The sequence below is a fragment of the Mesorhizobium sp. M0159 genome, assembly GCF_040322295.1.
Lineage (GTDB): Bacteria > Pseudomonadota > Alphaproteobacteria > Rhizobiales > Rhizobiaceae > Mesorhizobium.
In genome coordinates, this window is record NZ_JAMYTF010000012.1 from 56609 (window position 1) to 112379 (window position 55771).

At 62.2% G+C, this 55771-nt stretch carries 60 protein-coding genes (2 of these 60 cut by a window edge); 37 read left to right on the plus strand and 23 right to left on the minus strand.

Going from position 1 to position 55771, the window contains the following annotated elements; all coding sequences use genetic code 11:
* A protein-coding gene (locus NKJ32_RS14770; RefSeq protein WP_352568758.1) for an NAD(P)/FAD-dependent oxidoreductase crosses the window boundary here: on the plus strand, window positions 1-580 show its 3' portion. Its footprint begins 449 nt before the window's first position; 580 of the gene's 1029 nt are visible here — the last part of the coding sequence; its start codon lies beyond the left edge, outside the window; its stop codon occupies window positions 578-580.
* Between the two features lie 27 nt (window positions 581-607).
* On the opposite strand, the gene NKJ32_RS14775 is transcribed toward NKJ32_RS14770, so the two are convergent.
* Together NKJ32_RS14775 and NKJ32_RS14780 are read right to left on the minus strand one after the other, a co-directional pair.
* Complete coding sequence (locus NKJ32_RS14775; protein ID WP_352568757.1) at window positions 608-2089, minus strand: MDR family MFS transporter; 1482 nt, start codon at window positions 2087-2089, stop codon at window positions 608-610.
* Between the two features lie 201 nt (window positions 2090-2290).
* Complete coding sequence (locus tag NKJ32_RS14780; protein WP_023674836.1) at window positions 2291-2908, minus strand: DUF922 domain-containing Zn-dependent protease; 618 nt, start codon at window positions 2906-2908, stop codon at window positions 2291-2293.
* 96 nt (window positions 2909-3004) lie between these two features.
* Between NKJ32_RS14780 and folP the strand changes: the two genes are divergently transcribed.
* From folP to folK, 3 genes are read left to right on the plus strand one after another with little or no spacing between them, the layout of a single operon-like run.
* Window positions 3005-3850 carry a dihydropteroate synthase gene (gene folP, locus NKJ32_RS14785; RefSeq protein WP_352568756.1) on the plus strand — a complete coding sequence of 282 codons (846 nt, stop codon included), beginning with the start codon at window positions 3005-3007 and terminating at the stop codon, window positions 3848-3850.
* Between the two features lie 3 nt (window positions 3851-3853).
* Complete coding sequence (folB, locus tag NKJ32_RS14790) at window positions 3854-4213, plus strand: dihydroneopterin aldolase (protein ID WP_352568755.1); 360 nt, start codon at window positions 3854-3856, stop codon at window positions 4211-4213.
* Window positions 4197-4721: a 2-amino-4-hydroxy-6-hydroxymethyldihydropteridine diphosphokinase gene (gene folK / locus NKJ32_RS14795; protein WP_352568754.1), complete on the plus strand. Its 525-nt coding sequence runs from the start codon at window positions 4197-4199 to the stop codon at window positions 4719-4721. Before folB ends, folK begins: the two co-directional genes overlap by 17 nt.
* A gap of 24 nt (window positions 4722-4745) precedes the next feature.
* Here the strand turns inward: folK and NKJ32_RS14800 are convergent, their stop codons facing one another.
* Together NKJ32_RS14800 and NKJ32_RS14805 are read right to left on the minus strand one after the other, a co-directional pair.
* Window positions 4746-5297, minus strand: coding sequence for a DUF924 family protein (locus NKJ32_RS14800; protein ID WP_502894566.1), 552 nt, complete (start codon window positions 5295-5297; stop codon window positions 4746-4748).
* A 17-nt stretch (window positions 5298-5314) separates the two neighbouring features.
* The gene (locus tag NKJ32_RS14805) at window positions 5315-7150 is read right to left on the minus strand and encodes a monovalent cation:proton antiporter-2 (CPA2) family protein (protein ID WP_352827943.1); all 1836 of its coding nucleotides are present in this window, start codon (window positions 7148-7150) and stop codon (window positions 5315-5317) included.
* Between the two features lie 229 nt (window positions 7151-7379).
* Here NKJ32_RS14805 and NKJ32_RS14810 point away from each other — a divergent pair, with 229 nt between their 5' ends.
* The gene (locus NKJ32_RS14810) at window positions 7380-7646 is read left to right on the plus strand and encodes a hypothetical protein (RefSeq protein ID WP_352697726.1); all 267 of its coding nucleotides are present in this window, start codon (window positions 7380-7382) and stop codon (window positions 7644-7646) included.
* Between the two features lie 63 nt (window positions 7647-7709).
* Here the strand turns inward: NKJ32_RS14810 and NKJ32_RS14815 are convergent, their stop codons facing one another.
* From NKJ32_RS14815 to NKJ32_RS14830, 4 genes are all read right to left on the minus strand, one after another.
* Window positions 7710-8264, minus strand: coding sequence for a hypothetical protein (locus NKJ32_RS14815; RefSeq protein WP_352754779.1), 555 nt, complete (start codon window positions 8262-8264; stop codon window positions 7710-7712).
* Between the two features lie 87 nt (window positions 8265-8351).
* The gene (locus NKJ32_RS14820; RefSeq protein WP_352448741.1) at window positions 8352-9446 is read right to left on the minus strand and encodes a YcjF family protein; all 1095 of its coding nucleotides are present in this window, start codon (window positions 9444-9446) and stop codon (window positions 8352-8354) included.
* Window positions 9443-10921, minus strand: a complete 1479-nt coding sequence (locus tag NKJ32_RS14825; protein ID WP_352697722.1) for a YcjX family GTP-binding protein — start codon at window positions 10919-10921, stop codon at window positions 9443-9445. The genes NKJ32_RS14820 and NKJ32_RS14825 overlap by 4 nt, the downstream gene beginning before the upstream one ends.
* A gap of 62 nt (window positions 10922-10983) precedes the next feature.
* Window positions 10984-11487 carry a SixA phosphatase family protein gene (locus NKJ32_RS14830; protein ID WP_352574988.1) on the minus strand — a complete coding sequence of 168 codons (504 nt, stop codon included), beginning with the start codon at window positions 11485-11487 and terminating at the stop codon, window positions 10984-10986.
* 260 nt (window positions 11488-11747) lie between these two features.
* Here NKJ32_RS14830 and dksA point away from each other — a divergent pair, with 260 nt between their 5' ends.
* Window positions 11748-12164: an RNA polymerase-binding protein DksA gene (gene dksA, locus NKJ32_RS14835; protein WP_023674847.1), complete on the plus strand. Its 417-nt coding sequence runs from the start codon at window positions 11748-11750 to the stop codon at window positions 12162-12164.
* 83 nt (window positions 12165-12247) lie between these two features.
* On the opposite strand, the gene NKJ32_RS14840 is transcribed toward dksA, so the two are convergent.
* Complete coding sequence (locus NKJ32_RS14840; protein ID WP_352754776.1) at window positions 12248-13000, minus strand: hypothetical protein; 753 nt, start codon at window positions 12998-13000, stop codon at window positions 12248-12250.
* Between the two features lie 203 nt (window positions 13001-13203).
* Between NKJ32_RS14840 and cckA the strand changes: the two genes are divergently transcribed.
* Both cckA and NKJ32_RS14850 read left to right on the plus strand, forming a co-directional pair.
* Entirely contained in the window at window positions 13204-15777 is a 2574-nt protein-coding gene (gene cckA / locus NKJ32_RS14845) for a cell cycle histidine kinase CckA (RefSeq protein WP_023674849.1), read from the plus strand.
* An 82-nt stretch (window positions 15778-15859) separates the two neighbouring features.
* Entirely contained in the window at window positions 15860-16570 is a 711-nt protein-coding gene (locus NKJ32_RS14850; RefSeq protein ID WP_023674850.1) for a purine-nucleoside phosphorylase, read from the plus strand.
* Between the two features lie 46 nt (window positions 16571-16616).
* Here the strand turns inward: NKJ32_RS14850 and NKJ32_RS14855 are convergent, their stop codons facing one another.
* The gene (locus NKJ32_RS14855; protein WP_023674851.1) at window positions 16617-17012 is read right to left on the minus strand and encodes a hypothetical protein; all 396 of its coding nucleotides are present in this window, start codon (window positions 17010-17012) and stop codon (window positions 16617-16619) included.
* A gap of 301 nt (window positions 17013-17313) precedes the next feature.
* Here NKJ32_RS14855 and urtA point away from each other — a divergent pair, with 301 nt between their 5' ends.
* The 6 genes from urtA to NKJ32_RS14885 all read left to right on the plus strand — a co-directional run bounded on the left by urtA (window position 17314) and on the right by NKJ32_RS14885 (window position 23503).
* Window positions 17314-18624: an urea ABC transporter substrate-binding protein gene (gene urtA / locus NKJ32_RS14860; protein WP_023674852.1), complete on the plus strand. Its 1311-nt coding sequence runs from the start codon at window positions 17314-17316 to the stop codon at window positions 18622-18624.
* 100 nt (window positions 18625-18724) lie between these two features.
* Window positions 18725-20341 carry an urea ABC transporter permease subunit UrtB gene (urtB, locus tag NKJ32_RS14865; RefSeq protein WP_352568745.1) on the plus strand — a complete coding sequence of 539 codons (1617 nt, stop codon included), beginning with the start codon at window positions 18725-18727 and terminating at the stop codon, window positions 20339-20341.
* A complete protein-coding gene (gene urtC / locus NKJ32_RS14870) occupies window positions 20338-21570 on the plus strand; it encodes an urea ABC transporter permease subunit UrtC (protein ID WP_352568744.1) in 1233 nt (410 codons plus the stop codon). The genes urtB and urtC overlap by 4 nt, the downstream gene beginning before the upstream one ends.
* Window positions 21571-21577: 7 nt before the next feature.
* A complete protein-coding gene (gene urtD / locus NKJ32_RS14875) occupies window positions 21578-22324 on the plus strand; it encodes an urea ABC transporter ATP-binding protein UrtD (RefSeq protein ID WP_023674855.1) in 747 nt (248 codons plus the stop codon).
* A gap of 70 nt (window positions 22325-22394) precedes the next feature.
* Window positions 22395-23090, plus strand: coding sequence for an urea ABC transporter ATP-binding subunit UrtE (gene urtE / locus NKJ32_RS14880; RefSeq protein WP_352568743.1), 696 nt, complete (start codon window positions 22395-22397; stop codon window positions 23088-23090).
* 212 nt (window positions 23091-23302) lie between these two features.
* Complete coding sequence (locus NKJ32_RS14885; protein ID WP_023674857.1) at window positions 23303-23503, plus strand: hypothetical protein; 201 nt, start codon at window positions 23303-23305, stop codon at window positions 23501-23503.
* Between the two features lie 45 nt (window positions 23504-23548).
* Here the strand turns inward: NKJ32_RS14885 and NKJ32_RS14890 are convergent, their stop codons facing one another.
* The 9 genes from NKJ32_RS14890 to NKJ32_RS14930 form a co-directional block, all read right to left on the minus strand.
* Window positions 23549-24355 carry a DUF72 domain-containing protein gene (locus NKJ32_RS14890; protein ID WP_352568741.1) on the minus strand — a complete coding sequence of 269 codons (807 nt, stop codon included), beginning with the start codon at window positions 24353-24355 and terminating at the stop codon, window positions 23549-23551.
* Between the two features lie 28 nt (window positions 24356-24383).
* Window positions 24384-24854, minus strand: coding sequence for a GNAT family N-acetyltransferase (locus NKJ32_RS14895; protein ID WP_352568740.1), 471 nt, complete (start codon window positions 24852-24854; stop codon window positions 24384-24386).
* Entirely contained in the window at window positions 24851-25261 is a 411-nt protein-coding gene (locus tag NKJ32_RS14900) for a DUF302 domain-containing protein (RefSeq protein ID WP_352568738.1), read from the minus strand. Before NKJ32_RS14900 ends, NKJ32_RS14895 begins: the two co-directional genes overlap by 4 nt.
* Window positions 25261-28182, minus strand: a complete 2922-nt coding sequence (uvrA, locus tag NKJ32_RS14905; RefSeq protein ID WP_352646465.1) for an excinuclease ABC subunit UvrA — start codon at window positions 28180-28182, stop codon at window positions 25261-25263. The genes NKJ32_RS14900 and uvrA overlap by 1 nt, the downstream gene beginning before the upstream one ends.
* A 696-nt stretch (window positions 28183-28878) precedes the next feature.
* The gene (locus tag NKJ32_RS14910; protein ID WP_352593513.1) at window positions 28879-29277 is read right to left on the minus strand and encodes a hypothetical protein; all 399 of its coding nucleotides are present in this window, start codon (window positions 29275-29277) and stop codon (window positions 28879-28881) included.
* Window positions 29274-29879 carry an ATP-dependent Clp protease proteolytic subunit gene (locus tag NKJ32_RS14915; protein WP_352502501.1) on the minus strand — a complete coding sequence of 202 codons (606 nt, stop codon included), beginning with the start codon at window positions 29877-29879 and terminating at the stop codon, window positions 29274-29276. Before NKJ32_RS14915 ends, NKJ32_RS14910 begins: the two co-directional genes overlap by 4 nt.
* Window positions 29880-29905: 26 nt before the next feature.
* Window positions 29906-30430 (minus strand): SRPBCC family protein, encoded by a 525-nt coding sequence (locus NKJ32_RS14920; protein ID WP_352697709.1) that lies wholly within the window; start codon window positions 30428-30430, stop codon window positions 29906-29908.
* Window positions 30427-30741 carry an ArsR/SmtB family transcription factor gene (locus tag NKJ32_RS14925; protein WP_352448759.1) on the minus strand — a complete coding sequence of 105 codons (315 nt, stop codon included), beginning with the start codon at window positions 30739-30741 and terminating at the stop codon, window positions 30427-30429. Before NKJ32_RS14925 ends, NKJ32_RS14920 begins: the two co-directional genes overlap by 4 nt.
* Before the next feature lie 82 nt (window positions 30742-30823).
* Window positions 30824-31213, minus strand: a complete 390-nt coding sequence (locus tag NKJ32_RS14930) for a cupin domain-containing protein (RefSeq protein ID WP_352646470.1) — start codon at window positions 31211-31213, stop codon at window positions 30824-30826.
* A gap of 208 nt (window positions 31214-31421) precedes the next feature.
* Here NKJ32_RS14930 and NKJ32_RS14935 point away from each other — a divergent pair, with 208 nt between their 5' ends.
* Both NKJ32_RS14935 and NKJ32_RS14940 read left to right on the plus strand, forming a co-directional pair.
* The gene (locus NKJ32_RS14935; protein WP_023674867.1) at window positions 31422-31934 is read left to right on the plus strand and encodes a single-stranded DNA-binding protein; all 513 of its coding nucleotides are present in this window, start codon (window positions 31422-31424) and stop codon (window positions 31932-31934) included.
* Window positions 31935-32057: 123 nt separating this feature from the next.
* Entirely contained in the window at window positions 32058-32483 is a 426-nt protein-coding gene (locus NKJ32_RS14940; protein ID WP_352646472.1) for an OsmC family protein, read from the plus strand.
* Window positions 32484-32491: 8 nt separating this feature from the next.
* Here the strand turns inward: NKJ32_RS14940 and NKJ32_RS14945 are convergent, their stop codons facing one another.
* Together NKJ32_RS14945 and NKJ32_RS14950 are read right to left on the minus strand one after the other, a co-directional pair.
* Window positions 32492-33121, minus strand: coding sequence for a MarC family protein (locus NKJ32_RS14945; RefSeq protein WP_023674869.1), 630 nt, complete (start codon window positions 33119-33121; stop codon window positions 32492-32494).
* Between the two features lie 74 nt (window positions 33122-33195).
* A complete protein-coding gene (locus NKJ32_RS14950; protein ID WP_352646474.1) occupies window positions 33196-33726 on the minus strand; it encodes a hypothetical protein in 531 nt (176 codons plus the stop codon).
* Between the two features lie 86 nt (window positions 33727-33812).
* Between NKJ32_RS14950 and NKJ32_RS14955 the strand changes: the two genes are divergently transcribed.
* Window positions 33813-34640: a helix-turn-helix transcriptional regulator gene (locus NKJ32_RS14955; protein WP_352593499.1), complete on the plus strand. Its 828-nt coding sequence runs from the start codon at window positions 33813-33815 to the stop codon at window positions 34638-34640.
* Window positions 34641-34788: 148 nt separating this feature from the next.
* Window positions 34789-37599: a DNA gyrase subunit A gene (gyrA, locus tag NKJ32_RS14960; protein WP_352754773.1), complete on the plus strand. Its 2811-nt coding sequence runs from the start codon at window positions 34789-34791 to the stop codon at window positions 37597-37599.
* 53 nt (window positions 37600-37652) lie between these two features.
* On the opposite strand, the gene NKJ32_RS14965 is transcribed toward gyrA, so the two are convergent.
* Window positions 37653-37805, minus strand: a complete 153-nt coding sequence (locus tag NKJ32_RS14965) for a hypothetical protein (RefSeq protein WP_254817366.1) — start codon at window positions 37803-37805, stop codon at window positions 37653-37655.
* 195 nt (window positions 37806-38000) lie between these two features.
* Between NKJ32_RS14965 and coaD the strand changes: the two genes are divergently transcribed.
* The 8 genes from coaD to NKJ32_RS15005 all read left to right on the plus strand — a co-directional run bounded on the left by coaD (window position 38001) and on the right by NKJ32_RS15005 (window position 44211).
* Entirely contained in the window at window positions 38001-38501 is a 501-nt protein-coding gene (gene coaD, locus NKJ32_RS14970; protein ID WP_352448768.1) for a pantetheine-phosphate adenylyltransferase, read from the plus strand.
* Between the two features lie 75 nt (window positions 38502-38576).
* Window positions 38577-39167 carry a peptidylprolyl isomerase gene (locus NKJ32_RS14975; protein ID WP_352471695.1) on the plus strand — a complete coding sequence of 197 codons (591 nt, stop codon included), beginning with the start codon at window positions 38577-38579 and terminating at the stop codon, window positions 39165-39167.
* Between the two features lie 29 nt (window positions 39168-39196).
* On the plus strand, window positions 39197-39709 hold the full coding sequence (locus tag NKJ32_RS14980) for a peptidylprolyl isomerase (RefSeq protein WP_352568728.1): 513 nt from the start codon (window positions 39197-39199) through the stop codon (window positions 39707-39709).
* On the plus strand, window positions 39706-40104 hold the full coding sequence (locus NKJ32_RS14985; protein WP_352568726.1) for a hypothetical protein: 399 nt from the start codon (window positions 39706-39708) through the stop codon (window positions 40102-40104). The genes NKJ32_RS14980 and NKJ32_RS14985 overlap by 4 nt, the downstream gene beginning before the upstream one ends.
* Window positions 40105-40116: 12 nt before the next feature.
* Entirely contained in the window at window positions 40117-41202 is a 1086-nt protein-coding gene (gene queA / locus NKJ32_RS14990; RefSeq protein ID WP_352827954.1) for a tRNA preQ1(34) S-adenosylmethionine ribosyltransferase-isomerase QueA, read from the plus strand.
* Window positions 41192-41461, plus strand: a complete 270-nt coding sequence (locus NKJ32_RS14995) for a hypothetical protein (RefSeq protein ID WP_023674879.1) — start codon at window positions 41192-41194, stop codon at window positions 41459-41461. Before queA ends, NKJ32_RS14995 begins: the two co-directional genes overlap by 11 nt.
* 24 nt (window positions 41462-41485) lie before the next feature.
* Complete coding sequence (gene tgt / locus NKJ32_RS15000) at window positions 41486-42616, plus strand: tRNA guanosine(34) transglycosylase Tgt (protein ID WP_352827956.1); 1131 nt, start codon at window positions 41486-41488, stop codon at window positions 42614-42616.
* A 149-nt stretch (window positions 42617-42765) separates the two neighbouring features.
* On the plus strand, window positions 42766-44211 hold the full coding sequence (locus tag NKJ32_RS15005) for a glycosyltransferase family protein (protein WP_352568721.1): 1446 nt from the start codon (window positions 42766-42768) through the stop codon (window positions 44209-44211).
* 9 nt (window positions 44212-44220) lie between these two features.
* On the opposite strand, the gene NKJ32_RS15010 is transcribed toward NKJ32_RS15005, so the two are convergent.
* Complete coding sequence (locus NKJ32_RS15010; RefSeq protein WP_352568720.1) at window positions 44221-44640, minus strand: DUF4864 domain-containing protein; 420 nt, start codon at window positions 44638-44640, stop codon at window positions 44221-44223.
* Window positions 44641-44882: 242 nt separating this feature from the next.
* Here NKJ32_RS15010 and NKJ32_RS15015 point away from each other — a divergent pair, with 242 nt between their 5' ends.
* The 11 genes from NKJ32_RS15015 to NKJ32_RS15065 all read left to right on the plus strand — a co-directional run.
* Complete coding sequence (locus NKJ32_RS15015; protein WP_023674883.1) at window positions 44883-45119, plus strand: Lrp/AsnC ligand binding domain-containing protein; 237 nt, start codon at window positions 44883-44885, stop codon at window positions 45117-45119.
* A gap of 172 nt (window positions 45120-45291) precedes the next feature.
* Complete coding sequence (locus NKJ32_RS15020) at window positions 45292-46704, plus strand: circularly permuted type 2 ATP-grasp protein (RefSeq protein ID WP_352448777.1); 1413 nt, start codon at window positions 45292-45294, stop codon at window positions 46702-46704.
* A 228-nt stretch (window positions 46705-46932) separates the two neighbouring features.
* Window positions 46933-47874 carry an alpha-E domain-containing protein gene (locus NKJ32_RS15025; protein WP_352593481.1) on the plus strand — a complete coding sequence of 314 codons (942 nt, stop codon included), beginning with the start codon at window positions 46933-46935 and terminating at the stop codon, window positions 47872-47874.
* Between the two features lie 61 nt (window positions 47875-47935).
* Window positions 47936-48730: a transglutaminase family protein gene (locus NKJ32_RS15030; RefSeq protein WP_352455718.1), complete on the plus strand. Its 795-nt coding sequence runs from the start codon at window positions 47936-47938 to the stop codon at window positions 48728-48730.
* A gap of 31 nt (window positions 48731-48761) precedes the next feature.
* Window positions 48762-49493 carry a proteasome-type protease gene (locus NKJ32_RS15035; protein WP_254817354.1) on the plus strand — a complete coding sequence of 244 codons (732 nt, stop codon included), beginning with the start codon at window positions 48762-48764 and terminating at the stop codon, window positions 49491-49493.
* A 61-nt stretch (window positions 49494-49554) separates the two neighbouring features.
* Window positions 49555-50967, plus strand: coding sequence for a pyridoxal phosphate-dependent decarboxylase family protein (locus tag NKJ32_RS15040; RefSeq protein WP_352455719.1), 1413 nt, complete (start codon window positions 49555-49557; stop codon window positions 50965-50967).
* A gap of 128 nt (window positions 50968-51095) precedes the next feature.
* Window positions 51096-51863 (plus strand): DeoR/GlpR family DNA-binding transcription regulator, encoded by a 768-nt coding sequence (locus tag NKJ32_RS15045; protein WP_023674889.1) that lies wholly within the window; start codon window positions 51096-51098, stop codon window positions 51861-51863.
* 125 nt (window positions 51864-51988) lie between these two features.
* Window positions 51989-53515 (plus strand): glycerol-3-phosphate dehydrogenase, encoded by a 1527-nt coding sequence (gene glpD, locus NKJ32_RS15050; protein WP_352697699.1) that lies wholly within the window; start codon window positions 51989-51991, stop codon window positions 53513-53515.
* A gap of 39 nt (window positions 53516-53554) precedes the next feature.
* Window positions 53555-54634 carry an ABC transporter ATP-binding protein gene (locus NKJ32_RS15055; protein WP_254817350.1) on the plus strand — a complete coding sequence of 360 codons (1080 nt, stop codon included), beginning with the start codon at window positions 53555-53557 and terminating at the stop codon, window positions 54632-54634.
* Window positions 54635-54643: 9 nt separating this feature from the next.
* A complete protein-coding gene (locus tag NKJ32_RS15060) occupies window positions 54644-55711 on the plus strand; it encodes an ABC transporter ATP-binding protein (protein WP_352455722.1) in 1068 nt (355 codons plus the stop codon).
* Window position 55712: 1 nt separating this feature from the next.
* Window positions 55713-55771, plus strand: the 5' portion of a protein-coding gene (locus tag NKJ32_RS15065; RefSeq protein ID WP_023674893.1) for a carbohydrate ABC transporter permease. It continues 808 nt past the right edge of the window; the window shows 59 of its 867 coding nt (coding positions 1-59); it begins with the start codon at window positions 55713-55715; the stop codon falls past the right edge of the window.

The following is a 55771-nucleotide window of genomic DNA, read 5'->3' on the forward strand; positions in this document are numbered from 1 at the left end:
GGACTTTCGCGGCCACGACCTCGTCATCGTCGGCGGCGGCGATTCGGCGCTCGACTGGACGCTGAACCTGCAGCCGGTTGCCAAGAGCGTGACGCTGGTGCACCGGCGGCCCGAATTCCGTGCAGCGCCCGACAGCGTCAACAAGATGTATGCCATGCAGGAGATGAAGCAGCTGGAATTCCAGGTCGGACAGGTGACTGGCCTGACCGGCGCCGACGGCCAGCTCGCCTCCGCCACCATCAAGGGGCCGGAGGGCGATATCGAAGTGCCGTGTACGCGGATGCTGCCGTTCTTCGGCCTGACGATGAAGCTCGGCCCAATCGCCGAATGGGGCCTCAACCTCCACGAGAACCTGATCCCGGTCGACACCGAAAAATTCCAGACGTCGGTGCCCGGCATCTTCGCCGTCGGCGACATCAACTGGTACCCCGGCAAGCTGAAGCTGATCCTGTCGGGCTTCCACGAGGTCGCCTTGATGGCGCAAGCGGCCAAGCGCATCGTCAGCCCCGGCGAGCGCATCGTTTTTCAGTATACGACCTCGTCAACCAGTCTGCAGAAGAAGCTCGGCGTGGTCGACTGAACCTCGCCATATTTTCGTCGGGCCGGTCTACTCCGCCAGGGCTGGAGCCACAGCCTCGGCATGGCCGCGAAGCGTTTTCTCCGGCATCAGCCAGAGCGTGATGAGCGACAACAGCAAGATCGCGGCCGCGGCAAGAAAGATCATCACGAACGGCATGGCCGAAGCGATATGGCCGGCCGGCTGCGTGCCTTCGCTGGCCAGCGGCAGCCCGTAACCAAGGGCGACGGCACCCAGCATAGCGACGCCAAGCGCGCTGCCCAGCGAGCGCAGGAAGGTGAGAACGCCGGTCGCTACGCCAAGGTGCATGCGATCGACGGCGTTCTGGACCGAGACGGTGGCAACCGGAAAGGTCGTGCCTGTACCCAGGCCTACGCAGGTCGTCAACACCTCGACGAGCAAAAGTGAGGCATGCCCGGCGACCAGGCTGAGCACGCCGAGGCACAGGATCGAGAAAACAGTTCCGATCATGGCAATGCGCTTATAGTGGAAAAAGCGCGGGATCATTCGCGCGCTGAATGTCGCACCGGCCACCGTGCCGAGCATCAGCCCAAGCAACGCGGTGCCCGATTGACTGACCGACAGGCCGACGACCGATTGCAGGTAGACCGGCAGATAGACTGACAAGCCGACATTGGCGGCCTGCAGCAGGAACATCGACAATGTGCCGGCGAGAACGATCGGATTGCCGAGCACTTCGAGCGAGATCAGCGGTTCGGCCGCGCGCATGAGCCGCAGCGCGAACGCGCTCCAGAACACCGCCGAGCAGGCGAGCAGTCCAAGGATTTCAGGCGACAGCCACGGATACTCGCTGCCGCCCCAGTTCAAGGCAAGCAGCAGCAGCGAGGTGGCCGCGACCAGAAGCAGCGCGCCGAGGCCGTCGATGCGGTGATGTTTTGCGGCGATCGGCAGCTTCTTGAGCGGGTTGTTGATGATCGCCATGGCCAGCAGGCCGAGCGGAATGTTGATCCAGAAGATCAGCGACCAATGCAGATGTTCGGCGAAGGTGCCGCCGAGGAGCGGCCCGGCGATGCTGGCGACGGCCCATGTGCCCGAGATCCAGGCGGCGTATCGGGCCCGCTCGCGCGGCGGCACGAGGTCGCCGATCACGGTCTGCGTCAGGGCGAACAGGCCGCCGCCACCGGCGCCCTGGATCGCCCGGCCGACAACCAGGACCAGCATGTTAGGGGCCGTGGCGCTGACCAGCGAGCCGGCGAGAAAGATCAGGATTGCAGCATAGACGGTCGGCCGGCGACCATAAATATCGGAGATCTTGCCGTAGAGCGGCGCCACGGCGGTCGCGGTCAGAAGATAGCCGGTCACGATCCATGGCAGATATTCGGCATGCCCGAGCAGACGGGCCATCGTCGGCATCGCCGGCGCGACGATGGTCTGGTCGAGCGCCGCCAGCAGCATCGACAAAAGCACGCCGCCGATGATGGCGTTTTTCTCGGTTTCGGTCAGCGGCGCGCTGGTTTCCACCATCGTTTGCTTGTCGACAGCCTGGTCCATATCCGTTCATCCATTATGCCTGCGTGCACGTCCGCGACGGGCTGGGAAGCATCTAGGTACGCCGATTGGCGTTTGCCGGAGGCTGATCCCTGCGAACCTGGCATATGTCGTTCGCTATAGGCCGATTTCGACAGCGGCTCGAAAGTTTTCCGAAGCTGGCACTATGTTTCGGCAAAATTGGCTTTGTCCGACGACGCGGAGTCAGCCGGGAGCGAGCCGGCCGTTCTCAATGCGCTCGATGCGATAGTGCAAGAGCCGCAGGATGCGGCTTTGGAAATTGGCGCTTTCGACGCGATCGAAGCGCATCTGGTCCTGGTCGTGTTTGGCAAGCATGGCCGCAGTGATTTTTGCGGCCTTGGCCTTTGCCAGTTCGCAGGTCTTTTCCGGGTAGCTCGCCTTCAAGGCGTCTTCTAGTTCGCGGCCGTGGTTCTTGGCAATCTCGACGTGGCGTTCCTCATGGCGCTTGATGTCGGCGGACAACGTATCCCAGAACAGCCTGACGCCGGCATCGGCTTTGCGCGGGCGGCGCCACTCAGGAAGGATGACCTTGACCTTGACGGTGACGACAGCGTCGGCAATCCAGCACGAGCCCGGCTTTTGCGCATAGCTGACGCGGGTGGTGAACGCCATCTGGGTAGCTCCCGGATGCCGCGACCCGGTGCTTTTCACCTGAGGCCCGAGTTTCGACAGCTGGGTCTCGATGTCGTCGAGCGTCCTGCCGCCGATCGGGAAATAACTATATGTCTTGACGAGAGTTGCAGCGCCGGCCGGGAATGCGGTCAGAGCGAGCATCAGGGCGCAGAGGAGGGATCGTTTCATCGTGTTGCCTCTTTCCCCACCTTGCTTTACCGCCGTCCTCGGCGCAACGGAATTGATCCCCCGCCACGCCGCGAGATCGAACATGGTTGATGGGCAATGATGACAGGGCGATGGCAATTGGCGCACGGACGCCATCTCGACCTTGGCGGCAAGGCCGTGGTCGTCGGCATCCTCAACATCACGCCGGACAGTTTTTCCGACGGCGGCCTGTTCGATGCGCCGGAAAAAGCAGTGGCTCAGGCGCGCCGCATGGTCGAGGAGGGGGCCTCCGTCATCGACATCGGCGGAGAATCGACACGTCCCGGGGCGTCTGCGGTCTCCGCAAAGGAAGAGCAGGCTCGCATATTGCCGGTCATCGAGGCGCTCGCGACGTCTGGCGGAACGCTGATCTCGGTCGATACCTATCGCGAGGATACGGCCCGGCTTGCCGTCCAAGCCGGCGCGCATATCGTCAATGACGTCTGGGGCCTGCAGCGCGAACCGGGCATTGCCCGGGTCGCGGCCGAAACCGGCGCTGGCCTTGTCGTCATGCACACTGGACGGGACCGGCAGAAACTGCCCGACGTGATTGCCGATCAGCTCTTCTTCCTCAGGAAGTCGCTGGAAATCGCGCGGCGGAGCGGTGTTGCCGACGACCATATCGTGCTCGATCCGGGCTTCGGCTTTGCCAAGGAGACGGCAGCGGAAAATCTTGACCTGATGGCACGGTTTTCCGAGCTTCATGCGCTGGGTTTTCCACTGATGGCCGGCACATCGCGAAAGCGCTTTATCGGCACCGTCACCGGCCGCGACGCAGCCGCAAGAGGCGCCGGGACCGCGGCCACCAGCGTTATCCTGAGGCTCAAAGGCGCGCATCTCTTTCGCGTCCACGATGTCGCAATCAACGTGGATGCGCTGGCCATCGCCGATGCTATGCTGGCACGTGAGATCGGGGAAAGCTGAGCCATGTATGTCATCCGCATGAAGAACTGCGCCTTCTTTGCCCGGCACGGTGTGCTGGACGAAGAAGAGACGCTCGGCCAGCGCTTTTATGTCGATGCGGCACTCACGGTGGATCCCGGGCAGGCGCTGGTCGAGGATTCCATCGAGGACACCGTCAATTACGGCATCGCCTTTGCGGTCATCGAGAAGATCATTACCGGCGAACGGCGCTTTCTGATCGAAGCGCTGGCGCTCGAAGTGGCGAGGGCGCTGACGGCGCGGTTTCCGCAGATCAAAAAGGCCGAAATCACCGTGCGCAAGCCGAACGCCCCGGTGCCGGGTGTGCTCGATCATGTCGAGGTGACCGTTGTCTGGCCAGAATAGTAACAACAACAACACCGTCTATCTCAGCCTTGGCGGCAATCTCGGCGATCCGGCGAAGTCGATGGCTGCGGCACTGGGCATTCTGGATGCCAACGAGAGAACGCGCGTCGTTGCCGTTTCGTCGCTCTACCGCACGCCCCCCTGGGGCAAGCTCGATCAGCCGGATTTCCTCAACGCGACGGCCGAAATCTCGACCGCGCTCGCGCCACGGGCTTTGCTCGACCTTTGCCTCGACGCCGAGCGAAAACTGAAGCGGGTGCGCGAGGAGCGCTGGGGTCCACGCCTGATCGATATCGACATTCTGGTGTTCGGCGACCGCATCATCCACGAGACCGGACTGGAGGTGCCGCATCCGCGCATGCTGGAGCGCGCCTTCGTGCTGGCGCCGCTGGCAGAAATTGCGCCGGAGCTTGTGGTCGACGGCAAGAGCGTATCGGAGCGGCTGGCCGCCGTCGACACATCGGGCATTGAACGGCTGCCGTCAGGCCGGGATTGGTGGAAAACCTGATGCTGCCGCCATCGGTGCCTGAAATCAGCCGGAGAACCCACCTCCGTCGAGGAACATTTGTTCGTCCGGTGTCGTCTCGCGGCCAAGCATCCTGTTTCGATGCGGAAAGCGGCCGAAGCGCTGGATGATGTCGCGATGCTCGATCGCATATTTCAGATAGATCGGGGCTTTGGCGGCGGTAAGCTCTGCCGATTTGAGCTGATCGGCGAGGTCCTCCGAATGCTCATAGGGCAGATAGAGAAAAACGCGGAGCTCTTCGTCGAGTGCCAGGTCATGGCCGGCAGCGATCGCTTTCCCGGCGAAATGCCGCGCCAGCGGGTCCGTGGCGTACATGTGGCCGGTGGCGCGAAAGCAGTTTCGCGGAAACTGGTCGAGCAGGATCATCAGTGCCAGCGACCCTTCGGCGTGTTCGGACCAGCCGTCGCATTCGCGGCGGGCGGCGGCAAAGTGCAGATCGAGAAACCGGGTGCGGAAGTCGGCATCAAAGGCGTCGTTCTTCTCGAACCACGCGTCCTCCCCGGCGTCGCGCCAGAATCTGGTGATGGAGACAGCGCGCTCGTCCAGTTCGTTCATCATTCGCGTCTTTCCAACGTTTAATCGGCCGGTTCGGATTTCTGCAGCACGCCGGCGGTCTCCTCGTTGAGCGCCTGGCCCACGCGCCGTGGCGTGCTGAGCGGCGTCGGGATGGGGGTGCCGATATTGCCTTTGAGGAAACGCCGCCCGGCGCGTATGCCTTCGGCCTGTTGAAGCTCGAAACGGGCAGCATCGCGGCGGCGGACGTCCTCGACTACCTCGGCGACCTCTTCCGGATCGACGCCGAGAGCTTCCAGTGTCGAGCCGCCGAAGACAAGCGCCGATTCGAACGTCTCGCGGAGCTGATAGTCGACGCCGGCACGAATGAGCTGCAACGCCGTGCCGCGGTCGAAAGCCCGCGCCAGCACCGTCAGCAACGGAAACTCCGCCTTGATGAGCTCGGCGATGCGCACGGCGGCATCGGGCTTGTCAACGCAGATCAGCACGGCGCGTGCGCGCCCGGCTCCCGCGGCACGCAGGATGTCCAGCCGCGTGCCGTCGCCGTAATAGACCTTGAAGCCGAAATCGGCCGCCGCCTGGATCATTTCGACCTCATTGTCGATGATCGATACGTCGATCCCGCGCAACAAAAGCGGCTGGCTGGCGATCTGGCCGAACCGGCCAAAGCCGATGATCAGCACGCTGCCGGTCAGGCCGTTGGCGACATCGACGCCTTCAAGCGACTGCTCGTCGCGCGGCGTCAGATACCGCAGGGCTATGATTGCCAACGGCGTCAGCACCATGGAAATGATGACGATGGCGGTTAGCATCGCATTGGCCTGGCTATCGATGATCCCGACTGCCGCTGCTGCGGAATAGAGGACGAAGGCGAATTCGCCGCCTTGCGCCATGAAGACCGCGCGCTCGAGCCCTTCCCGGTGGCCGGTTTTGAGAATGCGGGCGACGATATAGATGCCGATCGCCTTCATCATCATGTAGGCGACGACATAGATGGCAATGAGCTGCCAGTTGACGACGACCACATGCAGGTCGAGCGACATGCCGACGGCGAGGAAGAACAGTCCGAGCAGAATGCCGCGGAACGGTTCGATGTCGGCCTCCAGCTGGTGGCGGAAGGTCGATTCCGACAAAAGCACGCCGGCCAGGAAGGCGCCCATCGCCATCGACAGGCCGGAAAGCTGCATGGCGAGCGCCGATCCGAGAACGACCAGAAGGGCGGCTGCGGTCATCACCTCGCGGGCGCGCGCATCCGCCAGGATACGGAAGAACGGATTGAGCAGATAGCGTCCTGCAAGCACCAGCCCGACGATCGCGGCAAGGCCGATGCCGACCTCCATCAACCGATCCGACAGGCTCATATCGGCGCCGCCCGGCGCGAGGAAGGCGATCAGCGCCAGCAGCGGCACGATGGCCAGGTCTTCCAAAAGCAGGACCGAAACGATGCGCTGGCCCTTGGGCGTGGCCAGTTCGCCGCGTTCTTCCAGCAATTGCATGACGATGGCCGTCGAGGTGAGCACGAAACCGGCGCCGGCGACGAAGGATTGCGCGATAGGAAAACCTCCCGCCAGCCCGACGCCGGTCAGCAGGACCGCGCAGACGCCGACCTGCAGCGCGCCAAGCCCGAAAATCTCGCGGCGCATGCCCCATAGCCGTGACGGCTGCATCTCCAGCCCGATGATGAACAGAAACATGACGACGCCGAGTTCGGCGACATGAAGAATGGCTTCCGATTCGGAAAAGATGCGCAGCCCGAACGGACCGATCACGACGCCGGCCGTCAAATAGCCGAGGATGGAGCCAAGTCCGATGCGCCTGAAGATCGGCACCGCAACGACGCCGGCGGCGAGCAGCGCCACCACCTGGATCAGATCGCCGTTCGATGCCTCTGCCGCCATGCCTGCCGTTCCGCTCTCTTGCAACAAGCGGCCAAGATAGGGGCTTCGGGGCGGATCGAACAGTGCGAATCCGGCGTGTTGTGAAGGCGATATTGCAGGCGCACTGAACAGGATAATGGGCTCCCGCGCGTTGCTTGTTCCAGCAATCCGGCGCTAAGGACGCCCGGCTTCGGCCAGTGAAGGGCGAGCGACGATCAAGTCGCGGCCCTTTTTTGAGGAGATGACTGACATGAAGAAGTTCTTGCTGCTTGCCGTTGGCATCGCGGCACTTGCCGGTTCTGCCTGTTCGAAGGCGCCGGAGTGCACGACCGAGATGCTGACCAAGAAGGCCCAGGACATGACTGCGGCACTTCAGGCTGCGATTACCAAGAATCCGGCCAAGGCAGCCGACCTCGGGGCCAAGGTCCAGGCGGTCACAACCAAATATCAGAGCGGCACGACAGCGGCTGAGGCCTGCAAGGCCTATGACGAAGTGATTGCCGCGATCAAGGACTGAGCGCCCATTTGCAAATCAAAAGAGGGCGGCGCCGTTTGGCCGCCGCCCTTCTCACGCTGAAAGTCAGTTCGGAGTTATGGAGCCGACCTCGAGTGCATCGATCCGCTTCAGCTTCATGCCGATGACCGGGACCAGCTGCTGGTCGACGCGCACGGCAACGGTCACCGTCATTGAATTGTCGTCGGGGACAAGCGCCTGCATAACGCCGCGCAACTGATTGCGATTGATGGTGAAAACCACCTTGTGCGCATCGACGACATTGCCGCCGATAATGTCGAGGCCGGAGCCGGCGGCCCCGCCCATAAAGCTGCCCTTGTAGCCCTGCCGGCCCTTGTGTTCGATCGTTGCCGACATCTGCTGAGTGAACATACCGACCCGGCAGCCGCCGTCGAGCGACATGCCGACCTTGCCGTCAGGCGTCGAGCCGATGAAGCTGCAGGTGAATTTCGTGCCTTTGTATTTGCCGGCAACGATTTCTCCGGGGCCGACCCATTTGCCTTCGACCGATCGAAAGAACTGCTTGTCCGGTTCCGCCGCCGAAGCGTTTCCGGCAATGCCGACGGTTGCGACAAGCGCGAGCGCCACGGGCAGCCCGCTGGACAGAATAACGCTTTTCATCGACGACACCCGGCAACAAAGAGACTGGTTTGGACGCTTCCGACCATGGACAAGATTGGTTAATGCTTTGTCACCCCAAGGCAATAGTCACGTTCCGGAAGCGGATGTTTCTTTTTCTTTCTTTGCTGCAAAGGAGGTCAGCGCGGAGAGGAAATCGCCCAATCCGGGCCGCCTGACCGCGTAAAAGGGCAGGGGCCTTGCGGTTTCCATCGCTGCAATGCCGATGCGCGCAGTCATCATGCCGTTGACGACGCCTTCGCCGAGCTTGGCCGAGAGCCGGGCGGCAAGGCCGTGGCCGACGATCTGCTGGACGAAACTGTCGCCGACGGCGATCGACCCGGTGACCGCGAGATGGGCCAGAACGCTGCGCGCCAGGCGAAAAAAGCCAAGCGTGCCGGGGCGGCCGCCATAAAGCTCCGACAGCCGGCGAATCAACCGGCCGGCTTCGAACACGACATAAGCGACGTCGACCAGCGCGCGGGGGCTGACCGCGGTCACCAGCGAGACGCGCTTCGCCGCTTCGAGGATCATCACCCTGGCGCGGGCATCGAGCGGGCCGAGTATCTCGGTCTCGGCCAGCCGCACCAGATTGCCGCCGTCAATGATCTCGCCGCGCAATTCGGCCAGCGAGCGCCTGCCGGCCGCGGTTTCAGGCTTGGCCGAGACAAAGACCGACAACTCGTCGACCACGGCGCGGGCGGCCTTCGGATCGTCACGGGCAATCGCATCGAGCGCCCGCTTCTGCAACTTTTCGACCTCGGCAAGGCGGGCAATCGCCATGAATTCGCGCACCAGGATGATCAGAAGCGCCAGGATGGCGATCGCGGCCATAGCGGCAGCCAGCCAGCCCAGCCACTCGGCGCGCTCGAACAGGTCGCGAATCAGCTGGTCGGTCCAGAGGCCGACGGCGAGCGAAACCAGAACGCCCAGCGCGCCGAAGAACAGGCTGCCAAGCGGCGAACGTTTTCGCGGCGCAATCGCCGGCGGCGGTTCGGCAGCGACGATATCAGGCTCGTCGAAGACGTCGATCTCCGCCGGTGTGACCACGGCAAGATCCGCCGTCACGGTACGCGGCTTTCGCGCCGGCGCGGCCTCGGACGCAGCATGGTGAGCCGTCGAATCTTCCTTCTGCTGGGGCTCCGGCTCTATGCGAAAGGCCGCCGGTCTGCGGGGCGCACTCATGCGAGATGATCTCCGATCAGGAACTGCAGCGCGCGGTCGAGCCTGATATGCGGCAGCGACAGCGTCACACCCTCGGCGGTGCGCTCGAGTTTCGGCGGGCGAAAGCGCACGAAGCGGATCGCGGGGTCGTCATTGTTCTGCCGGCGGGTCGATTCGGAAACGTCGAACACCGCATCAACTTTCTCCGGCAAGTCACCGGGAAATATGGCTGTTTCGGTCTTTCCGTCAAAGGTTTCGCCATCGATTTTTTCGCCGCGCAATGGCGTGCCGATAATGACCGGCAAAGTCTCGCGGCCCTGCTTGACCGTGCCTTCCCGGGTCGCGCGCATGGCAGCCATAGCGACGACGTCGACGTCGGCGCCGGTGAAATTCGCCCGCGCCACGGCTCGGTCGGCTAGCCGCCGCACGATCGCCTGCAGCCGGTCGTGGCTTTCGTGGTGCAGATGGTCGGCCTTGGTCGCGGCCACCAATATGCGGTCGATACGCCTCGAAAACAGGTCGGTCAGGAAGTTGCCCCGGCCGGGCCGGAAACAGGACAGGATTTCGGTGACCGCGCGCTCCAGATCGGCCATCGCACCGGGGCCGGCATTCAATGCCTGCAATGCGTCGATGAGCACGATCTGGCGGTCGAGACGCGTGATGTGTTCGCGAAAGAACGGTTTGACGACATGCGTCTTGTAAGCCTCGTAGCGCCGCTCCATCATAGCCTGCAGCGATCCCGAGCGGGCGCGCCGGCCGCCCAGATTCGGCAGCGGCGCGAAGGTGAGAGCGGGCGAGCCTTCAAGATCGCCGGGCATCAGGAAGCGGCCGGGCGGCAAGGTCGAAAGCGCCCGCTCGTCGAGTTTGCAGGCCTTGAGATAGGCCGCGAAGCTCTCAGCGAGACGGCGCGCCGTCATCTCGTCGGCCTCGGCGTTGGGGTCGACCGGATTGGAGAGCGCCCGCCATTCCCGCGAAAGGTCGACACGCACCGGCAACACGGCCATCTCGAAGGCCTCACGCGAAAAATCGGCGTAGGACTTGCCGAGCAGCGGCAGGTCGAGCAGCCATTCGCCGGGATAATCGACGATGTCGACCGACAATTTGCCGGCGGAAAACATGCGGCTCCAGCCAGAGGCCGATTCGTATTCGATGGTGAGCCTCAGTTCGGAAATCGCACGCGTCGAATCCGGCCAGACGCGATCGTCGACAAGAGCCGCGATGTGATCCTCGTACTGGAAGCGTGGTACCGCGTCGTCCGGCTGCTCTTCGAGAAAAGCCCGGGCGATGCGCCCCGATTTTTGTGCCTCAAACAGCGGCAAGCGTCCGCCATGGACCAGATTGTGCACAAGGGCCGAGATGAACACCGTCTTGCCGGCGCGGGACAGCCCGGTCACGCCAAGACGCAGTGACGGAGCGAAAAGCCCGGCAGCGCGGCCTGACAACGTATCCAAGGCAATCTTCGCCTCGTCGGTAAAAGTCGTCAGCGATGATGCCAAATCTGTTCTCGCGGGCCGGTCAGGATCCGATATAGGCTTTGATGCGCGGCTTTGAAATGGCCTCAGATATCGGCAGGTGTCAGGAAGGCTTCGAGATAGCCGGTGCCTGGCGCAGCCTCGGCAAGTCTGCCGTTGAACCGGACCACCGCAAGTGCGGAGGTCGGGAAGCCGTGGTTCAGCATGGCCCGCGCGGTCTCGTTGCCGTCGCCTGAGAGCGCCATGGCGAGATCCTCGATCATCGGATTGTGGCCGATGACGAGCAAGGCATCCAGCCCGCCATTCTGCCGGATGGCAGTGAGGTACGCGGCGGCATCGTCGCTGTAGAAGGTGTCACAGAACAGCACCCGGCCCGTGTCCGTATGGCCAGCCAAGCTTTCCAGCGTCTGGCGGGCGCGCTTGGCGCTTGAGCAAAGGGTGCGGGCCGGTGCGTATTTGCGGGAACGCATCAGCACGCCCATCGCTTCGGCATCGGCGAAGCCGGATGGATCGAGCGGGCGGTCGAAGTCAGCCACGCCAGGCAGCGCCCAGCCGGCCTTCGCATGCCTCAGCAGGTAAAGTCTGGTCACCGGATCCCCGTTGTGCCGGGCACCGAACCCGTCAGCACGCCGCAGGATTTGCCATCAGAAGAGCTCCGTGCGCAATGGCAAGCGCCCCTCAAGCATAGCGAATCATGTACGGATTCGGTCGTATTCTTCGCAAAAAGGGCATCGCAGATGCTGATTTGTCCGAGACTAACAATTGCGTGAAACTGTCGTCGATTGACCTTGTGCAGCTTTCGGTCCGCGAATATATAGGCGCCAAATTTGGGGTTTGTTGGGTGAGTCGAATGAACGACATCGTTACCGCCGATTACGTACCCTCCGAAGACGAGCCGTTCATGAACGAGCGGCAGAAATCCTACTTTCGCATGAAGCTCGTCACCTGGAAGAACGACATCTTGCGCGAAGCGCGCGAAACTCTCGAAATCCTGCAGCAGGAAAACGCCAACCACCCCGACCTCGCCGATCGCGCCTCCTCCGAAACCGACCGCGCCATCGAACTTCGCGCCCGCGATCGCCAGCGAAAACTCATCTCCAAGATCGATTCGGCCCTCCAGCGCCTTGACGAAGGCACTTACGGCTATTGCGAGGAGACGGGCGAGCCGATCGCGCTGAAGCGGCTCGACGCGCGCCCGATCGCCACCTTGTCGATCGAGGCACAGGAGCGCCATGAGCGGCGCGAGAAGGTCTACCGCGACGACTGAGTCGCCGGGAAAAACAGCGGCATCAGTAAAGCGTTCACAATGGCCGGTTTTCCGGCCATTTTCATTGGCCGTTCGCTATCGGCCTATCTTTTCTGATTGGACAACTCGCCGAGGAGCTTCGTCATCTCGTCGTCGAGAGAGGGCGATGCCTTCGCCACCGGCTTGCTCGGCGTTTGGCTGAAGCGTGGCTCGTCGAGGGAAACCTCCAGCTCCTTCATCAGCGCATCGTCAATCGACTCGTGCTGTGCAGGCGGCTCGTATCTTGCCGGGGAGTCCTGTCTTGCCGGCGGCTGCGCATGCCGCGAGGCATTGGCGTTGACGGATCCATAACTTGGCAACGGTGTGACGTTCGATGCCGGTTTCGGCGCCGGCGCCGGCATTGTTGCCGGCATCGTCGCCGTCTGGCGGGCTCGGACAGGGGTCGCGGTTACGCTTGCCGGCTGCGGTGGCGCTTGCCTCACCGGCGCGGCGGTGGTCGAAGCAGACCTTGCTGCCGGCTGGTGGCCGTTGTCTCCGGTCAATGCCGGGCGCCGCAGCGCCGAGAGCCTGATGTCGCGCTCGACGACGACGTCGGTCGGACCACCGATCAAGAGCAGGTGCTCGATATCGTCACGGCGCACCAGCACCAGCCGCCGGTGACTGTCGACCGCTGTGGCATCCATGACAGCCAGCCGCGTCTTGCGGTTCCTGCCGCCGGCGACGAATGTCCCGAACGTCAGGCTGCGGACCAGCCTGATGATAAGAAGAATGATGAGCAGAAGGACAAGTACTGCAAACGTCCATAGGATTGCTGCGGCATAACCAGGACCCGCCACGCCATCCAGCCATTGCAGCATTGGTTCCCCCAAAATCAGCTTTCGAAGAGAGGCGACACTAGACTGTTGCGGCAGGCCACCGCAAGTTGCCTTTCACGCTTCGTGAACAGCTTGAAACGCCGGGAGCCGAACGGCGTCATTTTTAACGGACATCTGCAGCCGGGCCTTTTCCCAACCCTGAGAATATGATTCAACCGACACCGGAATTCACGAGCAGGGGGCACATGGCCAAGGAAGCGCGCGGCGATTTCTATCCGGTACCTATCGTCGACCAGAACACGCGGCCGGGAGCGGTCACCCGGCTCATCGTCTTCATCGTCGTCCTGACTGGGGCAGCGATCGTCTTCGGCCTTTTCCGCGAGCGCCTTGGCGATCCATTCCTGCTCGGCATGCTTGGCGTGCTGGCGATGATCGGCGTCGGCTTTCTATTCGCCACTGCGATCGGCTTCGTGCACATCACGCCGCGCTCGACAAGCGACGAACTGTCGAAAGCTTTCGTCGATTCGATGTCGCAAGGTCTCCTGGTCACCGACACCAAAGGCCGTATCATCTACGCCAACCGGACCTATGCCGATATGACGGGTGCCGAGTCGGCCGCCGACCTCAAGACCGTCGAAGGTTTGCTTTCAGACGTTCCCGAGGCCTCGGTGACCATATACCGGCTGGCGTCCGGCCTGCGTGATGGCCAGCCTGGCGACGGCGAGTTTCGGCTCGCGCAGTCCATTCGGCCAGGCGCCGAACCGGGCGCTCGCTGGTACCGCGTTCGGGCCCGCGCCTTCAGCGTTCCCGGCCAGCGGCTGCCCATGCTTGCCTGGCAGCTTGCCGACATCTCGCAGGAACGGGCCGAGCAGGAGCGGTTCTTTCTCGACCTGCAAAAGGCGATCGATCACCTCGACCATGCGCCGGCCGGTTTCTTTTCGGCCGACCAGGAAGGCCGCGTCACCTATATCAACGCGACCCTTGCGGAGTGGCTGGGCATCGACCTGGCCAGCTTCACTCCCGGCGCCATCACGCTGCCGGAGATCGTCGCCGGCGACGGCATGGCGCTGGTCCGTTCGGTCAAGGCCGACGCTGGTACCACGCGCAATGCCGTTATCGACCTCGATCTGACGACGATGACCGGCGAGGCGCTGCCGGTGCGCTTCATGCATCGTGTCTCGGCCAGCCGAGAGGGGCTCAACGGCCCGACTCGCACCATCGTGCTCAACCGGACGCAAGGCGAGGACGCTTCGGCCGACCTCCGCGCATCGGAAATACGCTTCACGCGGTTCTTCAACTCGACGCCGATGGCGATAGCCGGCGTCGACCATGCCGGCCGCATCCTGCGCACCAATGCGCCGTTCCTGTCGCTGTTTTCCTCGGTCGTCGACCGCGATGCGGTCGATCGGCGTGTGCGGCTGGATACGGTGATCCACGAGCGCGACCGGCCGGCTTTCGCCGCGGCCTTTGAAAAGGCACGCCAGCAACAGGCTGACATCGAGCCGATCGATACGGTGCTGCCCGGCAATGAGGAGCGCCACATACGCTTCTACGTCAACGCGGTCGCAGACGGTACCGGTGGCGAGGGCGCCGAGGAATCGGCCATCGTCTATGCCGTGGAGACCACTGAGCAAAAAGCCCTCGAGGGCCAGATGGCGCAGAGCCAGAAGATGCAGGCGGTCGGCCAACTCGCCGGCGGCATCGCGCATGATTTCAACAATGTGCTGACCGCCATCATCATGGCCTCGGACCTGCTTTTGACCAACCACCGGCCGTCCGATCCGTCGTTCCCGGACATCATGAACATCAAGCAGAATGCCAACCGGGCGGCCTCGCTGGTGCGGCAGTTGCTGGCCTTCTCGCGCAAGCAGACGCTGCGGCCGGAGGTGCTCAACCTGACCGACGTGCTCGCAGATCTAAGGATGCTGCTTGCCCGGCTGGTCGGCAACGACATCAAGCTCAAAATCGACCATGGCCGCGACCTGTGGCCGGTCAGGGTCGATATCGGGCAATTCGAGCAAGTGGTGGTCAATCTGGCGGTCAATGCACGCGATGCGATGCCGGCCGGCGGCGAGCTCACCGTACGCACCCGCAACGTCAGCGCCGGAGAGTGCAAGACCTTTTCCTACCGCGAACTTACTCCGGCCGACTATGTGCTGGTCGAGGTCGAGGACAGCGGCAGCGGCATCGCGCCTGATGTGCTGAAAAAGATCTTCGAGCCCTTCTTCACGACAAAGGAGGTTGGCAAGGGAACCGGCCTCGGCCTGTCCATGGTCTATGGCATCATCAAGCAAACAGGCGGCTTCATCTTCTGCGATTCCGAAGTCGGCAAGGGATCCGTGTTCCGCATCTTCCTGCCGCGGCACATTGCGGAGGCAAGGAAGGCGGGCGAGGCTGGAGAAGTGCCGGCCGCCCCTGCCAAGATCGCCGACTCAGCCAAGGATCTGTCGGGCTCGGCCACGGTGCTGCTGGTCGAGGACGAGGACGCCGTGCGCATGGGCGGCATGCGGGCGCTGAAATCGCGCGGCTACACCGTCCACGAGGCGTCGTCGGGCGTCGAGGCGCTTGAAGTCTACGAAGCGCTCGGCGGCAAGGTCGACGTCGTGGTGTCGGACGTGGTGATGCCGGAAATGGATGGCCCGACGCTGCTTGGCGAATTGCGCAAACGGCAGCCCGACATCAAGTTTATCTTCGTGTCCGGCTATGCCGAAGACGCGTTCGCCAAGAACTTGCCGGCCGACGCGCATTTCGGCTTCTTGCCGAAGCCGTTTTCGCTCAAGCAATTGGCCACGATCGTAAAGGACATGCTGGAATCCTGACCCTTCCAACGCTCCGCTTGCGCAATGTCGTGAGACTGCCATGATTGCAGGCGAAACGGGCGACGGGTTTTGGAAGCATGCCGTGACGCCACACAACGAGGCTAGCAAAGGCGACTACGCAAGCACGGTGCTGCTGCCGGGCGACCCGCAGCGCGCTGAATGGATGGCGGAGACCTTTCTGGAAGCGTCGCGCTGCGTCAACCGCCGCCGCGGCGCGCTCGGCTTTACCGGGTTGTTTCGCGGCAAGCCTGTCAGCGTCCAGTCCACCGGCATCGGCGTCCCGTCATTCCTGGTCTACGTGCACGAGCTGCTGGATTTCTACGGTGCGAAAACGTTGATCCGCACCGGCACCTGCGGCGGCCTGACCGCCGAGATGGCGCTGCGCAGCCTGGTGATCGCACAATCGGTGCGCGGCGAAAATGCGGAGAGCGGCCAGGTTTTTGGTCTCTATCGTGCCGATGCCGGCCCCGATCCTGCATTGTTGGCCCAGGCGTTGGCCCGGGCTTCGGAACTCGGGATCGACCATCGGGCCGGGCTGACGATCTGCAGCGACATTTTTTATCATCCGCTGGGGCGCGAACGCTTTGCCGAAGCACAGGCACAGGGGGCGCTCGCCGTGGATATGGAAACCAGCGCACTCTACCGCATTGCGGCCGATTTCGGCGCCCGGGCGCTGTCGATCCTGACCGTCGTCGACAATGTGGCAACCGGCGAGCAGACCGACTATTCCGAACGCCAGGGCCTTTTCACCGATATGACCCGGCTGGCGCTCGACATGGCGGCGGAGAGCTAGGCGGCTTCTACTTCGGAGTACGGAACCTCGCCAGGTTCCGTACTTTTCAACGCTTCGTGCAGGTCGAGGCGGTAAAGGCGCCGTCTGGCTGCTTCATGATGATATCGAAGGACGGGGTGGTTCCGCTTTCCAGCGTCGCCTGCGTAAGCGAGATCGAGTTGCCGCCACTGGTGTAGCCGCCCAGCGGACCCAGCCAGGTGATCACGCCGTCTGCATCCATCTGGTAATTGTAGCTTTGCGGCGCGATGCCGAAGCTCACCGGACCGCTATAGACGTTTCCCTTGATGGTGATGTCGCCGAGGCTGAGGAACATGCCAAGCAGATAGACTTCGCAATGATAGGAGCCGTCCGGCAGCTTGCCGTCGCTGAAGCCGGCGCGCGCTACGGTCGTCGCCGCCAGCAGAAGCATGGCGGTGAAAATGCAAGAAGCTCTGAAGGCCATGGAGTCCCCCGTTAAGGGTTCGAACTTGCCTCATTTCGCTGCGGCGCTGCAATCCTCGCCAGCGCTCATATGATGCTGCTCAAAATTCGGGCATTGGCCTATATGTGAGTAAAACTTAGGCTGATACGAGTGATCTTTTCTCATTTCAAACCTGGCAGGGGAGGTTCATCTCCTGCGGCTAATACATTAACCGACTGACAGGGCTGGGAAATCTCAAACACTCCGATCTTTCGCCGGTGATTGGCACAGCCGTTGCATGGTCCTGTTCCGATGCAGTTAACCAGCTTGGGAGTTTAAAAGTATGAGGGGCAGTTTCTCGACAATAACAAAAATGTTTTCGGCCGGCGTGGTCACCGCCGGCCTGCTGATGAGCATTCCCGCCAGGGCGGCCGACGACACCATCAAGGTCGGCATCCTCCATTCGCTGTCGGGAACCATGGCGATCTCGGAGACGACGCTGAAGGACGCCATGCTGATGCTCATCGAAGAGCAGAATGCCAAGGGCGGCCTGCTCGGCAAGAAGCTCGAGGCGGTGGTCGTCGATCCGGCTTCCAACTGGCCGCTGTTCGCAGAAAAAGCGCGCGAGCTGATCTCGAAGGACAAGGTCGCCGCGGTGTTCGGCTGCTGGACCTCGGTGTCGCGCAAATCGGTGCTGCCGGTGTTCAGCGAGCTCGACAACATCCTGTTCTACCCCGTCCAGTACGAAGGCGAGGAAAGCGAGCGCAACGTGTTCTACACCGGTGCGGCGCCGAACCAGCAGGCCATTCCGGCCGTCGATTATCTGATGAGCGAGGATGGCGGTTCGGTGAAGCGCTGGGTGCTCGAAGGCACCGACTACGTCTACCCGCGCACCACCAACAAGATCCTCGAAGCCTACCTGAAGGCGAAAGGCGTTGCCGCCGAAGACATCATGGTCAACTACACGCCGTTCGGCTTCTCCGACTGGCAGACCGAAGTCTCGGCGATCAAGAAATTCGGTTCGGCCGGCAAGAAGACCGCCGTCGTCTCGACCGTCAACGGTGACGCCAATGTGCCGTTCTACAAGGAACTCGGCAACCAGGGCATCAAGGCCGAGGACATTCCGGTCATGGCCTTCTCGGTTGGTGAGGAAGAGCTTGCCGGTCTCGACACCGCGCCGCTGGTCGGCCATCTCGCCGCCTGGAATTATTTTGAGAGCGTCGACACGCCCGAGAACGCGAAGTTCATCGCCGACTGGCACAAATTCATCAAGAACGACAAGCGCACCACCAACGACCCGATGGAAGCCCATTATATCGGCTTCAACATGTGGGTGAAGGCGGTCGAGAAGGCCGGCACCACCGATCCGGACAAGGTCATCGACGCCATGGTCGGCGTCTCGGTGCCGAACCTGACCGGCGGTTATTCGACGATGATGCCGAACCATCACATCACCAAGCCGGTGCTGATCGGCGAAATCCAGGCCGACGGCCAGTTCGAAACCGTCTCGCAGACGCCGGGCCTGGTGATGGGCGACGAGTGGTCCGACTATCTGCCTGACTCCAAGGACCTGATCTCCGATTGGCGCGCGCCTCTGTCCTGCGGCAACTTCAACGTTGCCACCGGCAAATGCGGCGGCAAGGGAACCAACTGATCCTCCCGGTCTGTCCTCCCAGACCCGCAAGCCTCCGGGCAGGCTCCTCCTCCAGCCTGCCCGGAGGCGACATTCAATCTTCAAGAGCCACCAGAAACCAATGATCCTGATCCGCGCGATTGGCCTGATGCTGCTCCTTCTCCAGGGGACGCTGCTGCCGTCGAACGCCAGCGAAGCAGATCTGCGCGTGGTCATCGCCAAATTCGCCACCGCCGCCAATTTTCCGGCGATAGAAGCCGTGGTGCGGGAGCTTGCGGCTTCCGGCGATCCGGCCGTAGAACGGCCGCTTGCCGCGCTTGCGGAGGGCAGCCTTTACGTGCGCAAGGCCGATTCACTGGTCTTTGTCGGCAAGGAGAGCGGCGACGGCATCGAGCTGCTCGATGCGCTTACCGGCGAAAGATCGGGCGAAGCTGCCAAGGCCGACATCAGCAAGATCAAGGTCAACAACACGCTGCGCCGCGTCATTCGCGATGCATTGGGCACGCTGACGCTTGGCTCAAAGGATCCGGCCGTGCGCATTGCCGCCGCCGACACCATGTTCAAAACGCCCGACGCGGCAAACATCGAGCCGCTCGACACCGCCATCGCCAATGAGAGCGTGGCAAGCGTCAAGGCGCTGCTAGAACAGGCCCGCGCCGCGTCGGTTCTCGTTTCCGACAGGCCGGAGGCCGACAAACTGGCGGCAATCGCGCTCATCGGTGCGCGCAGCGACCGCGATGCGGTGTCGCTGCTCACGTCGGTCGAGGCCAGTTCCGAAGGTGCGGTGAAAGACGCGGCGACGGCTGCGATCGCCAACATCAATTCGACGCTGGCGCTGTGGGATGCCGGCCAGAATATCTGGTACGGCATATCGCTTGGATCGGTGCTGCTGCTGGCGGCGATTGGCCTTGCCATCACTTTCGGCGTCATGGGCGTCATCAACATGGCGCATGGCGAGATGGTCATGCTCGGCGCCTACACGACCTTCGTCGTGCAGGAGGTTATCCGTAATTCCTTTCCCGGTCTGTTCGACTGGTCGCTGGTCATCGCCCTGCCGCTGGCCTTCCTGGTGGCGGCGCTCGTCGGCCTTGTCATCGAGCGCGGGCTGATCCGCTTCCTCTATGGACGGCCGCTGGAGACGCTGCTGGCGACATGGGGTGTGTCGCTGATCCTGCAGCAGGCCGTACGCACCATCTTCGGGCCGACCAACCAGGAGGTCGGCAACCCGTCCTGGATGTCCGGCTCGTTCAATATCGGCCAGCTTGCCGTGACCTGGAACCGGCTCTGGATCCTCGTATTCGCGCTCGGCGTGTTCGCTGTGCTGCTCTACGTGATGAAACGCACGCCCTGGGGGCTGCAGATGCGTGCCGTCACCGCCAATCGCCGCATGGCCGCCTCGATGGGCATCAGGACGCCTTGGGTCGATGCGCTAACGTTTGCACTCGGCTCCGGCATTGCCGGCATCGCTGGTGTCGCGCTCAGCCAGATCGACAACGTCTCGCCCAATCTCGGCCGCGGCTACATCATCGACAGTTTCATGGTCGTCGTTTTCGGCGGTGTCGGCAATCTCTGGGGCACGCTGGTCGGCGCTTTCTCGCTCGGCATCGTCAACAAGTTCCTCGAACCTTATGCCGGAGCAGTGCTCGGCAAGATCGTCGTCCTGGTGCTGATCATCCTGTTCATCCAGAAACGCCCGCGCGGTCTGTTCGCGCTAAAGGGCAGGTCGGTGGAAGCATGATCACGGGACGCTTCTTTGCCGCCGGCGCCGACCGCCGCGTCGCCATCACCATCTTCATCCTGCTGGCGGTTGCAATCGTCGTGCCGCTGCTCAATCTTGCGGTCTCGCCGACAAGTGCGTTTTACGTGCCGTCCTATATCGTCGCGCTCACCGGCAAATACCTCTGCTACGCACTGCTCGCCTTGGCGCTCGATCTCGTCTGGGGCTATTGCGGCATCCTCTCGCTCGGCCACGGCGCCTTCTTCGCACTCGGCGGCTATTCGATGGGCATGTATCTGATGCGCCAGATCGGCTCGCGCGGCGTCTACGGCAATCCGCTGCTGCCGGATTTCATGGTGTTCCTTAACTACAAGGAATTGCCATGGTTCTGGTATGGTTTCGACCATTTCTGGTTTGCCGCGATCATGGTGCTTGCGGTGCCCGGCCTGCTCGCCTTCGTCTTCGGCTGGTTTGCCTTCCGCAGCCGCGTCACCGGCGTCTACCTGTCGATCATCACCCAGGCGATGACCTATGCGCTGCTGCTTGCGTTTTTCCGCAACGACATGGGTTTCGGCGGCAACAACGGCCTAACTGATTTCAAGGACATTCTAGGGTTCAACGTGCAGGCCGACATGACGCGGTCGGCGCTGTTCGCGGCCAGCGCCGTCATGCTGGCGTTTGCCGTCTTCGTCACCTGGGCAATCGTCGGTTCCAAGTACGGCAAGCTTTTAATGGCGGTGCGCGATGCCGAGAGCCGCACGCGCTTTCTCGGCTGGCGGGCGGAGAACGTCAAACTGTTCGCCTTCACCGTGTCGGCGGTGATGGCCGGCATCGCCGGTGCGCTTTACGTGCCGCAGGTCGGCATCATCAACCCTGGCGAATTCGAGCCGTCCAATTCGATCGAGGTGGTGGTGTGGGCGGCCGTCGGCGGGCGCGGCACCATCGTCGGGCCGATCATCGGCGCGCTTCTGGTCAATGCCGGTAAATCCTGGTTCACCGGCGTGCTGCCGGAATTCTGGCTGTTTGCGCTGGGCGGACTGTTTGTCGCCGTCACGCTGTTCCTGCCCAAGGGCATCATCGGCATGTGGGATTCCTGGCGCGGCAACGCCAAGGCGCTGCGGGCGGCCTCGGTTGCCGAGGAAGTCGGCATCGATCCCGATGCGCCGGTGCCGCCGAAAACCGACCGCTCGGCGGCGAGAAGGCCGGGCGACTGGTCGGCCTCCGGCGCCGAACCGCAGCCGGCGGAGTGATGGCCTGATGTCGAAGAGCAACACCATCCTCTATCTCGACGGCGTGTCGGTTTCCTTCGACGGGTTTCGCGCTATCAACAACCTTTCGCTGGTGCTCGACAAGGGCGAGATGCGGGCGATCATCGGCCCCAACGGCGCCGGAAAGACGACGATGATGGACATCGTCACCGGCAAGACGCGGCCCGACGCGGGTGAAGTTTTCTTCAACGGTGAGGTCGACCTAACCAAACACGACGAGGCCGAAATCGCCATGATGGGCATCGGCCGTAAATTCCAGAAGCCAACGGTCTTCGAAAGCCACACGATCGAGGACAATCTGATGCTGGCGCTGAAAGGCCCGCGCTCGATCTTCCCGGCACTGTTCCATCGTCGCTCGGCCGCGGACGTGCGGCAGATCGACGACATCCTCGGCATCATTCGGCTTGGCGACAAGCGTGACGAACTCGCCGCCAATCTGAGCCACGGCCAAAAGCAATGGCTCGAGATCGGCATGCTTCTGGCGCAGGATCCGAAGCTGCTGCTGGTCGACGAACCGGTTGCCGGCATGACCGACGCCGAGACCGAGGAAACCGCGCGGCTGCTCAGGGACATCGCGCGCGACCATTCTGTCATCGTCGTCGAGCACGACATGCATTTCGTGCGCGAGCTCGGCGTCAAGGTCACCTGCCTGCACGAAGGCTCGGTGCTTTCCGAGGGCAGTCTCGACTTCGTTTCGGCCGACGAGCGCGTCGTCGAAGTCTATCTGGGGAGATGAACATGGTCTGGCGCGTTCCGTTCCATCATTTCGACCTTTCGTTCTTCACGCGTTGGAGAAAGCGCTGACCATGCTCGAAGTCTCCAATGCCACGCTGCACTACGGGGCTGCCCAGGCGCTGCGCGGCGTCTCGCTGAAGGCCGGCGCCAGCAAGATCACCTGCGTGCTCGGCCGCAACGGCGTCGGCAAGACCAGTTTGATGAGATCGATCGTCGGCCATCACCGGCTGACGAGCGGAAGCGTTGCCTTCGAGGGGAAGGCGCTCGACCGGAGCGCGGCGTATGATCGCGCCCGGTCGGGCATCGCATTCGTGCCGCAGGGCAGGGAGATATTTCCGCTGCTTACGGTGCGGGAAAACCTCGAATCGGGTTTTGCGCCGTTGAAGCGCGCCGATCGCAACATTCCCGGTCACGTCTTCGAATTGTTTCCGGTGCTGAAGCAGATGCTCGCGCGCCGCGGCGGCGATCTTTCCGGCGGCCAGCAGCAGCAGCTTGCCATCGGCAGGGCACTGGTGATGCGGCCGAAGCTGCTGGTGCTCGACGAGCCGACCGAAGGCATCCAGCCGTCGATCATCAAGGACATCGGCCGCGCCATCCGCTATCTGCGCGACCAGGCCGGTATCGCCGTGCTTCTGGTCGAACAATATCTCGACTTCTGCCGGGAATTGGCCGACGAGGTCAACATCATGGACCGCGGTCAGATCGTCCATACCGGCCCCGCCGAGGATCTCGACCGGGCGGACGTCCGCAAATTCCTGACTGTCTGAATTCTTATTGATTCCATTATTTTGCAACTCTGGCGCGCTGCAGATTGCGTGCTAGATTTTGCTTGGCCTTGGTGAGTCGGCCGCTTTCCGTACCAGTTTCAACTTGGCAGATCAGGGGAAGGCGCGGCCCGCGTCGGCACGCTTGCGCGCAAGCCCTTCCAGCGATCTGTTGTCGTCCAACATTTCGGGTGCTTGGGAGCCAGGGCCAGTCGATGGAGCGCTATGTCGAGGACTACCAGAAACGACGGCTCACGGAGCGCGTCGATATCCTGACAGCCATCAACATTCTGAAATCGCAGGGGTATGACCACGACGAACTCATCGCGGAGATCACCAAGGTCTTCTATGTCGATCTCGATGCTTTCAACGAGATCGTCAGGGTTGATCGGCGTCCGGACGAGCGCGCCGCATAGCCGGTAATTGAGGACCCGGCCAGGCGGACCACCGACAGCGGGGCGTCAGCCTGCGACCCGCTTCATCAGCGCGATGGCGCCGAATGGAGCGCGGACCTTGCCCTCTGTGATGAAGTAGACGAACACATCGCGTGGCTTGACCGGCGCGTCGGTTGAAGGATCGGCGCGCGACAGGTCGGCCGGCACCTTGCCTTCCGCCCAGGTTTTTGCGCGCGCCGCCCATTCGTCGAGCGCCTTTGGCGTGTAGCAATCGGAATTGTCGTCGCTGCCGGTCTGCAGCCGCGCATAGATGAAATCGCCGGTAACGTCGGCAATCCCCGGATATTTGGCGTGGTCGGCATAAACGATGGCGGCCTTGTGCTTTCGCGCCAAGGCGGCGAACTCCGGCACGACGAAGCTGTCGTTGCGCACCTCGACCGCGTGGCGCAGCGCAACGCCGTCCTGCTTTTCCGGCAACAGCTTGAGGAAGGCCTCGAAATCGTCCGGGTCGAATTTCTTGGTCGGCGCGAACTGCCACAGGATCGGCCCGAGCTTGTCGCCAAGTGTCGCGACGCCCGACCCGAGGAAGCGCATGATCGATTCCCCGGCCTCGCCGAGCACGCGGCGGTTGGTGACGAAGCGGTTGCCCTTCAGCGAATAGACGAAACCATCCGGCGCCTCGTTGGCCCATTTGACGAAGGTCGGCTCCTTGAAGCTCGAATAATAGGTGCCGTTGACCTCGATAGTGGGCACCTGCCGGCTGGCATAATGCAGTTGCTTGGCCTTCGACAATTTGTCCGGGTAGAAGGACGTGTCCCACGGCTCGAAGGTCCAGCCGCCCATGCCGGCGCGGATTGTTCCTGATTGAGTCATGGTCGTCCTCCCGGTTTGCAGAAAAGGATCACGCGATGGCGGTCGTCTCGACGGCTTTCGCCATGTCGACGATCGTCCATCCTGGCCGATATGGATTGGGCCGGCGACCCGTTTCGCGAAAGCCGTAGGCCTTATACAACGAAACGTTCCGTTCCATTCTGGCATTGGTGTAGAGTCGGATTTCAGGCAAGCTCCACAAGCGCGTCTGTTGCTCGGCCCAATCGAGCAGCCCGATGCCGAAACCCTTGCCCTGAAAGGCGGGCGCAACGGCGACGCTGAAGATCATTGTATGGTCCGCATGTCGTTCCAGAACGATCAAGCCGGCCGGCTGTCCGTCCTGCTCCGAAAGCCAGACCTCGCCGCGTTCTATGCGCGGCGCATAGTCCTCGGTGACGGGGATCGGCGGCGCTCCGAACAGGGCAGTGTAGGGCGCGTAGGCGTCGGTGGTGAGCGAGATCACCGTGGGGAGATCATCGGCCCGAGCGGCTCTCATGATCAAAACTGGCCCGCGCCGGCAGCGGCCGCAATCACCTTGTCCATGCCGGCCGCTATCGCGGCGACGGCATTGCGACTGGCGTCGCCCAAGCCGTGGCGCTCAGCGAGCCAGTGCGCGTCATTGTAGGAGAGCCAGACCTTGCCTTGCTCGTCCTCCCAAGCCAGTGCCTTGACCGGCAGATCGATGCCGGCAAGCTGCCGGTCCTGCATCAGCGGCGTGCCGCCTTTCGGGTTGCCAAAAATCAGAAGCTGGGTCGGACGCAGAGAAGCTTCGACACTGCGCGCACCGGCGGCGTGGTCAATGCGGGCGAAGACTAGCAATCCTGCACCTTCCACAGTCCCGACCAGGCGATCGATCGTCTCGGCCACGCCGAAGCGGCTTTGGACCGTGATGAGACCGTTCTTTGCCATCACTCCGCCGCTTCGCGCTTGCCTCCGGGGCGCCGCTCCAGCAATTCCCTCAGGAACTGCCCGGTATAGCTGCGTTTTTCGCGAACGATGTCCTCAGGCGTGCCGGACGCTACCAGCTCGCCGCCGCCGTCACCACCTTCGGGGCCAAGATCGAGCACCCAGTCAGCGGTCTTGATCACCTCTAGATTGTGCTCGATGACAACGACCGTGTTGCCCTGGTCGACCAGCTCGTGCAGCACTTCAAGCAGCTTGGCGACGTCGTGGAAATGCAGGCCGGTGGTTGGCTCATCGAGAATGTAGAGCGTCTTGCCGGTCGCCTTGCGCGACAGTTCCTTGGCAAGCTTGATGCGCTGCGCCTCGCCGCCCGACAAAGTCGTTGCCTGCTGGCCAACATGGATGTAGCCGAGGCCGACCCGTTTCAGCGTCTCCAGCTTGTCGCGCACACCGGGCACGGCGGCGAAGAAATCGACGCCTTCCTCGACCGTCATGTCGAGAACGTCGGCGATTGATTTGCCCTTGAACAGGACGTCGAGCGTCTCGCGGTTGTAGCGCTTGCCGTGGCAGACGTCGCAGGTGACGTAGACGTCGGGCAGGAAGTGCATCTCGATTTTGATGACGCCGTCGCCCTGGCAGGCCTCGCAGCGGCCGCCCTTGACGTTGAACGAGAAGCGGCCCGGCTGGTAGCCGCGCGCCTTGGCCTCCGGCAGGCCGGCGAACCAGTCGCGGATCGGCGTGAAGGCGCCGGTATAGGTGGCAGGGTTGGAGCGCGGGGTGCGCCCGATCGGCGACTGGTCGATATCGATGACCTTGTCGAGGAATTCCAGCCCCTCGATTCGGTCATGCTCGGCCGGATGCTCGCGCGAGCCCATGATGCGGCGCGACGCCGCCTTGAACAGGGTCTCGATCAGGAAGGTCGACTTGCCGCCGCCGGATACGCCGGTGACGGCGGTAAAGGTGCCGAGCGGGATTTCGGCGGTGACGTTCTTCAGGTTGTTGCCGCGCGCGCCGACGACCTTCAGCCGGCGGTTCTTCTTGGCCTCGCGCCGAACCGCCGGCGTCGCCACTTCGAGCTCGCCCGACAGATACTTGCCGGTGATCGAGGCGGGGGTCGCCATGATCTGCTGCGGCGTGCCCTGCGCGATGATGTGGCCGCCATGGATGCCGGCCGCCGGGCCGATATCGACGACGTAGTCGGCATGCAGGATGGCGTCCTCGTCATGCTCGACGACGATGACCGTGTTGCCGATGTCGCGCAGATGCTTCAGCGTGTCGAGCAGGCGGGCATTGTCGCGCTGGTGCAGGCCGATCGACGGCTCGTCGAGCACATAGAGCACGCCGGTCAGGCCGGAGCCGATCTGCGAAGCCAGCCGGATGCGCTGGCTCTCGCCGCCCGACAACGTGCCGGAGTTGCGCGACAGCGTCAGATAGTCGAGACCGACATCGTTGAGGAAGCGCAGCCGCTCGCGGATTTCCTTGAGCACGCGCACCGCGATCTCATTCTGCTTGTCGTTGAGCGATGCAGGCAGGTCGGTGAACCACTGGTCGGCCTTGCGGATCGACAGCTCGGTGACCTCGCCAATGTGCTTGCCGGCGATTTTGACCGCGAGCGCCTCGGGCTTCAGCCGATAGCCGCGGCAGGCCGGGCAGGGCGTGGCCGACATGAAGCGCTCGATCTCCTCGCGCATCCAGGCGGATTCCGTTTCCTTCCAGCGGCGCTCGAGGTTGGGGATGACGCCCTCGAAGGTTTTCGTCGTCTTGTAGGAGCGCAGGCCGTCATCGTAATGGAAGGTGATTTCGCGCTCGCCGGTGCCGTGCAGGACGGCTTGCTTTGCCTCCTCGCTCAAATCCTTGAACTTGTCGCCGAGCTTGAAGCCATAGGCAACGCCCAGCGCTTCCAGCGTCTGCGCATAGTAGGGCGAACTCGACTTCGCCCAAGGGCTGACGGCGCCGGCCCGCAGCGAGACATTCTCGTCGGGCACGACCAGGCTGGCATCAATGGCGCGTTGGCTGCCGAGCCCGTCGCAGGTCGGGCAGGCGCCGAACGGATTGTTGAAGGAGAATAGCCTGGGCTCGATCTCGGGAATGGTGAAGCCGGATACCGGGCAGGCGAACTTTTCCGAGAACAGCATGCGTTCATGCGTCTCGTTCTTCGATTTGTTGACCGAATCCTCGCCGGTCTGGCTGGCGTCGAGCGGCTTGTCGGCAAATTCCGCCACCGCCAGCCCGTCGGCCAGCTTCAGCGCGGTCTCGATGGAATCGGCGAGCCGCGTCGCCAGATCGCCGCGCACGACGATGCGGTCGACGACGACGTCGATGTCGTGCTTGTACTTCTTGTCCAGCGCCGGCACGTCGGCGATCTCATAGAAGACGCCATCGACCTTGACGCGCTGAAAACCCTTCTTCTGCAGCTCCAGCAGCTCCTTGCGGTACTCGCCTTTGCGGCCGCGCACCATCGGCGCCAGGATGAACAGCCGGGTGCCTTCCACGACTGCAAGCACCCGGTCGACCATCTGCGAGACCGTCTGGCTCTCGATCGGCAGGCCGGTGGCCGGCGAATAGGGTACACCGACGCGGGCGAACAAAAGCCGCATATAATCGTAGATCTCGGTGACGGTGCCGACCGTCGAACGTGGGTTCTTCGAGGTGGTCTTCTGCTCGATGGAGATGGCTGGCGACAGGCCGTCGATCTGGTCGACGTCCGGCTTCTGCATCATTTCGAGGAATTGCCGTGCATAGGCCGAAAGGCTCTCGACATAGCGGCGCTGGCCCTCGGCGTAGATGGTGTCGAAGGCAAGCGACGACTTGCCCGACCCCGACAGGCCGGTCATGACGATCAGGCTGTCACGCGGCAGGTCGAGATCGACATTCTTCAGATTGTGTTCGCGTGCCCCGCGAATGGAGAGATATTTATGGTCGGCCATCGCCGGTCGCCGCCTCAGAATCTGGAATTCGTGGGATGGGCGGGTTTTCCCGACCACCCCCTATGTAGGCAATTTCGCCGCCTTTTCGAGAGACGCCACAACTCTCGACCAAAGCGTTTAACCGCCTTTCGCGCGAACGGGCAAGCGGAAAGAACAAAGGCCGAACACGCTCCTGACAAAAGCTGCCCGTGGGGCCGGCTTCCCAAAACGTCTCGCGATCACATTTTTCGGTAATCGGCTATTCAAGGTTGACGTCCCTGCACCGTGGGGGCAGACTCCAGACGTCAACGAAGCCGGCCGTCTTTCGATGGCCTCGCGGCCTGGGGCTAGCCTGCGAGACGCCGCGGGTTATGCGATGAGCGCTTCGACGACGACAGTCGCAACCAACAGAAGGAGAGCAGAGGCATGACTCCACCGGATTGTTCGTTGAGGCTCCACGTGTCGCTGGAGCCGCGGCAGGTATAAGTGGCCAGGGTCAGGCGTTTTCGCTGCCCGCCAAACGGACCTGCTGATCCCCATAAAATCAGAGACTGCTAGTCGGATCGTCGGCTGAATGCCGCGAAGCATCCGAAATAAAATGCCGGCAGTACACTCCCGGCAATTTGGATTTCAGATCCAAGAAGCCCCGTCAGTTGCAAACGCAATGGCGGGGCTGTTCGTTTGAAGCGCAATATTTGTGGTTCACACCAGGCGAGCTTAGCGGCTGGAGGGCCTGATCCCGCCGGTAGCGACATCGATGGTGATGCTACCGGAAATCCGAACGTCGGTATCGCCAATCTTGAAGGTGCCGTTGCCGCTGCCTGGAGCCATATCGTCAGGCTCAGGCCGCGGCGCTGGCTCGGCGATGCGATAATCGCTGGTCACACCGGGCAGGGCGCCCTTTTGCGAAGACATCGAATTATCTTGGGCAAGTGCCATACCCACCAGCATGTTCGTGCCGGCTACGGTAGCGATAGCAAGGCATAACAGGCTGGACGAGCGGCTGGCGGTCATCGCCGGACTATAGTGCCGCGATAGCGGCAAGACCAGACCGATGTCGCTGAAATTGCGGGCGCTCAATCGCGTCAGTTCCGTCCGCCGGCCCGGCTCGTTCATGCGGCCTGCTTGCGAGTGTCGAAAACATGGTCGACGAGGCCCCAATCCTTGGCCTCCTGCGCGGTCATGAAAAAGTCGCGGTCGAGCGTGCGTTCCACTTCTTCGTAGGTGCGGCCGCAATGGCGGGCGTAAAGATCGGTCATGCGCCGCTTGGTGCGAAGGATGCCCTCGGCATGGCGCTGGATATCGGAGGCTTGGCCCTGGAAACCGCCGAGAGGCTGATGCAGCACGATGCTGGTGTTGGGTAGCGCGATCCGCCGCCCCGGTGTGCCGGCCATCAAAAGGAACGAGGCCATCGAGGCGGCGAAGCCCATACAAACCGTGGAGACCGGGCAGCTGATATACTGCATCGTATCGTAGATCGCGAAACCGCTGGTCACCACGCCACCCGGCGAGTTGATGTAGAGCGAGACCTCCTTGTCGGGATTGTCGGATTCCAACGACAGAAGCTGGGCGCAGACCAGCGCCGAGGTGCCGTCGTCGATCGCCCCGTTGATGAAGACGATGCGCTCGCGCAGCAGCCGCGAAAAAATGTCGAAGGCGCGTTCGCCGCGGCTCGACTGCTCGATCACCATTGGCACCAGATTGGCAAGGCCGCTCATCGGTTCTCTCCGTTGACTGTTGTCGTTCAGGCCGCGCGCAGGAAGAGGCGCGGCGTGTTTGCGGCGATCTGCTTGTGTCTGGGAGTGCGCGCTTCAAACGAAAGCCGGCAACCGGCGCCTGCCATCGCGATCTCCGGCACTGCTGCCCGAGCAAAACCATCATGGACGATGCGCAGATGCGTGCCGCCGGAAACGGTGCGGTCGAGCGTAAAGGTGACGATGCTGTCCACTGGGCTGTCGTTCATTGCGCTGTCCAGGGGGCTGCCGGGCGGCACCTGCGTATCGCCGGGCGCCGGCCGCTCCCGCCAGGAATAGCGCAGCAGCCGTCCGGGATCCGCGTCGAGGATTTCGCACTCGATCGGCGCATTCGGCGCTTTAAAGGCAAAGCGGTTGCCGATTTCGGGCTTGATGTCGTTCGGCATCATCCAGGCCGCGAGCAGGTCCGGCACCGTCAGCGCCCGCCACACCTTTTCCGGCGGTTCGGGCAGCTCGCACTCGAACTCGATCTTGTCTGCGGCCATTTCGGCGCGTTCTGTGCCTCGGCTGGTCATTGGTCCATGTCCTTCAAAACCGTCTTGAGTCTTTCGATGCGCTCTGGCCAGAACGCACGGTAGCGTTCGATCCAGCCGAGCAGTGGCGCAAGCCCCTTCGGATCGACGCGGTAATAGGCATTGCGACCGGCCCGGCGCTCGACCACGAGGCCGGCGCCGCGCAGCACTGCGAGATGTTGCGATACCGCCGGCTGCGATACCGGTATGCCAGTGCGCAGTTCCGACACCGTCATCTCGCCGTCGGCGAGCCGCTCATAGACGGCGCGACGCGTTGGATCCGCTAGTGCCCGAAAAATGTCTGCTTCGATCATGCCGAAAGCATAAGTCAATACTTATCGGTTTGGCAAGCCGTGTTTTTTAAGACAGGCGGTGTTTTTTAAGACAGGCGAGGTTTTACAAACTCGCTGGAGGCCAGCGTCTCACCATGTCGGGGGATCCGTTGAACGTCGCCTCGAAAACTGGTGACGCGAGCACAGCATGAATATGAAGCAATTCGGAGCCGACGTTTCGGAAGCCATGTTGCCTGTGCGCGGCAACAACAAGCGACTGTCCGGCAGTCAAGACGAGATGCTCTTCGTCGATCCACATCTCGGCCCTGCCAGCGATGACGGTAAGCACTTCCTCGACCGGGTGCCAATGTGTCGGGGCGCCAACCGCGGGTTCGACCCATTGTTCGAATATGCAAAGTTGAGTTGCGCCGTTGCAGGCCGAGACATGCATGCGGGTCTTTACTCCCGTCCGCCATTCTTCTTGCGGCTGATCGTCGTGCGCAACCATCTTCATGCGTTCGCCTCGATCCCATGGTCTGTGGAAATTCGACGCCAAGACACTACTTCTTACTGACAACTATTGACAGTGCAGGGCCTCTCCTATAGAACGAAAAGAGAACAAAAACCTTGTGGGAAAAGGCAGCGACGACAGGCAGGGATTGTCCATAGCCTGTAAGGTGCGGCGACAAAAATTCGGTTTCGGATGAGCGCGGAGAAGTATCATGGCGGGTAGCGTCAACAAGGTCATTCTGGTGGGCAACCTCGGGGCGGACCCTGAAATCCGCCGCTTGAATTCGGGTGACCCGGTCGTCAACATCCGCATCGCGACGTCGGAAAGCTGGCGCGACAAGACATCCGGAGAGCGCAAGGAAAAGACCGAGTGGCACAATGTCGTGATCTTCAACGACCAGATCGCCAAGGTGGCCGAGCAGTATCTGAAGAAGGGCATGAAGGTCTATGTCGAGGGCCAGCTGCAGACGCGCAAATGGCAGGACCAGACCGGCAATGACCGCTATACGACCGAAGTCGTGTTGCAGAAATTCCGCGGCGAGCTGCAGATGCTCGATGCGCGGGGCGAGGGCGGCGGCCAGGTCGGCAACTATGCCGGTGGTGGTGCGAGCCGCGGTTCCGATTTCGGCCAGTCCGGCCCGGGCGAAAGTTTCAATCGCGGTGGCGCCAACAAGGGCGGCGGCGGTGGTTCGTCGCGCGAGCTGGACGACGAAATCCCGTTCTGATTTCTCGGGGCGGACTGCCCTTGCGACGAAAAGCGCCGGCACCTTGGCCACGAAATGGCGTCCCGAAAATCTGTCTTGGATTTTCGGGACGTTGTGCGTTTGAGCGGTGAAAGGACGTATCAGGTGAAGGCAAGGGTCAAATGGGTCGAGGAGCGCACTTTCGTTGGCGAGTCCGCCAGTGGGCACAAGCTGGTGCTAGGCACTGCGTTCGGGCCGGAGGGCAAGACGCCGGGGCCGAGCCCAATGGAACTGGTGCTGATCGGCACTGGCGGCTGCTCGGCCTATGACGTGGTCCATATCCTCGAAAAGGGGCGCGAGGCGGTCGAAGATTGCGTGGTCGAACTCGATGCCGACCGTGCAGAAGCCGATCCCAGGGTGTTCACCCGCATTCACATGCATTTTGTCGTCAAGGGCCGGGCGCTATCACACGACAAGGTGAAGCGGGCGATCGGGCTTTCGATCGACAAATACTGCTCGGCCTCGGCAATGATGGCCAAGACTGCCGAGATTACCCACGACTTCGAAGTCATTGAAACGACAGCGAAGTAGGGTTGTCCCTACGTCGCCATCAGCGCCTTGATGCCGTCGGCGACGAACTGTACGGCGAGCGCCGCCAGGATGACGCCGAGCAGCCTTGTCAGGATCGAACGGCCGGTTTGGCCGAGGATACGGTCGATGCGCTCTGACAGCACGAACACCAGGTAGGTGATGACGAGGCAGATGGCGATGATGCCGACAAGGGCTGTCTGCGCCCCCAAACCCTGAAACGAGCTTGAGAGCAGGACGGTCGCCGAAATCGCGCCGGGACCGGCAATAAGCGGGATCGCCAGCGGAAAGGCGGCGATGTTGTGGATCATGTCCCTGGTGATGGCGACGTCGCCGATCTTCTCCTTGCGGTCCTGCCGGCGCTCGAACACCATTTCGAAGGCGATGAAGAACAGCAGAAAGCCGCCGGCGACGCGGAAGGCCGGCAGAGTGATGCCGAAGACTGACAGGATCGACGCGCCGGCGATTGCGAACAACGCCATTACCAGGAAGGCGATGACCGAGGCGCGCACGGAGACCTGGTTGCGCTCCTCGCGGTTCATGCCGCGGGTCACGGCGAGGAAGAGCGGCGCCAGGCCGGGCGGATCGATCGTCACCAGTATGGTGACGAAGGCGTTGAACAGGCTGTCGAAGCTCGGCATGCTGACCCTCCCCGCCGGCAAAGCCGGATAACGGGATTGGTAGAGCAAAGCGGAGCCAGTGGAAACCGTGCGGATCAGGGGCTGACGGCCCGGCGCGCCAGAAACTCGACTTCGAGACGCCAGGTGGCGCCGTCGTCCTGTGAGCGTTCGCCCAGCCAGCGGAACGAATTTTCGGTGATGCGCGAAAAGCTCCAGCGCACAGCAGATCCGGTGCCGTCTGCGCCTTGCTGGATGATGGTGTCGCCCTCGGCACGGCCGAGCTGGCGGCTGTAGTACTGATTGCGCGGATCGCTCCAGAAGATGTGCCAGGCGTCAACGCCGGGATCGTAGACGCGCAACGTCGTGCCATAGAAGGTCCATTTGCCGAGCGAGGGCGAGGGGCCGGCGTCACGGGCAGGCAGGATCCATACGTCCTGGATCGCGCGGCCTTCGAGCACCCAGCCGAAATGCACTTCGCCGCGCCCGGTCAGCACCTGACCGTCCTCGAGATGGCGCGTGGCGTCGAACGTCCAGGCGCCGATGAAGCGGCCATAAAGATTCAGTTTCTCGGCAAGGGCCGGTACGGGCCCACCGCTGTGCAGGGCCTTGGCAAAGGAATTGGACATGGCTTCGCTCTCATCTTGTCAGGAGACCGGCAAGCATAGAGGCTCACAGGGGTTCTGCGCTTGGGAAAAGTTGCTATGTTTCGGCGATGACGACGAGCGCGCACAGGCTGGCGTCGGGCCGAGGCTGGCAGGTGTCGGATGTCATCTGCACCGCCAGCGCCGCCGACAGGCCATTCGAGGAGGAGCATCGGGATTTCTGCGTTGCCGCCGTAACCAACGGCACCTTCCGCTATCGTGCGCGCGAGGGCACGGCGATGCTGGCGCCGGGCGCGCTCCTGCTCGGCAATCCCGGCACATGCTATGAATGCGGTCACGAGCATGGCGCCGGCGACCGCTGCCTCTCCTTCCATTTCGGACCGGCCTATATGGAGCGGATCGTCGCCGACGTGCCGGGCACGAAGACGCTCGATTTCGGCACGCCGCGCCTGCCGCCCTTGCCGGCGCTGGTGCCGCTGCTTGCCGAAGCGGAGGCGGCGCGCGAGATGGCCGACACCGGCGCGTTCGAGGAACTCGCCCTGCGCATTGCCGGTGCCGCGGTGACAGCGGCTTGCAGCGCCACGGATCGGGGACGGACGCCGAGCCGCCGTGACCAGAAGCGTGTTGCCGAAGCGGTGCGGCGCATCGAAGTCGATGCCGACCGGCCGATCTCGCTTGCCGAACTCGCCGACGAGACCGCCACCAGCCCTTACCATTTCCTGCGCACCTTCCGGCACGTCGCCGGTATGACGCCCTACCAATTCCTGCTGAGAGCGCGGCTGCACAGGGCAGCCGTGCGGCTCCGGACGTCGGATCAGACGATTTCGGCGATTGCCTTTTCGGCGGGATTCAACGATCTATCAACCTTCAATCGTCGTTTCCGGCGGCTGATGGGCGAGGCGCCGGGTACTTATCGCGCCCGCCGGCGACGCCCGTGAAAGGGTGCCACGGCCATATCGTCGCAATTGGTTTATCCTTTTGAATTTGCCGCTAAAAACCACACTGGAAAACTGCCGCGATTGTTGGAGTTTCAGGCTGGCTTCCTATATAAGCACCAAGTGATTCCTGATTAGATTGTGATCCGATTTGACCGACCAAAAGACACCGCGCGGCGCCGACGGCGGCCCCACCGGCATCGAGCCGATATCCATCATCGAGGAGATGCAGCGCTCCTATCTCGATTACGCCATGAGCGTGATCGTCAGCCGCGCGCTGCCGGACGTGCGCGATGGCCTCAAGCCGGTGCATCGCCGCATCCTCTACGCCGCCTATGAGAGCGGCTATCACTGGAACCGCAAATATGTGAAATCGGCACGCCCGGTCGCCGACGTGATGGGTAAATACCATCCGCATGGCGACGCCTCGATCTACGACGCTTTGGTGCGCATGGCGCAGGATTGGTCGCTGCGCGTGCCGCTGATCGACGGGCAGGGCAATTTCGGCTCGATCGACGGCGATCCGCCGGCGGCGATGCGCTACACGGAATCGCGGCTGACCAAGGTCGCGCATGAGTTGCTGGAAGACATCGACAAGGACACAGTCGATTTCCAGGACACTTACGATGCGTCCGGCAGCGAACCGAAAGTCCTGCCGGCGCGCTTCCCGAACCTGTTGGTCAACGGCTCCGGCGGTATCGCCGTCGGCATGGCCACCAACATCCCGCCGCACAATCTGGGCGAGGTCTGCAACGGCGCCATTGCCCTCATCGATAATCCGGCGATCGACCTTCCGGCGCTGATGGAGATCATTCCGGGACCGGATTTCCCGACCGGCGGCATCGTGCTTGGCCGTTCCGGTATCTACAGCGCCTATTCGACCGGCCGCGGCTCCATCGTCATGCGCGGCCGCGTCAACGTCGAGGCGCGCGGCAACGATCGGGAATCGATCGTCATCACCGAGGTTCCCTATCAGGTGAACAAGGCGTCGATGATCGAGAAGATGGCCGAGCTGGTGCGCGACAAGCGCATCGAGGGCATTTCCGACATTCGCGACGAGAGCGACCGGCAGGGCTACCGCGTCGTCATCGAACTGAAGCGCGACGCGGTCGCCGATGTCATTCTCAACCAGCTTTACCGCTTCACCCCGCTGCAGACATCCTTCGGCGCCAACATGGTGGCACTGAACGGCGGCAAGCCGGAATTGCTGACTCTGACCGACATGCTGAAGGCGTTCGTCGCCTTCCGTGAGGAGGTGATCAGCCGGCGCACAAAATTCCTGCTGCGCAAGGCGCGCGACCGCGCCCATGTGCTGGTCGGCCTTGCCATCGCTGTTGCCAACATCGATGAAGTCATCAAGCTGATCCGCAGCGCTCCGGACCCGCAGACGGCGCGCGAGCAGTTGATGGAGCGGCGCTGGCCTTCGGGCGACGTGGAATCGCTGATTCTTCTGATCGACGACCCGCGCCATCGCATCAACGAGGACGGTACCTACAATCTCTCCGAGGAGCAGGCGCGCGCCATCCTCGAACTGCGCCTGCAGCGCCTGACCGCGCTCGGCCGCGACGAGATCGCCGACGAGCTGAACACGATCGGCGACGAGATCAAGGACTACCTGGACATCCTCTCGTCCCGCGCCCGCGTCCAGCAGATCGTCAAGGACGAGCTCATCGCCGTGCGCGACGAGTTCGGCACGCCGCGCCGCACCGAGCTCGCCGAGGGCGGGGCGGACATGGAAGACGAGGACCTGATCCAGCGCGAGGACATGGTCGTCACGGTCAGCCATTCCGGCTACATCAAGCGCGTGCCGCTGTCGCTCTACCGGGCGCAGCGCCGCGGCGGCAAGGGCCGCTCCGGCATGTCGACCAAGGAAGAGGATTTCGTCACCCGGCTGTTCGTCGCCAACACGCACACGCCGGTGCTGTTCTTCTCCTCGCGCGGCATCGTCTACAAGGAAAAGGTCTGGCGCCTGCCGATCGGCAACCCGCAATCGCGCGGCAAGGCGCTGATCAATATGCTGCCGCTCGAACAGGGCGAGCGCATCACCACGATCATGCCGCTGCCGGAGGATGAGACGAGTTGGGGCGAGCTCGACGTCATGTTTGCCACCACGCGCGGCACCGTACGTCGCAACAAGCTGTCGGACTTCGTCCAGGTCAACCGCAACGGCAAGATCGCCATGAAGCTGGACGAGGAAGGCGACGAGATCCTCGGCGTCGAGACCTGCACAGACAATGACGACGTGCTTTTGACGGCAAGTTCCGGCCAGTGCATCCGCTTTCCGGTCAGCGACGTACGCGTCTTCCAGAGCCGCAATTCGGTCGGCGTGCGCGGCATTGCGATGGCCGATGGCGACCGGGTGATCTCGATGGCGGTGATCGAGCATGTCGATGCGCCGCCGGCGGAGCGTGCCGCCTACCTCAAGCGGGTGGTGGCCGAACGCCGGCTCGCTGCTGACATCGCGGCCGGCGAGGAGGAAGAAATCCAGCTCACCAATGAAGAGGTCGGCGAAGAGGCGGAGCTTTCCGACGACCGCTATGAGTTCCTCAAGGCGCACGAGCAGTTCGTGTTGACGGTGACGGAATATGGCTACGGCAAGCGTTCATCGTCCTACGATTTCCGCCTGACTGGCCGTGGCGGCAAGGGTATTCGCGCCACCGACGTCTCGAAAACGGCCGAAATCGGCCGCCTGGTGGCGACCTTCCCGGTCGGCAATGACGATCAGATCATGCTGGTTTCGGATGGCGGCACCGTTATCCGTGTTCCAGTGAACGGCATTCGTTTCGCCAGCCGCGCCACCAAGGGCGTTACCATCTTCAATACCGCAGAGGGCGAGAAGGTCGTTTCGGTGGAGCGAATTTCAGAACCGCAAGCGGATGAAGAGATCGAAGAGAGTGTCGATGCTGAAAGCGGCGCTGCTGCCGATGCCGAAGGTAGGGAGCCCGATACTTCCGTCGAGTGAGTTTGGCACGACGACGCCAGCCCTATGGGCCGGCGTGTGAAGACACCCGCAATCTAGAAGTGGCGATAAGGCTTGCGGTTGCCGAAGCCTTCGAACCGCTTGGTATTGGCCTTGGCGCGGACGCGCTGTGCTTCCTGATGCAAGCCGAATACGGTAGCGATCAGCATGGCGACGGTCATTGCGGTGGCGAGCATGTAGATCAGCATGTGCGTGTTCTCCTGCGCCTAACAACGATTAGATGGGTGTTTGGTTTCATCTTCTGCAGCTGCAACTTAGTGAACACTGCGTGAAGCTGTTGTGAGCGGCACATTCATCTGTCGTTCACGTCGGCCAAAAGGTTCGTGGGGCGGGCTGGCGATCGGATTTGCCTTTAGGGGAGAGGCTCGCTAGAAGCACCTGCCATGACCGAACGCATCGCCCTTTATGCCGGCTCTTTCGACCCGCTGACCAACGGCCATCTCGACGTGCTGAAGGCGTCGCTGGCCGTGGCGGATACAATCTATGCGGCGATCGGCATCCATCCCGGGAAGAAGCCGTTGTTTTCCTTCGAGGAACGGGTTGGCCTGATCGAAACGGCCGCGAAGGCGGAATTCGGCAGCGACGGTGCGCGTATCAAAGTAGTCGCCTTCGACGGGTTGGTCATCGATGCGGCCAGGAAGCATGGCGCCTCGATCATGATCCGCGGTCTGCGCGACGGCACCGACCTTGACTATGAGATGCAGATGGCCGGCATGAACGAGACCATGGCGCCGGAGCTGCAGACGGTGTTCCTGCCCGCCAGCCCTTCAGTGCGCACCATTACCGCCACACTTGTGCGCCAGATAGCTTCGATGGGAGGCGACATCCGCCCCTTCGTGCCGGCGGCCGTGGCCGGCGCGCTCACCGCCAAATTCGCGAAATAAATGCATGTCACCCAAAAGTGGAACCCGGCTTTGGGTAACGACATGCATGAACGAAGATATTCGGAGAAAGATCCCATGCAGCTGAAAAAGCTTGCCTTCTTGCTTGCCGTGCTTGCCGGTCTTGTGACCGCATCCGTGTCGGCCTTTGCCGCCGATCCGGAAAACACCATGATCGTAACGCTGAAGGACGGCGACGTGACCATCGCGCTGAGGCCCGACCTTGCGCCGAAGCACGTCGCGCAGATCAAAAAGCTGGTGCGCCAGGGCGCCTACGACAACGTCGCCTTTCACCGCGTCATCGACGGCTTCATGGCGCAGACCGGCGACGTCAAGTTCGGCAACATGAAGAGCGGCTTCAATGCCGACGCTGTCGGCACCGGCGGCTCCGATCTTCCTGACCTGCCGGCCGAATTCTCCAGCACCGAACACTACCAGCGCGGCGTGGTCGGCATGGCCCGCTCCGACGATCCGAATTCCGCCAATTCGCAATTCTTCATCATGTTCGCGCCGGCACCGCCGCTCGATGGCCAGTACACCATCGTTGGCAACGTCGTCAGCGGCATGGAGCTGGTGGACCACATCAAGAAAGGCGACGAGGCGCAGAACGGGACGGTGACCGACCCCGATCGCATGATCAAGGTGCGCATCGCCGCGGACGGCAAGTAACCCCAATTGTTCAAAAGGATATTTCTGACATGGCCGAAATCAAGGACCGCGAGAACGCGCTTATCATGGACACGACCAAGGGCAAGGTCGTCATCGAATTGTTTCCAGATCTGGCGCCCGGCCATGTCGGCCGTATCAAGGAGCTGGCGCGCGAAGGCGCCTATGACGGCGTGGTCTTCCACCGCGTCATCGACGGCTTCATGGCGCAGACCGGCGACGTGAAGTTCGGCAATTCCAACAAGCCGTCTTTCGCGCCATCGCGCGCCGGCACTGGCGGTTCCGACAAACCCGATCTGAAGGCCGAGTTCTCCAACACCAACCACGGCCGCGGCACCTGCTCGATGGCGCGCTCGCAGAACCCGAACTCGGCCAATTCGCAGTTCTTCATCTGCTTCGACGATGCCGCCTTCCTCAACCGCCAGTACACGGTATGGGGCCAGGTCATCGAAGGCATGGACAACGTCGACAAGATCAAGCGCGGCGAACCGGTGCAGGATCCTGACAAGATCGTGTCGCTCAAGGTCGCGGCCGACGTGAAATGACCGGCCGGGCTGTCGCGGCCATCGCATTTGTGCTCGTCGCGGCGGCCACTCCGGCGCTGGCAACGGAATCGATCGTCTGCAGCGCCGACGGCGGCGCGGCATCGATTGATGTTTTGATGGGACACACGGCCGTCATTGCGGTGGCTCGTGTGTGGCTGGATGCCGGCGGCAAGACATGGACCACGGACGGACAGGCAGGCTCAACGAAAGTCATCGTTGGACAGGCATTCGAAGACGACGAGCGCATGCTGATCGATCTCACTGATGAGGGCCTCAGCTCGATCGTCGCCAAATTGCGGCTGGTCAAGGCCAGCGAGCAGTCCAGCTTCGCAATGGGCGGTACGCTGAGCATAGACAGTGTCGGCGCCTGGGCGGTGACCTGCCCGGAACCTTGAGGCGGGGATTTCTTGCGCGTCGATCTTTTCGACTTCGATCTGCCGGAGGAGCGCATCGCGCTTCGCCCAGCCGAGCCGCGCGACAGTGCCAGGATGCTGGTGGTCAGGCCGGGTGAGGGGCTCGAAGACCGGACGGTGCGCGACCTGCCGGCCCTGCTCAAGGCCGGTGATGTGCTGGTCTTCAACGACACCAAGGTCATTCCGGCACAATTGAAGGGCATCAGGCGGCGCGGCGAAGCAGCAGCGCAGGTCGAAGCCACGCTGCATATGCGGATGGCGCCCGACCGGTGGCTCGCCTTCATGCGTCCGGGCAAGCGCATCGCCGCCGGCGATCGCATCCATTTCGGTCATGACGCCAATTCCTGCTTTCTCGGCCAGCTCGACGCGACAGTGATCGAGAAGGGAGAAGGTGGCGAGGTGCTGCTCGGCTTCGACCTGTCAGGTCCGTTCCTCGACGAGGCGCTGCATGCCGTCGGCCACATCCCGCTGCCGCCCTACATCGCTTCCAAGCGTGACGACGACGGACGCGACCGCAGCGATTACCAGACCATTTATGCCAAGGAGGAGGGCGCCGTGGCCGCGCCGACGGCAGGGCTGCATTTCACGCCGGAGCTGTTTGCGACGCTCGACGCCAAGGGCATAGAGCGCCGTTTCGTCACGCTGCATGTCGGCGCCGGTACGTTCCTGCCGGTGAAGGCGGACGACACCGCCGACCACAAGATGCACGCCGAAACCGGTTCGGTCAGCCCGGAAACCGCCGAGGCGCTGAATGCGGCGAAAGCAAAAGGAGGGCGCATTATCGCCGTCGGCACGACATCGCTGCGCTTGTTGGAGAGCGCGGCTGGCGAGGACGGCAGGCTGGCAGCATGGTCAGGCCCGACCGACATCTTCATCACGCCCGGCTATCGCTTCAAGACCGCAGACATGCTGATGACCAATTTCCATCTGCCGCGTTCGACGCTGTTCATGCTGGTTTCGGCCTTCTGCGGTTTGCAGACGATGCGCGCGGCCTATGCGCATGCGATCGAGAACCGCTACAGGTTTTATTCCTATGGAGACGCAAGTCTTCTGTTCAGGGAGGATAGTAATGGACGATGACCTGGAAACCTTCGGCCGCGAAGCCTTGATCGCCGAGGTCAGGAAACTGCGCGCCGGAATCCGCCAACACCGCGACGCCACCGGCCATGATCTGTGCTGGCATCATCCCGACCTCTGGTCGCTTTTGCCCGAAAAGACCGAGCCGGCGATTGCCGTGCCACCGTGGCCGAAATTCATGCGCGGCTGCATCCGCTACCGGCAATCACTCGATAAGCAGGCTCCGGACGCGCCGGTATTCGACAAAGAGTTCGATGGCTAGGGAATTCAATGACTAACGCATTCAATGACTAACGCATTCACCTTCAAGGTGCTGGCGACCGACGGCAGGGCGCGGCGTGGTGTAATCACCATGCCGCGCGGCGAAATCCGCACGCCTGCCTTCATGCCGGTCGGCACCGGCGGCACGGTGAAGGCCATGTATATGGATCAGGTGCGCGGCGTCGGCTCGGACATTATCCTCGGCAACACCTACCACCTGATGCTGAGACCCGGCGCCGAGCGCGTGGCGCGGCTCGGCGGCCTGCATGAATTCGCCCGCTGGCCGCATCCAATCCTGACCGACAGCGGCGGCTTCCAGGTGATGTCGCTGTCGAAGCTGCGGAAACTGACCGAGAACGGCGTTACCTTCCGTTCGCATATCGACGGCGGCGCCTACGAGATGTCGCCGGAGCGTTCGATAGAGATCCAGGGGCTGCTCGATTCCGACATCCAGATGCAGCTCGACGAATGCACAGCGCTGCCGGCCAAGCAGAACGAGATCGAGCGTGCCATGGAGTTGTCGTTGCGCTGGGCCGAGCGTTGCAAGACGGCATTCGGCGAGCAGCCCGGCAAGGCGATGTTCGGCATTGTGCAAGGCGGCGACGTGCCGGATCTGCGGCTGCGCTCGGCGCAGGCGCTGAAGGCAATGGAGCTGAAGGGCTACGCGATCGGCGGGCTGGCTGTCGGCGAGCCGCAAGCGGTGATGCTGGAGATGCTCGACATCACTTGCCCGGAGCTGCCGGCTGACCGGCCGCGCTACCTGATGGGCGTCGGCACCCCGGACGACATTTTGAAGTCGGTGGCGCGCGGCATCGACATGTTCGACTGCGTGATGCCGACGCGGGCAGGGCGCCACGGCCTTGCATACACACGGCGCGGCAAGGTCAATCTGCGCAACGCCCGCCATGCCGACGATCCGCGTCCGCTCGATGAGGAAAGCGACTGCCCGGCCGCACGCGACTATTCGCGGGCCTATTTGCACCATCTGGTGCGCTCGCAAGAGGCGCTTGGGGCGATGCTCCTGACCTGGAACAATCTGTCCTATTACCAGCAGCTGATGCGCGACATTCGTGAAGCGATCGAGGCTGGCAGGTTCGCCGAACAAGCCGAGATCATCACGCAGCAATGGGCAAACGGTGACCTCGCCGTCCGGTAGGCATGCTCGCCAGGAATCCGGCTCCAGGGAGGAGTTGCCCCTTCCATGAACTGTTTTGAAACGACTGCCTAATAAGCATTGCCGGACGACATCGGGCGAGGATCAAGAACCTGTTCGTTTCGGGGCAAGTTTCAGTTCCTGGCACGACGGTGCGGACGAACGGCATCGCCGAGCCTTCGCCTTCCGTGGCTGTCCAGCAATGGACGGCGGGGTCGTTGCTTGCCGCTCTGGCGATCGCAGTGACCGGCCTGGTCTTGCGCTTACTTGGCGCGCGCGGCGACCTTTGGCTGGACGAGATCTGGAGCTTTGCGCTGATCGAGCCGCTGACCTCGATCGACCAGATATTCTGGCGCGTCAATCACGACAACAATCATTTCCTCAACTCGGTCTATCTCTATCTCATTGGCCCCGATGCTTCGCCGCTGATCCAGCGAGGTCTGTCGATAGCATTAGGTGTTGCCACGATCGGTGCGGCGGCAGCGAGCGCCGCATCGCGCGGACGACAGGCGATGATTGCCACAAGCCTGTTGTTTGCCGTGAGCTACCCAATGATCCATTACGGCTCGGAGGCGCGCGGCTATGCCGGCCTTGTGCTGTTCACGCTGCTTTCGGTCATTTTTCTGGAGCGCCGGCTCGACAGTAGACGGTGGTCTGGCGTGGCCTTGGCAGCGGCGATCCTTTTCGGCTTCCTGTGCCACCTCACCATGATCGGAATGGTGGCGGTCCTCGCAATATGGACCGCCTGGCTCGCCTGGCAGCGTACGGCGAAGGTCGGCCGTGTCGTTGCGGACCTGGCGTCGATCTTCCTGCCGGGCTTGCTTGCCGTGCTGCCGCTGGCTGTCGGCGTGTTTGTCGGCGGCAGGCTGTTCGGCTTCAGTGTCGGTGGTGTTTCGCCGTTCTCGATTGCCGCCTTCGCGCAGGGCTATGGCGGGATGATCCGCTCTCTGTTCGGGCTGCCACCCTGGTTCGGTGACGGGCCCTACATCGTTGCCGCCTGCTGTCTTGTCGGCCTCTCCGCCGGTGTCTGGCGCGGTCGCCGAGCCAGCCTTTATGCGATCGGGATTATCGGACTGCCTTTGCTCATGGCGGCGGCGCATCTGCCCAACCTCGAGTTCCCACGCTATTTCATCATTAGCGGAACATTGCTGCTGCTCTGGGCCGGCGAGATGATTGGCCGCGGCCTGGATGCTCGCGGGACTGCAAGGCTACTTGCGATGGGAGCGCTGGCGATCGTGGTGAGTGGAAGCATTTCGTCGCTGCTTCAGTTCTATCAATATGGACGCGGCTCCTACGCCGCTATCGTTGATGAAATGACCAGGAACGGCGCAACCACCTATGCCAGCGACGGCAATTTCCGCACCCCCATTGTCGTCGACTATTTTGCGGCGCGAATGGATCGTCGGGCATTGCTGGTTCCAGACGACGGGATGTGCACCGAACGGCCCGCCTGGCTGGTCCTCGAGGGGGACGTGGACAAACAAGCCGAACATGTCGAACCGACGGCCGCATGCGCTCTGGCCTATGAACGGGCCGATGCGTCGAGGCATTGGGGGTTTTCAGGCCTGAGCTGGACGCTCTACCGGCGACAGGATTGAAACACCCCTTTAGGTGCTGAGCGACGTGGACGCACGCAGGCTGCAGCCGGTGATCCGAAAGCTGCCGTCAGGCTGTAGTTCGAGCGTGTAGACCGCCTCGTAGTCCTTGCCATCCGGGCCGACGATCAGCACTTGCTGGATGATCGAGGTCGGGCTCGTCTCGCGAACCTTGCCGAAGGAGTAGGTCTGCGGTTGGCGCACCGGCAGATAGCCTTTTGTCACCATGTTCATGAAGGTATCGACGGTCGGAAAGATGCGTTTCACATTCGGTGCGGCAAAGCTGTAGGCCGTCATTCCGTCATTGGCGATGAAGGCCCTCAACTGCCCATCGATGACCGTCTGCGCCGCTTTGACTTCGGCGTCGCCAGCAAAGGCCTGGGATGCGAAAATGAATGGAACGACTGCGAATGCGAAAAACGCGCGGCGCATGGCCTGTCTCCGTTGTCCCTGAGAAATCGCTGCCTGAAGGTACATAATACCATACGCTTTGCAGTGCTTCAGGGTTTCAGCCGAGCGCAAACATTCGGCGTGGCAGTCCGTGTCCGAGCCGAGAAAGCATTGTCGAGGCGAGAACAGCCTGAGCGATTGCCGATGCTTGAAAGGCGAACGGCAGTCTGCCACAAGGGCCGCTCGATTATACCTAGAGCGTGCGATGTGAGCAGGACCAGGCAATGAAGGCATTTTTCGTGCAGATAAAGTGCGATCTGGGCAAGGCCTACGACGTTGCCAGCGCCCTGGCCGATGCCGAGATTGCTTCGGAAATCTACTCGACAGCCGGAAACTACGACCTGCTCGCCAAATTCTATGTCGACGACGAGGAAGACATCGGCCACTTCGTCAACGAGAAAGTGCAGATTCTCCCGGGCATCAAGGACACGTTCACGGTCGTCACCTTTCGCGCTTTTTGATCCGCATCCGGCATCTGCCCGGACACCAGGCAAAGCCTGATCAAGGCCCTATTGGTGCTGCCTTAATTTTAGGCAAGTGCGATATACTGATCGCCGGCGCCCAACAAATCACCGATTGCGCTTGATTTTCTCCAGCGAGGCCAGTGAAATGGCGCCACAGGGGAGTATGCGATTGGCAGCGTTCGATGAAATGCTTCCGGAAGTTTCCGGGCTGAGAAAACCGTATTCGGCTTACGATCGCTGGCTGAAGGAACAGGACCCGGCCAGACTTACCGAGAAGATGCAGGACGCCGAACGCGTCTTTCGCAAGACAGGCATCACTTTCGCCGTCTACGGCGAGCAGGAAGCATCGGAGCGGCTGATACCCTTCGATATCGTTCCGCGCATCATTTCGGGCAATGAATGGCGACGGCTGACGCAAGGCATCGAGCAGCGCGTCCAGGCGCTGAACGCCTTTCTCGACGACATCTACCATCGCCAGGAGATCTTGCGCGCCGGCCGGGTGCCGAAGGAGTTGATCGCCAAGAACGAGGCGTTCCTGCCCGAGATGATCGGGGTGCGGCCGCCGGCCGGCGTCTATACCCACATCATCGGCGTCGACATCGTACGCATCAGCGAGAACGAGTTCTACGTGCTGGAGGACAATGCGCGCACGCCGTCCGGCGTCTCCTACATGCTGGAGAATCGCGAGACGATGATGCAGCTCTTCCCCGAGCTGTTCCAGCAGATCAAGGTGCGGCCGGTTGAGAATTACCCGCAGCTCTTGCGCCAGTCGCTGGCGGCAGTGCGGCCGCAAAGCACCAAGGGGGCGCCGACCATTGCCGTGCTGACGCCGGGCAGCTTCAACTCGGCGTATTTCGAACATGCTTTCCTTGCCGACCAGATGGGCGTGCAGCTTGTCGAGGGGCAGGATCTGCGCGTCGTCGATGGCCATGTCGCGATGCGCACCACCGAGGGCTACAAGCAGATCGACGTGCTTTACCGGCGTGTCGACGACTCGTTCCTCGATCCGCTGACCTTCCGCCCCGACTCGGCACTTGGCGTGCCGGGCATTATGGACGTCTACCGCGCCGGCAACATCACGATCGCCAATGCGCCGGGAACCGGCATCGCCGACGACAAGGCGATCTATTCGTACATGCCCGAGATCGTCGAATTCTACACCGGCCGCAAGGCGATGCTCGGCAACATCCCGACCTGGCGCTGCTCGGAGCCGGACAGCCTGAAATACGTGCTCGAGCACATCGATGAATTGGTTATCAAGGAGGTCCACGGGTCCGGCGGTTACGGCATGCTGGTCGGTCCGGCGGCGACCAAGAAGGAATGCGAGGATTTTTCCAAAAAGCTCGCGGCGAAACCGTCGAACTACATTGCTCAGCCGACGCTGGCGCTGTCGACCTGTCCGATCCTGACGGACAAGGGGCTGGCGCCGCGCCATGTCGATCTGCGCCCCTATGTGCTGGTTTCCGACCGTATCCAGATCGTGCCCGGCGGGCTGACCCGAGTAGCGCTCAAGGAAGGCTCGCTGGTCGTCAATTCCTCGCAAGGCGGGGGCACGAAGGATACGTGGGTGTTGGATGATTAGAGTGGAAGTAGCGAGTAGGGAATAGCGAATAGCGAATAGTGAATAGTGAATAGTGAATAGTGAATAGTGAATAGTGAATAGTGAATAGTGAATAGTGAATAGATAAGGATATGGGGTCGTTGATGTTGGTGAAATGCCCTGAAGTGAAGCGCGCGGAATCGTGCCCTGGAATCTGGATAGTCACCATTCACCATTCACCTTTCACTATTCACCACAGGACCGCCTGACATGCTTCTCGGCCGCACCGCCAACGGGCTCTACTGGATGAACCGCTACATCGAGCGGGCGGAAAACATGGCGCGATTGGTGGATGCCGGCCTGCGCATGGCGCTGACTCGTACCCAGAACGCTTCGGAGGAGTGGAATTCGGTGCTGCTCAGCGCCGGTTCAGACGCCAGCTTCACGCAGAAATATTCCGACTACACCGCCGCCAATGTCGCCGACTATCTGCTGCGCGACACATCGAACCCGTCGAGCACGATGTCGTCTATCGAAACGGCCCGTAACAATGCCCGCATGGTGCGCACGGCACTGACGCGTGAAACCTGGGAAAGCATCAACGAAGCCTGGATGTCGCTGAAGCGGATGCTGGCCAAGCCGATCGACGAGCGCGACCTGCCCAACGCACTCGACGCAATCAAGCGCGAGACGGCGCTGATCCGCGGCTCGTTCTACGGCACGATGCTGCGCAACGAGATTTTCGATTTCTCGCAGCTCGGCACTTATGTCGAACGCGCCGACAACACCGCGCGTATCCTGGATGTGAAATACTACGTGCTGTTGCCGTCGATCTCCTGGGTCGGCTCGACGCTCGACAACTACCAGTGGGAATCGATCCTGCGCTCGGTGTCGGCGCACCGTTCCTATCGCTGGGTCTATGATGCCGACTACAAGCCGAGCAACATCGCCGATTATCTGATCCTCAACGTCCGCATGCCGCGCTCGCTGACCTTTTGCTACCGCTTCCTGACGGAGCATCTCAAATTCCTGGGTGACGACTATGGGGAGCGCCACGCCTGTCATGCAACGGCTTCCAAGACTCAGGCCATGCTGACGGCCGGGTCGATCAAGGATATTTTCGACGCCGGCCTGCACGAATTCCTGGCCAATTTCATCCGCGACAACACCAGGCTCGGCGACGAGATCGCGCAGGATTACAGGTTCTATTGAGCATGATCCAAAAAAGCGGAGATCGGTTTTCGGAAAAGCTCATGCTCCAGGGACGAGAGCGATGCGGCTGAAGATCACCCACCGAACCGAATACCGCTACGATGCGCCGGTGCACTATCTGTTGCAGCGTTTGCGGCTGCTCCCGGTGAACGGGCGCACCCAGACGGTACTGTCCTGGGCGCTGAAGATCGAAGGCGCACGCGAGGAAGTGCGCTTCACCGACCATTTCGGCAATGATACCCGGCTGTTGAGCGTCGAGGGCGAGCGCGACTTCATCACCGTCGAAGCAGCCGGCGAAGTGGTGACGCGCGACACCGCTGGCGTCTGCGGACCGCACCAGGGTTTCGCGCCGCTCTGGCTGTTCGGCCAGGAAACGCCGCTGACGACGATCGGCAGCGGCATTCGCGAGCTTGCTGCCTCCGTCGGCAAGGGTACCGACATCGAAAGGCTGCACCGGTTGATGGCGGTGATCGGCGAGCGCGTCGCTTATACGCCGGACACCACCAACGTGACGACGCCGGCCGAAGAGGCCCTGGCGCTCAAGACCGGCGTTTGCCAGGACCACAGCCACATCTTCGTTGCCGCGGCGCGTGCCATGGATTTTCCGGCCCGCTATATCAGCGGCTACCTGATGATGGATGCGGCCATCGAGCAGGCGGCAAGCCACGCTTGGGCCGAGGCGCATGTCTCGGGCCTCGGCTGGGTCGCCTTCGATGTCGCCAACGGCATTTCTCCGGACGAGCGTTATGTGAAGGTGGCGACCGGCCGCGATTATCGCGACGCCACGCCGGTATCTGGAATTCGGCTGGGACAGGCGGAAGAACAGCTTGCGGTCACCGTCACCGTGGAGCAGTAATCCCCGGCAAGATTGTTGCCAAAGAGATTCGATGACCTATTGCGTCGGCCTGAAGATCGATCGCGGGCTCGTGTTCATGTCGGACACGCGCACCAACGCCGGCATGGATTCGATCTCGACCTTCAGGAAGATGCATGTCTGGGAAGAGCCGGGCGAGCGCGTCATCGTTTTGATGTCGGCCGGCAATCTGGCGACGACGCAGGCCGTGGTCAGCCTGCTCGACGAACGCACCAAGGCAGTGGCGGAGCGCCGTGCCACGCTGCTCGAAACGCCCTCCATGTACCAGACAGTCCGGTTGGTCGGAGACACCGTCAAGGAGGTCATCGCCAGTTCGTCGCCGGCTGGCGAAAAGGCGGATTCCTACTTCAACGCCTCCTTCATCCTCGGCGGTCAGATCAAGGGCAGCGCGCCGCGCCTGTTCATGATCTATCCGGAAGGCAATTTCATCGAATCGACCGACGACACGCCGTTCTTCCAGATCGGTGAGACCAAATACGGCAAGCCGATCATTATCCGCGCTTATGAAAGGACGATGAGTTTCGCCGAGACGGTGAAATTGCTGCTAGTGTCGTTCGACTCGACGCTGAAGTCGAACCTGTCGGTCGGCCTGCCGCTCGACCTGCTGTTCTATGAAAAGGACACTTTCAAGGTCGGCCTCAAAAAGCGAATAACCCAGGACGATCAATATTATCGTACGATCTCGGATAGCTGGTCGAACGCGCTGAAGACCGCCTTTGCCAGTCTGCCTGATTTTCCCGAATGAAAACCTTCGTTTTTCGTGCTCTTTGATCGCGGCTCGATGAGGCGCCACGGAGGCGAAGAAGATGAATAGCAACGAATTCCGCGAGTGGTCGCTGCGAGCGGCTGAATGGGGCGTCGACTACAGAAACAGCCTTCGCGAGAGACCGGTGCGGCCGCTTGTCGAGCCGGGCGAAATCTTCAAAAGCGTCGATGCCGCGCCGCCGGAAGACGGTGAAACGATGCAGGCAATCTTCGCCGATTTCGAACAAAAGATCCTGCCTGGCATGACGCACTGGCAGCATCCGCGTTTCTTCGCATATTTCCCGGCCAATGCGGCACCGGTCTCAGTCGTGGCCGAGTATCTGGTTTCCGCGATGGCCGCGCAATGCATGCTCTGGCAGACCTCGCCGGCGGCAACCGAGCTCGAGACGCGGGTCGTCGACTGGATGCGGCAGGCGCTTGGTTTGCCGGAGGGATTTTCCGGCGTCATGCAGGATTCGGCTTCATCGGCGACGCTTGCCGCCGTGCTGACCATGCGCGAGCGCGCGCTCGACTGGCAAGGCAACAAGAACGGCTTGCAAGGGCAGCCGGTCGTGCGGATCTATTCTTCCGACCAGGTCCATACTTCCATCGACCGGGCGATCTGGGTGTCGGGGATCGGCGAGGCGAACCTCGTTCGCATTCCGGTCGCCGGACGCTTCCGCGCCATGCAGACGGCGGCTCTGGAAGCCGCGATCGTTACCGACCGCGAAAACGGCATGCTGCCGGCGGGCATCATCGCCAGCGTCGGCGGCACAAGTACCGGCGGCACCGACAATGTGGCGGCTGTTGCCGAGGTGGCGAAGCGGCACGGGCTCTACCTGCATGTCGATGCCGCATGGGCCGGCTCCGCCATGATCTGCCCCGAGTTCCGGCATTTCTGGACCGGCGCCGAAAATGCCGATTCCATCGTCTTCAACCCGCATAAATGGTTGGGGGCACAGTTCGATTGCTCGATGCAGTTCATCCGCCAGCCGGAAGATCTGGTCCGCACGCTGGCGATCAAGCCCGAATTCCTCAAGACGCATGGCCGCGACGGGGTCATCAACTACTCCGAATGGTCGGTGCCGCTCGGCCGAAGATTCCGCGCGCTGAAACTTTGGTTCCTGCTGCGTGCGCATGGCTTGGAAAATCTGCGGACCATGATCCGCAACCATGTCGCCTGGAGCGAGAGCCTCGCCGCGCGGCTGGCTCGGGAACCGGATTTCGAGATCGTCACGGAACCGATGCTGTCGCTATTCTCATTCCGCCATCTCGCGGCTGCGGCCATCGACTCTGACGAGCGCAATTTGCGGTTGGTCAGCGCGATCAACGATGACGGCCGCATTTACCTGACGCAGACCCGGGTGGACGGGCAGGTGGCGATCCGCTTTCAGGTCGGGCAGTTCGAAACGACTGCGGCGGACGTCGATACTGCTTTCGAGGTCATCACTGAGATCGCGCGGGGGCTGAGTTGATACCCTCGTCGAGATTGCGCCGGAGCTTTTCTCTCTGCAGTCGCCCGATTTTCATTAGCCGGCCCATACCTGTTCATGGCTTTCGTTTTCAGCTATAGACGAGAAAAACGAAAATGAGAGGTTGCTAGATGTATCTGTCGCCGCGTCATTCCGAAATCATCCAGATGGCCAAGGACCATGGCCGCGTACTGGTCGAGGAACTGGCGACGCATTTCAACGTGACGCCGCAGACGATCCGCAAGGATCTCAACGATCTCTGCGACCAGCGGCTCTTGTCCCGCATCCATGGCGGGGCATTGTTCCCCTCCGGCATCGAGAACATGGAATATGAGGCTCGGCGCAAGATCGCCGCCGAGGAGAAGGAGGCGATCGGCCGCGCAGCAGCCCGGCTGATCCCCGACAACGCGTCTCTGTTCATCAATATCGGGACAACGACGGAAGCTGTCAGCAAGTCGCTGCTCGATCACAGCGGCCTGATGGTCATCACCAATAACATCAATGTTGCCAACAGGATGCGCATATATCCTTCGATCGAGGTGGTGATCGCTGGCGGTGTCGTGCGCGGTTCCGACGGCGGTGTGGTCGGCGAGGCCGCGGTCGATTTCATCAGGCAGTTCAAGGTCGATTTTGCGGTGATCGGCGCCTCGGCCATCGACCATGACGGCGCACTGCTCGACTTCGATTTTCGCGAGGTGAAGGTGGCTCAGGCGATCATCGCCAACGCCCGACATGTGATCCTGGTGTCGGACCAGACCAAATTCGAGCGCACCGCGCCCGTCCGCATCGGCCATCTGTCGCAGGTCAACACCTTTATCACCGATCGTTGCGACATCCCGTCGGTGCGTAAGATCTGCCAGGAGGCAGAAGTTCAGCTGATCGAAACGTCGCTATCCTAGAGATGCCGTTGCGGCATCTTCCGCCTATCATATTTCGTTTGACATTCGTTATCATTTCGAAATAATTCCTCTACGGTTTCGCAAGAACCCAAAAATGCTGCAATGCGAAATCGAGGGAGGATTCTTTGAGCGCATCACCGATTCATGACATTTTCGTCATCGGTGGCGGCATCAATGGCTGCGGCATCGCCCGCGATGCCGTTGGACGTGGCTTTTCGGTTTTTCTTGCCGAGATGAACGATCTGGCCAGCGGGACCTCTTCCGGCTCGACCAAACTGATCCATGGCGGCTTGCGCTATCTCGAATTCTACGAATTCCGTCTGGTGCGCGAAGCGTTGATGGAACGCGAGGTCCTGTGGAAGAACGCGCCGCATATCATCTGGCCGATGCGCTTCGTGCTGCCATACGCCAAGGGACTGCGTCCGGCCTGGCTCATCCGGCTCGGGCTTTTCCTCTACGACCATATTGGCGGGCGCAAATTGCTGCCGCCGACGAAAACGCTGGACATGGCCAAGGATCCGGCCGGCAAGCCGCTGAAGCCGCTGTTTCGAAAGGCGTTCGAATATTCGGACGGTTGGGTCAACGATGCCCGGCTGGTTGTGTTGAACGCCCGCGACGCTGCCGAGCGCGGCGCAACCATTCGAACCCGAACAAAGGTCGTCAGCGCACGCCGCGAAGGCAATCTCTGGACGGTCAGGCTTGAAAATGTGCGGACCGGCGATACCGAGGAGGTCAAGGCGCGGCTGCTGGTCAATGCCGCCGGCCCGTGGGTCGATCAGGTGCTGTCGGCCACCGTCGGCTTGAACGACGTGCACAATGTCCGCCTCGTACAAGGCAGCCATATCGTCGTGGGCAAGAAATTCGACGACCCACGCGCCTATTTCTTTCAGAACAAGGACGGGCGCATCATTTTCGCCATCCCTTACGAGGACGAGTTCACGCTCATCGGCACCACCGACCGTGACTATCCCGGCGATCCGCACAACGTCAGGATCAATGACGCCGAGATCGACTATCTCTGCGCTGCGGCAAGCGAATATTTCGCGCAGCCGGTCAAGCCGTCGGATATCGTCTGGACCTATTCCGCGGTGCGACCGCTCTACGACGATGGCGCCTCAAAGGCGCAGGAAGCCACCCGAGACTATGTGCTGAAGGCCGATGGAGGCGAGGGTGCCGCCCCGATCGTCAACGCCTTTGGCGGCAAGATCACGACCTACCGCCGATTGTCGGAATCGATGCTCGAGAAGATCGAGGGTTTTCTCGGCAAGCGCGGCAAACCATGGACGGCAAACGCGCCGCTGCCCGGCGGTGACTTTCCCGTCACCGGCTTCGATGCCGAGGTGGCGAAACTGAAAACGGCGTACCCGTTCCTCGACGCCCGGCTGGCCCGCCGGTTGACCCGGCTCTACGGCACCCGCGCAAGGAAGCTGCTGGGCCTCGCCAAGTCGAACGTCGATCTTGGCCGCAACTTCGGCGCCGATCTCTACGAAGCCGAGGTGCGCTACCTCGTCGAAAACGAATGGGCGATGACTGCCGAGGATGTATTGTGGCGCCGGACCAAGCGCGGCCTGCGTCTCAGCCGTGAGCAGGCGGCAGTGCTCGACGAGTTCATGCGCGGAATAAGCCGGCAGCACGTAGCGGCTGCCGAATAGGAACGGCCGACTGATGCAGAAAGCCTGGGAGGAGGCATCATGCTTGAACTGAGAAACGTGACGAAGACGGTGGGTGCAGCGGAACATATCCGCGACGTCTCGCTGACGCTTCAGCACGGCTCGCTCAACGTCCTGCTCGGGCCGACGCTCTCCGGCAAGACCAGCCTGATGCGGCTGATGGCGGGCCTCGACGTGCCGACCTCGGGCTCGGTCTGGTTCGATGGCAAGGATGTCACCGGCATGCCGGTGCAAAAGCGCAACGTCGCCATGGTCTACCAGCAATTCATCAATTATCCGGCGATGACGGTCTACGAAAACATCGCCTCACCGCTGCGGGTGGCCGGCACGGATCAGGCAACGATCGACAGGGAGGTGCGCAATGCCGCCGCCCTTCTCAAACTAACGCCCTATCTCGACCGGACGCCTCTCAGTCTGTCGGGCGGCCAGCAGCAGCGCACCGCGCTGGCCCGCGCCATCGTCAAGAATGCCAGCCTCGTGCTGCTCGACGAGCCGCTCGCCAATCTCGACTACAAGCTGCGTGAAGAATTACGCGCGGAACTGCCGAAAGTCTTCGCGGCCGCCGGTACAATCTTTGTTTATGCCACGACCGAGCCGCACGAGGCTTTGCTGCTCGGCGGCAACACGGCAACGCTTTCCGAGGGCAGCATCACCCAGTTCGGGCCGACCATCGAAGTGTTCCGCAAACCGGTCGATCTGGTGACGGCGAGAACCTTCGCCGATCCGCCGCTCAACACCATCGTGCTTGCCAAGAAGGGCCTGGATTTCCTGCTCGAGGGCGGCGTGAAATTGCCGGTGCCGGCGGAACTCTTCGGCATTGCCGATGCGATCTATACGATCGGCTTCCAGCCGCATCATCTGTCCCTCGATCGGCCCAACGCCGCCGCAGTGCCGGTGCGCGCAAAGGTGACGATCACTGAGATCACCGGATCGGAAAGCTTCATCCATCTCGATTTTGCCGATGCGCGCTGGGTCATGCTGACCCACGGCATTCGCGACTTCGAGCCGGACGAGGAGGTCGAGGTGTTCATCGACCCGCGCCACATCATGGTCTTCGACGAGCACGGCCGCGCCGTGGCCGCGCCGAAGCTGGCGGCCTAGGAGGAAGCGATGGCGCGCATCGATGTCAATCATATCCGCCACTCCTATCTGCAGAACCCGCGCACGGATGCCGATTTCGCGCTGAAGGAAGTGCACCACACGTTCGAGGATGGCGGCGCTTATGCGCTGCTCGGCCCATCCGGCTGCGGCAAGACCACGCTGCTCAACATCATTTCGGGATTGCTGCATCCCTCGCATGGCCAGCTGCTGTTCAACGGCAGGGACGTGACCAATCTGTCGACCCAAGAGCGCAACATTGCGCAGGTCTTCCAGTTCCCGGTGATCTACGACACGATGACCGTCTACGACAATCTGGCATTCCCGCTGCGCAATCGCGGCGTGCCGGAGGCCGACGTCGACCGCAAGGTGCGCGAGACGCTGGAGATGACCGGGCTGGCCGATATGGCCAAACGAAAGGCGCGCGGACTGACCGCCGACCAGAAGCAGAAAATCTCGCTCGGACGCGGGCTGGTGCGCTCCGACGTCAATGCCATCCTGTTCGACGAGCCTTTGACCGTCATCGACCCGCATATGAAATGGGTGCTGCGCTCGCAGTTGAAGCAGCTTCACCGCCGCTTCGGCTACACCATGGTCTATGTCACGCACGACCAGACCGAGGCGTTGACCTTCGCCGACAGGGTGGTCGTCATGTATGACGGCGAAATCGTGCAGATCGGCACACCGGCGGAGCTGTTCGAGCGCCCGCGCCACACCTTTGTCGGCTATTTCATCGGCTCGCCCGGCATGAATGTCATGCCGGTGGCGATCGACGGCAAGACAGCGAAGCTGGGCTCGCAGCAGATCGAACTGCCGGGCGTGCCCAAGGCGGGCGGCGGCGCCATCGAGCTCGGCATCCGTCCCGAATATGTGCGCCTGGGCAGCCAGGGCATGGCCGTCCGGGTCAGCAAGGTCGAGGACGTCGGCCGCCACAAGGTGGTCCGTGCCAATCTCGAAGGACGCGAGATCGCCGCCGTCATCGGCGAGGACGAGACAGTTCCGGCTGATCCGAAGGTGCGGTTCGACCCGGCCGGCATCAACATCTATGCCGATTCCTGGCGCGTCGAGATGGGAGCCTGAAGTGGAAAAGACCTGGAACAACAGAGCCTGGTTCCTGGTGCTGCCGGTGCTGCTGCTGGT

Excerpts from the sequence above, each read along its gene's own strand:
- NKJ32_RS14805 (WP_352827943.1), bottom strand. The coding sequence starts at position 7,150 with ATGGCGGCAGAGGCATCGAACGGCGATCTGATCCAGGTGGTGGCGCTG.
- NKJ32_RS14950 (WP_352646474.1), bottom strand. The coding sequence starts at position 33,726 with ATGTCCAATTCCTTTGCCAAGGCCCTGCACAGCGGTGGGCCCGTACCG.
- NKJ32_RS14890 (WP_352568741.1), bottom strand. The coding sequence starts at position 24,355 with ATGACTCAATCAGGAACAATCCGCGCCGGCATGGGCGGCTGGACCTTC.
- NKJ32_RS14855 (WP_023674851.1), bottom strand. The coding sequence starts at position 17,012 with ATGGCCTTCAGAGCTTCTTGCATTTTCACCGCCATGCTTCTGCTGGCG.
- folP (WP_352568756.1), top strand. The coding sequence starts at position 3,005 with ATGATGACAGGGCGATGGCAATTGGCGCACGGACGCCATCTCGACCTT.
- NKJ32_RS14900 (WP_352568738.1), bottom strand. The coding sequence starts at position 25,261 with ATGGCAAAGAACGGTCTCATCACGGTCCAAAGCCGCTTCGGCGTGGCC.
- folB (WP_352568755.1), top strand. The coding sequence starts at position 3,854 with ATGTATGTCATCCGCATGAAGAACTGCGCCTTCTTTGCCCGGCACGGT.
- NKJ32_RS15040 (WP_352455719.1), top strand. The coding sequence starts at position 49,555 with ATGAATAGCAACGAATTCCGCGAGTGGTCGCTGCGAGCGGCTGAATGG.
- NKJ32_RS15035 (WP_254817354.1), top strand. The coding sequence starts at position 48,762 with ATGACCTATTGCGTCGGCCTGAAGATCGATCGCGGGCTCGTGTTCATG.
- NKJ32_RS15030 (WP_352455718.1), top strand. The coding sequence starts at position 47,936 with ATGCGGCTGAAGATCACCCACCGAACCGAATACCGCTACGATGCGCCG.
- NKJ32_RS15010 (WP_352568720.1), bottom strand. The coding sequence starts at position 44,640 with ATGCGCCGCGCGTTTTTCGCATTCGCAGTCGTTCCATTCATTTTCGCA.
- NKJ32_RS14885 (WP_023674857.1), top strand. The coding sequence starts at position 23,303 with ATGGAGCGCTATGTCGAGGACTACCAGAAACGACGGCTCACGGAGCGC.
- NKJ32_RS14930 (WP_352646470.1), bottom strand. The coding sequence starts at position 31,213 with ATGAAGATGGTTGCGCACGACGATCAGCCGCAAGAAGAATGGCGGACG.
- NKJ32_RS14975 (WP_352471695.1), top strand. The coding sequence starts at position 38,577 with ATGCAGCTGAAAAAGCTTGCCTTCTTGCTTGCCGTGCTTGCCGGTCTT.
- NKJ32_RS15025 (WP_352593481.1), top strand. The coding sequence starts at position 46,933 with ATGCTTCTCGGCCGCACCGCCAACGGGCTCTACTGGATGAACCGCTAC.
- NKJ32_RS15060 (WP_352455722.1), top strand. The coding sequence starts at position 54,644 with ATGGCGCGCATCGATGTCAATCATATCCGCCACTCCTATCTGCAGAAC.
- tgt (WP_352827956.1), top strand. The coding sequence starts at position 41,486 with ATGACTAACGCATTCACCTTCAAGGTGCTGGCGACCGACGGCAGGGCG.
- urtB (WP_352568745.1), top strand. The coding sequence starts at position 18,725 with ATGATCCTGATCCGCGCGATTGGCCTGATGCTGCTCCTTCTCCAGGGG.
- dksA (WP_023674847.1), top strand. The coding sequence starts at position 11,748 with ATGAACGACATCGTTACCGCCGATTACGTACCCTCCGAAGACGAGCCG.
- NKJ32_RS15015 (WP_023674883.1), top strand. The coding sequence starts at position 44,883 with ATGAAGGCATTTTTCGTGCAGATAAAGTGCGATCTGGGCAAGGCCTAC.
- NKJ32_RS14925 (WP_352448759.1), bottom strand. The coding sequence starts at position 30,741 with ATGATCGAAGCAGACATTTTTCGGGCACTAGCGGATCCAACGCGTCGC.
- NKJ32_RS14965 (WP_254817366.1), bottom strand. The coding sequence starts at position 37,805 with ATGCTGATCTACATGCTCGCCACCGCAATGACCGTCGCCATGCTGATC.
- NKJ32_RS15045 (WP_023674889.1), top strand. The coding sequence starts at position 51,096 with ATGTATCTGTCGCCGCGTCATTCCGAAATCATCCAGATGGCCAAGGAC.
- NKJ32_RS14775 (WP_352568757.1), bottom strand. The coding sequence starts at position 2,089 with ATGGACCAGGCTGTCGACAAGCAAACGATGGTGGAAACCAGCGCGCCG.
- urtC (WP_352568744.1), top strand. The coding sequence starts at position 20,338 with ATGATCACGGGACGCTTCTTTGCCGCCGGCGCCGACCGCCGCGTCGCC.
- NKJ32_RS15055 (WP_254817350.1), top strand. The coding sequence starts at position 53,555 with ATGCTTGAACTGAGAAACGTGACGAAGACGGTGGGTGCAGCGGAACAT.
- NKJ32_RS14815 (WP_352754779.1), bottom strand. The coding sequence starts at position 8,264 with ATGAAAAGCGTTATTCTGTCCAGCGGGCTGCCCGTGGCGCTCGCGCTT.
- NKJ32_RS14945 (WP_023674869.1), bottom strand. The coding sequence starts at position 33,121 with ATGCCGAGCTTCGACAGCCTGTTCAACGCCTTCGTCACCATACTGGTG.
- NKJ32_RS14810 (WP_352697726.1), top strand. The coding sequence starts at position 7,380 with ATGAAGAAGTTCTTGCTGCTTGCCGTTGGCATCGCGGCACTTGCCGGT.
- NKJ32_RS14910 (WP_352593513.1), bottom strand. The coding sequence starts at position 29,277 with ATGAACGAGCCGGGCCGGCGGACGGAACTGACGCGATTGAGCGCCCGC.
- NKJ32_RS14995 (WP_023674879.1), top strand. The coding sequence starts at position 41,192 with ATGGACGATGACCTGGAAACCTTCGGCCGCGAAGCCTTGATCGCCGAG.
- cckA (WP_023674849.1), top strand. The coding sequence starts at position 13,204 with ATGGCCAAGGAAGCGCGCGGCGATTTCTATCCGGTACCTATCGTCGAC.
- NKJ32_RS14800 (WP_502894566.1), bottom strand. The coding sequence starts at position 5,297 with ATGATGAACGAACTGGACGAGCGCGCTGTCTCCATCACCAGATTCTGG.
- NKJ32_RS14820 (WP_352448741.1), bottom strand. The coding sequence starts at position 9,446 with ATGAGTGCGCCCCGCAGACCGGCGGCCTTTCGCATAGAGCCGGAGCCC.
- NKJ32_RS14780 (WP_023674836.1), bottom strand. The coding sequence starts at position 2,908 with ATGAAACGATCCCTCCTCTGCGCCCTGATGCTCGCTCTGACCGCATTC.
- urtE (WP_352568743.1), top strand. The coding sequence starts at position 22,395 with ATGCTCGAAGTCTCCAATGCCACGCTGCACTACGGGGCTGCCCAGGCG.
- NKJ32_RS14980 (WP_352568728.1), top strand. The coding sequence starts at position 39,197 with ATGGCCGAAATCAAGGACCGCGAGAACGCGCTTATCATGGACACGACC.
- urtD (WP_023674855.1), top strand. The coding sequence starts at position 21,578 with ATGTCGAAGAGCAACACCATCCTCTATCTCGACGGCGTGTCGGTTTCC.
- NKJ32_RS14935 (WP_023674867.1), top strand. The coding sequence starts at position 31,422 with ATGGCGGGTAGCGTCAACAAGGTCATTCTGGTGGGCAACCTCGGGGCG.
- NKJ32_RS14915 (WP_352502501.1), bottom strand. The coding sequence starts at position 29,879 with ATGAGCGGCCTTGCCAATCTGGTGCCAATGGTGATCGAGCAGTCGAGC.
- NKJ32_RS14985 (WP_352568726.1), top strand. The coding sequence starts at position 39,706 with ATGACCGGCCGGGCTGTCGCGGCCATCGCATTTGTGCTCGTCGCGGCG.
- uvrA (WP_352646465.1), bottom strand. The coding sequence starts at position 28,182 with ATGGCCGACCATAAATATCTCTCCATTCGCGGGGCACGCGAACACAAT.
- urtA (WP_023674852.1), top strand. The coding sequence starts at position 17,314 with ATGAGGGGCAGTTTCTCGACAATAACAAAAATGTTTTCGGCCGGCGTG.
- coaD (WP_352448768.1), top strand. The coding sequence starts at position 38,001 with ATGACCGAACGCATCGCCCTTTATGCCGGCTCTTTCGACCCGCTGACC.
- NKJ32_RS14920 (WP_352697709.1), bottom strand. The coding sequence starts at position 30,430 with ATGACCAGCCGAGGCACAGAACGCGCCGAAATGGCCGCAGACAAGATC.
- NKJ32_RS14840 (WP_352754776.1), bottom strand. The coding sequence starts at position 13,000 with ATGCTGCAATGGCTGGATGGCGTGGCGGGTCCTGGTTATGCCGCAGCA.
- NKJ32_RS14955 (WP_352593499.1), top strand. The coding sequence starts at position 33,813 with ATGACGACGAGCGCGCACAGGCTGGCGTCGGGCCGAGGCTGGCAGGTG.